Raw genomic sequence first — 57,136 nt, 5'->3', positions numbered from 1 at the left:
AGGAGTGAGTGAGCCGCTCACTCATTTAAATCGGTCCAGGAGTACGGTCCTAAGGGTCCCGGTCCTGAGGGTCCCGGTCCTGAGGGTTCTGATTCCGAGGGGGTCCTGTGGAGTCGGTCGTGCGGGGTCGGTCGTGCGGGTCCGCGGGTTCGGTGGTGGGGTCCTGAGAGGTGTCGGTCGTGCGGTTCCGAAGGGCTGGTCGTGGGGTTCGCGGAGTCGTCGGTCCGGGGTCGGGAGGTGTGTCTGGGGTCCCTGTGGAAGAAGTGATCTTTTCTGGGGAAGTTCGAGTTCTTTTTCCGGCAAATGTAGGAAAAAGCAGCTAGAAAGCCCATCTTTCACCCGATGCGCCGGGCTTCGTCTGAGATCTAACGTCGTGTGGCAGACACCATGACGTCATCGCGACAGCCGTCTGCCTGTCGGCCAGGAGACCACCTGATGCCCCGTGCTCTCGCCCATCGCCCCTGGGTACCCGCCGTCACCGAGGATCGCGTCCAGTCCGTCCTGAAGGCCGTGACGGACCAGACCGCCTCCTCGGTACAGAACGAGATCGAAAGGCTGGTGGCCGACAACCACCGCATCCACGACATAGAGTCGGTCAACCTGAATCCGGCCACGAACATCATGAACCCGAGGGCCGAGGCCCTGCTCTCGGCCAACCTCGGGTCGCGGCCGTCGCTGGGCTACGCGGGTGAGAAGTACGAGATGGGCCTGGAGGCGATCGAGCAGATCGAGATCGTCGCCGCCGAGCTGGCCGCGGAGGTGTTCGGCGCGGGCTACGCCGAGGTGCGCGTCGGCTCCGGGGCACTCGCGAACCTCTACACGTTCATGGCCGTCTGCGAGCCCGGCGACACGATCATCGCCCCTCCGGCGAGCATCGGCGGCCACGTCACCCACCACCGGCCGGGCGCGGCCGGCCTGTACGGGCTGCGGACCGTTCCCGCGCCCGTCACGCCCGACGGCTACACGGTGGACGTCGACGCCCTGCGAGAGCTCGCCGTGCGGGTACGGCCGAAGCTGATCACCATCGGCGGCAGCCTCAACCTGTTCCACCACCCCGTGGCGCGGATCCGCGAGATCGCCGACTCGGTCGGCGCCCGCGTGCTCTTCGACGCCGCCCACCTGTGCGGGATGATCGCCGGGAAGGTCTGGCCGCAGCCGCTCGACGAGGGCGCCCACCTGATCACCATGAGCACGTACAAGAGCCTGGGCGGCCCCGCGGGCGGGCTCGTCGTGACCGACGACGCCGAGCTGGCCCAGCGGCTCGACGCGATCGCCTACCCGGGGCTGACCGCGAACTTCGACGCGGGCAAGACCGCGGCGCTCGCCATGACGATGCTCGACTGGAAGGCCGCGGGACCCGCCTACGCGCGGGCGATGGTCTCCACCGCGCGGCGGCTGGCCGACGAACTGCTCGCCCTCGGGGTCCCGGTCTTCGCCGCCGAGCGCGGGTGCACCCGCTCCCACCAGTTCGCCGTCCTGGCCCACCGCTACGGCGGCGGCCAGCGGGCCGCCCGGCGGCTGCGCGAGGCCAACCTCCTCGCCTGCGGCATCGGCCTGCCGTCGGAGGCGGTCGAGGGGGACGCGAACGGCCTGCGCGTCGGTACGCCGGAGCTCGTCAGGCTGGGGATGACCGAGGCGGACATGCCGGAGCTGGCCGCGTTCATCGCCCGGGGCCTGGACGAGAACGTCGACCCGGGCACCGTGGCGCCGGAGGTCACCGAGTGGCGGAGCCGCTTCTCCGGGGTGCGCTTCACGGTGGACAACCCCTCCTGAGAGGGGCTTGGCCGGTCATGCTCCCGGCGTGGCGGGCCCCGTCTTGAAAGGGCGGCTCCGAGATGGCGGCGCGGCTGACGGTCGGCCGCTTCGGCCCGCCCGCTTCCGGGCCGGGCCGCTTCCGGATCGGCCGCTTCGGCCCGCCCGGGGAGCGGGTACTCCGGTGACGTGCCCGGAGTCCCCGGCCCGACGGCCCGCCGGACATCGCCGAACGGGACGAGGGTGTCGAGGATCGGTTCGTACCACCGACCTGGACACCCTCGTGACCACAGCCCGCCTGGGGGGCGACGACAGGACCGGTGCGCCGATCACCCGGTCACCGGCCGTCCACGATCGTCGACACGCTTCGGAACCTCTCGTCTAGAAGGGGATGCCGGGCCAGTAGTGGTGATGACCGGGCGAGACGTGGTGATGGTGATGGCCGGGCGAGACGTGGTGATGGTGATGGCCGGGCGAGAAATCGTAGTGCTGGTGGTGGCCGCCGGGGGACGGATCACTCAGGAGTACGGACGCCGAAGCGGCCTCCTGGGGTGTCGCGTTTGCCCCGGCGGGCTGAACCGACATCGCCATGGCGACGATGAGGCCGGAAGCCACCAATGTGCCGGCGGTGAGAGCGTGCTTGAACATGTCACTCCATCTCTGATGTTTCAGCCCGGCATGCCGTCTGGGCCTGCAGGGCGCCAATCCGGTTTCCGGAAATATGTGGAATCGACGTCACACAAAACGCTAGTTCAGAGAGATCCGGACGTTCACCCTGAACAAGACAAAGCCTTGGTCCGGGATCGCCGTCCATAGAGAAAGGCCGGGGTTACGCCGGAGCGCGAATTACAGGTCCGGCCCCGGCAGCAAATTTCGCCTCAAATCACGATATTTGGGAAAATGGCAATTGAATGGCCCGGGCCGCATAAGGCCACTCTCCAGCGAGGCCGTCGTCCCCTCTCAGGGGAACCCTTTCCGGAAGGCCCGCCCGAGAGAGTGCTGTTCCGGAGGGCACAGCCCCTCGGCCGCTCGGCCGCCGGCGCCGTTCGGGTGGGCGCGTACGCCTGGAGGGCGGTCCCGTCCGGAGGAGCTCCCGGCCGGTCATGGGGTTCCTTTCCCCATCCGTGCCCCGGTCCCCGTGTTAACGGTGTGGAAGCCGGGGTAGGGCGGGCCGTGCGCCCGCCGCCGCGCGTACTCCCGCCGGTGGCCGGTTCGTGTCCGGGGCGTGGCCAGTACCGGCCCGGCATGAGAGGAGAGCACGATGGCCGACGAATCGGATCTGATCCTCGACCTGGTGTGGCAGGAGTTCCACGAGGTCGTGAACATGACGTCGGAGGAGCTGAGAGCCTTCCTGCTGGCTTCGGCCTCGGCGAACGGGGGTGACGCGGCGAGCCCCGAGGCGGCCATGCCGCCGCTCGGGCGCCAGGTGCTCCAGGTTCTCGGCAAGCGGAAGGCCGACCTGACCGCCGACGACGTCGAGACGATGCGGCAGGCCGTCGACCGTGTCGAGGACACGCTGGCCGAGGGAGCGGTCGACGAGGACGACGACGACCGGCGGCGGGCACTGCTGGAGGTCGGGCACAACCCGCTCCGGCCGTCACGGCTGGGGGGCTGACCCCGGGACGCGACCGGGAGCCGGTGGCCGCCGGCCGGAGGAGCGGTGGCCGTTACGGAGAGGCGGAGGGGCGGTGGCCGCAGGCCCGTCCTAGGCGTCGCGTGCGGACCAGCGGGACAGCAGTTCGGCCTCCCTGGCCGGAGTGATGGCCGCGCCCGTCGAGAAGGACGACTCCGCCTCGCGGACCTCGCGGATCGACTGACCCAGGGGCCGCGGGTCGAGTCCCGCGGCGCGGGCGGCGGCGGGGTCGGCGGTGTTGGCCGACATCCACGGATCGCCCTCGGACCACAGGGGCAGCGACCGGCCGGTCTCGCCCTCGGCGAGCAGGAAGTCCTGGCCGACCCAGGTCAGGGTGGTTCCGGGCGGTCCGACCTCGGCCGCGATCGCCTCCAGCATGTCGCCGAAGGAGAACGGCGGGGCGGGGCTGACCGTGTGGAAGGTGCCCGGACGTGTCTCCTCGACCATGGAGACGATCCAGGCGGCCAGGTCACGGGCGTCGATGACCTGGATGGGGTCGCCGGGGTCGCCGGGCGCGAGGACCTCGCCGCCCCGCGCGATCCGGTTGACCCAGTAGGTGAAGCGGCCGGTGTGGTCGTGCGGGCCGATGACGTACGTGGGCCGCACGATCAGCGTCGGGAACCCGAACGCCTCGGCCGCGGCCCGCTCGCACAGCACCTTCAGCGCCCCGTACGTCTCGCCCGTCACCTCCCCGGGGACCGGCCCGTCGAGCTCCGCCAGCGGTGAGTCCTCGGTGAAGCCCCGCTTCTCGGGTGTCCGGTAGACCGCGGTGCTGGAGATGAAGGCGTACTGGCCGGTGGAGAGCGCGCCGGAGAGCGAGGTCACCTGTGACGGGAAGTAGGCGCTGACGTCGATCGTCGCGTCCCACTGCCGGTCGTGCAGGACGGACAGGTCGGCGTCGCGGTCGGCCGTCAGGTGCTCGGCCTCGGGGAACAGTCCGGGGCCGGACCGGCCGCGGTGCAGCAGGGAGACCTCGTGCCCGGCCGCGAGCGCGGCCCCGGTGATGTGCCGGCCGACGAACCGGGTGCCGCCGACGATCAGGATTCGCATACCCGCCATTTTTACCAACCGGGCACGGCATCCGCGTCGCGGTGCGCACTCTTCGGTCCCATCCGCGTCGCGGTGCGCACTCTGCACTCCCATTCGCGTCGCGGCGCGGCTTCTAGGTCCCGTGCCGCCGCGTCGTTCGAGCGGGCGGTTCTCGTGAGCGGTCAGTGGCCGCCGAACCAGCCGGGGACGTCGAGGCGGAAGACCCCCTGGGGGGTCACGGCGCGCAGGTCGGACTCCAGGGCGCGCAGGCGGTCCTCGCCGAGGGTCCTCGCCCAGCCCGCGCGCAGGTCCTCGAAGATGCGCGCCGACCGGACGAGGCTGTCGACGCCCCGCTCGGTGAGCCGCACGATCTTGCGGCGGGCGTCGCCGGGGTCGGAGCCGCGCTCGACGTAGCCCAGCTGTTCCAGGGTGTCGACCGTCTTGCCCGCCGCCTGCTTGGAGACGCCCAGCCGCCGTCCGAGTTCCACGGCCGTGGTGCCCTCGGGGCCGATCGCCTGCAGGACGAAGCCGTGCATCGGCCGCATGTCGGGGTGCCCCTGGCGGGCGAGTTCCGCGTGGAGCTCGTCGATGAGCACCCGGAAGCCGAGGAAGAGCCGGAGCGGGAGCTCGAAGCCCGGAGGGTCGGCCGTCACGATCGCCTCCCGGCTCGCCGTTTCGACAATGGTGTTGTCGAGCTTAGGGACTGCCGCCGTACGTTGTCATCCGAGAAGCGAAGGGAACAGGGCTCTCACCGCGAGCGCCCGTCGGGGCGGCGCTGGTCCTGGAGCCACTTGTCGGTCTGGCGGGTCGCGTTGGGCGCGCTGGGGGTGCCGGGCGAGCGGCGGGTGGCGCGGGTCTCGGTCACGGTGAAGTCGGCTACCACGTGCCGGTTGTGCAGCAGGAAGCCGACGACGCCCGCGATCGCCTGCACGCTGTCGCCCGCGCGGGCACGGCCGGTGAGGAGGTAGACCAGCGGCGTGGACGGCTGGTCGAGGGCGAAATGGCGGCCGTGGTGGTGCGCGTCCTGGAGCGTCCTGATCGGGATCGGCCGCGAGGTGGTGAACCACGCGGCGACCTCCCAGAAGGGATTCGACGTGTCGGGGTCGCTGGACTCCTCGTAGCAGGTCGTGCAACCCCGGCGAGCGTCCTGCCCGTGGGGGCACGCCCAGGCGGCGAGGTCGTGCGGCATGCTGCGCTCGGACATGAGCTGACCGTACCTTCCCGTACCGGGAGACCGGCGCTTCCCCCGCTCCCGCGCGCCGGGCGCCGTGTTCTCCCTGTGCTCTCCGTGTGCCTTCCCTGCGCTTTCCCCGTGCTCTCCTCATGGTTTCAGTACGTTTCCACCCGGTGTCCCGGTTGGCGCGCGGTGCCGGTGCCCTCCCTGCCCTCATACGCCGGACGCAGTGCTCCCACCGGTGCTCCCACCGGTGTTCCGGCCGGTTCGTGGTGGGGGCCGTCACCCCTTTCCTGCTGCCGGAAGTGGCCAGTGGACCTCGATGGAGTCGCGGATTCCCGTGGGATACCTTCCTTCCTGTTCTGCGCACACTGGGGTGCGCATCCGATGGTTTCTGTGGATTCATCGTGAGCGCGCCGCGCCCCCTCGCCCCGGCGCCGCGCTGTCCCGGCGTACCCGTGGAGACATCGTCACAGGGGGATGAGGCCATGTCCGTCGCCGATCTGTCCGACGCCAGGCGGGATCTGCTCAGGCGCAGGCTCCGTGGCGAGGCCGCCGACACCGAACGCCCCGAGATCCCGCGCAGGCCCGAGGGCACGCCTCCCCCGCTCTCCCCGGTCCAGGAGCCCCTGTGGTTCATGGAGCACTTCAACCCGGGGACCTCCACGTACACCATCCCGGTCGCGGTGCGGCTGCGCGGGCCGCTCGACGTCGACCGGCTGCGCGACCTGCTGGGCGCGCTGACGGACCGGCACGAGAGCCTGCGCCACCGCTTCCCCGCCACGGAGGACGGGCGGCCCGCGGTCCACGTCGTTCCCGCCGCGCCGGTGCCGCTGCGCCTGGCCGAGGCCGCCACGGACGCCGAGGCCGCCGAGCTGATCGGCGCGGAGAGCGCCGAGCCGCTGGACCTGGCCGAGGGGCCGCTGCTGCGCGCCACCCTGATCAGGATCACCGACGACGAGCACGTCCTGGCGTTGTTCGTCCACCACATCGCCGCAGACGGGCAGTCGACCCAGCTGCTCTTCGCCGACCTCCTCGCGCTGTACCGAGGAGAGGCCCCCGCCGCGCCCGCCGTCCGGTACGGGGACTTCGCGCTCTGGCAGCGCGAGCGGTCGTTCGAGCGCGAGCTGGCCTTCTGGCGCGGGGAACTGGCCGGGCTGCCCCGCGCCGAGCTGCCCTCGGACCGGCCGCGCCCGCCCCGGCTCACCTTCGACGGCGCCTCCCACGTCCACCGGCTCGACCCCGAACTGGTCACCGCGCTGACCGGGCTGGGCGCGGAGCGCGGCGCGACCCGCTTCATGACCCTGCTCGCCGCCTTCCAGGTGCTGCTCGCCCGCTACTGCGGCCGGGACGACCTCGCCGTCGGCACGCCGGTCGCCGGGCGGACCAGGGACGGGCTGGACGACGTGGTCGGCATGTTCGTCAACACCCTCGTGCTCCGCGCCCGCCTCGACGGCGACCCCGGCTTCGCCGACCTCGTCACCCGGACCCGCGACGTGGTCGTCGACGCCCTCGACCACCAGGAACTGCCCTTCACGCGGCTGGTCGACGCGCTCGACGTGCCCCGCGACCCGAGCAGGCAGCCGCTGGCCGACGCGCTCTTCTCCATGCACGACTTCTCCGTCCCCGCGAACGCCGCCGGTGACCTGGCGGCCGAGGACTTCACGATGGCGCCGGGCTCGGCGCGCTACGACATCGAGCTCTACCTGGTCCCGGCCGCCGACGGCGGCATGACCGCCACCTTCACCTACCGGACCGCGCTGTTCGACGCCGTGACCGTCGAGCGCATGGCCGGGCACCTGGAGAACCTGCTCAGGGACGCCGTCGCCCGCCCCGGCGTCCCGGTGAGCGAGCTGGAACCGCTCGGGGAGGCCGAGCGCCGCCTCCTCACCGAGGAGTGGAACGCCACGGCGGCCGACTTCCCCTCCGGCGCGACGCTGCACGGCCTCGTCGAGGCCCAGGTGGCGCGGACCCCCGACGCGCCCGCCGTCACCTTCGGGGGCGAGTCGCTGACCTACCGGGAGCTCGACGAGCGGGCCGCCGGGGTGGCCCGCGTGCTGCGCGGCTCGGGGGCGGGGCCGGGGGCGCTGGTCGCGGTCTGCGCGGAGCGGTCGGCGGAGCTGGTGACCGGGCTGCTGGGCGTGCTCAAGACGGGCGCGGCCTACGTGCCGCTCGACCCCGACTACCCCGCCGACCGGCTCGCCTTCATGCTCTCGGACGCGGGCGCCGCCGTGGTGCTGACCCAGCGGCACCTGGCGGACCGGCTGTCCGGGCACGGCGCCACCGTCCTGGCCCTGGACGATCCCGCTGTATGGGCCGTTTCCGAGGATGTTCAAGGAAGCGCGGGCGAGCCGGGGACGGCCGCGTACATGATCTACACCTCCGGTTCGACGGGCAGGCCGAAGGGGGTGCCGAACAGCCATCGCGGCATCGTCAACCGTCTCGACTGGATGCAGAAGCGCTACGGCCTCACGTCGGACGACGTCGTCCTGCAGAAGACGCCCGCCGGGTTCGACGTGTCGGTCTGGGAGTTCTTCTGGCCGCTCATGACGGGCGCCAGGATGGTGCTGGCCGAGCCCGGCGGGCACCGCGACCCGGCCTACCTGCGCGAACTGGTCGCCTCGGAGGGCGTCACCACGACGCACTTCGTCCCCTCGATGCTCGGGATCTTCCTGGCGGAGGACGGTGTGGGGGACCTGACCTCGCTGCGGCGCGTCATCTGCAGCGGGGAGGAACTCCCGGTCGACCTGGCGCTGCGCTGCCTCGCGACCCTGCCGGGCGCCGAGCTGCACAACCTCTACGGTCCCACCGAGGCCGCGATCGACGTCTCCTCCTGGCACTGCACCGCCGAGGCGCTCGCGGGCCGGACGAGCGTGCCGATCGGCGCGCCGATCCAGAACATCACGCTGCACGTGCTCGGCCCGCACCGCCGCCCGGTCCCGGTGGGCGTACCCGGTGAGCTGCACATCGGCGGGGTCGGCGTCGCCCTCGGCTACCACCGGCGGCCCGAGCTCACCGCCGAGCGGTTCCTCGCCCTCGGCGACGACCGCGTCTACCGGACCGGCGACGCGGCCCGGTGGCTGCCCGACGGCACGATCGAGTTCCTGGGCCGCCTCGACGACCAGGTCAAGCTGCACGGCCTGCGGATCGAGCTGGGGGAGATCGAGGTGGCGCTGCGGGAGCGCGCGGGGGTGCGCGACGCCGCGGTGATCGTCAGGGAGGACGTGCCCGGGGACCGGCGGCTCGTCGCGTACCTCGTCGCGGACGAGCCGCCGGAGAGCGCCCGGGTGCGGGCCGCCCTCGGCGGCACCCTGCCCGACCACATGGTCCCCTCGATGTTCGTCACCCTGGACGCGCTGCCGCTCACACCGAACGGCAAGCTGGACCGCAGGGCCCTGCCCGCCCCCGAGAGCCCCGGCGCCGCCGAGTACGTCGAGCCGGAGAACGACGCCGAGCGGGCGATCGCCGCCGTCTGGGAGCAGGTGCTCTCGGTGGAGCGCGTCGGCGCGCACGACGACTTCTTCGACCTGGGAGGCAACTCCCTGCTGGCGATCCAGGTCGTGGCCAAGCTGCGCAGGGCCCTGCCCGACGGCAGCCCGCAGGTCGGCCTGGTGGACCTGTTCTCCTTCCGTACGGTACGGGAGCTGGCCGGGTTCGTCGGCGGCCCCGGCGGCGGGGGCGCGCGCCCGCTGCTCCAGCGGCTCACTCCGCGTCGTACGGTGACGCGCAGCTACGTCTGCGTCCCGTACGGCTCGGGCAGCGCGATCGTCTACCAGCCGCTCGCCGACGCGCTCCCCGAGGACCAGGCGCTCTACGCGGTCGCCATCCCGGGCAACGACGTCGGGCTGGACGAGGAGCCCGAGGAGTTCGACGAGGTCGCCAGGCGCTGCACCGAGGAGATCCTGCGGACCGTCGAGGGCCCGGTGGTGATCTACGGCCACTGCGGGGTCGGCGCGGGCCTCGCCACCGAACTGGCCAGGCGTGTGGAGGCGGCGGGACGCGAGGTCGAGGCCGTCTACATCGGGGCCATCTTCCCCTTCGCCCGTCCCCGGGGGCTGATGCGCACCCTGTCGCGCGTCGGGGAGTTCGAGAGCCTGCGCCGCAGCCAGGGCGACATCAACTGGCTCAAGGCCCGGGGCGTCGACCTGGAGGAGCTCGACCCGGGGGTGGCCGACCGGATCATCCGCACGATGCGCCACGACGGCAAGGCGGCCGAGAAGTACTTCACCGACCTGTTCGACACCCCCGACCGCGTCCGGCTGCGCGCCCCGGTCGTCTCGGTGATCGGCGAGCGCGACCCGGCGACCGACTTCTACGAGGAGCGGTTCAGGGAGTGGCACTTCATCGCCGACACGGCCGCCCTGGTCGTCCTCGACGAGGGCGGGCACTTCTTCCTGCGCTACCGGGCCGAGGAGCTGGCCGGGATCCTGCAGGTCCACGACCGGCTGGACGCGCCCCCGGAACGCGGGCCCGACGACACCTGGTGGGTCCACGGGGTCGCCAGGACGTCGGAGGCGAAGCCTGAGAAGGAGACCATACAGCCCAGCATGGGGCGTTTCCTCACCTTCTCCGCGGGCCAGCAGATATCCATGATCGGCTCCGCGCTCGTCGGGTGGGCGCTGCCGCTCACGGTGCTGGTCGACTCGGGCTCGGTGACGCAGTTCTCGATCCTGGCCGTGCTCAACCTCGCCGGACTGCTGATCTCACCGCTGGCCGGGGCGATCGTGGACCGGGGCGACCGGCGCCGGGTGATCCTGCTGGCCGACTGCGCCTCGGCCGCCATCCAGGCGGTGCTCGCCGGGATCATCATGTTCGGCGAGCTCCAGCTCTGGCAGATCTATCTGCTGGTCATCTCGCTGTCGGTCGCGAGCAGCTTCCAGCGGCTGGCCTACAACTCCGCGGTCCCGCAGCTCGTCCCCAAGCACTACCTCGGCCACGCGATCGGGGTCACCCAGATGGCGGGCGGCGTGGCGCAGCTGGTCGTCCCGCTGATCGCCGCCGGTCTGCTCGCCTGGATCGGGCTGGGCGGCATCGTCGCCATCGACGTGATCAGCTACGTCTTCGCGATCGCCGTCGTGCTCCTCGTCCGCTTCCCCGACACGCTGCCGTGGCGGCCGAGGGAGCCGCTGACCACCGAGATCGCGAAGGGGTTCGGCTACACCTGGAACGAGCGGGGCCTGCGCTCGATGCTCGTCTTCTTCGCGGTGCTCAACATCTTCCTGTCGCCGCTCCTGCTGCTGGTGTCGCCGCTGGTGCTCTCCTTCGCGACCCTCGCCGACGTGAGCCGCGTCTCGGTGGTGAGCGGCCTGGGCGTGCTGCTCGGCGGGCTCACCATGGCGCTGTGGGGCGGGCCGCCCAAGCGGCGCTTCCGGGGGGTCCTGGTCGCGACGCTGGCCATGGCCGTGGGGAGCGTGGTCGTCGGCGTCAGCCCGTCCCTGGTGACGATCGGGATCGGCGCGTTCGCGCTCACCTTCTTCCTCACGGTCATGAACTCGATCTACACCACGATCGTCCAGATCAAGGTGCCGTACCGCTACCACGGCCGGGTCTTCGCGCTCAACACCCTGGTCGCCTGGTCGACCCTGCCGGTCGGGATGGGGCTGGTGGCCCCGCTGGGCACCGCCCTGCTCGACCCGCTGCTCGTCCCCGGCGGCCCGCTCGCCTCGACGGTCGGCGCGGTGATCGGGGTGGGGCCCGGCCGGGGCATCGGGCTGCTCTACCTGGTCTGCGCCCTCGGGATGGCGCTGGTCGTCGCCGGATCGCTGCGGGTCAGGAGGCTGGTGCGGCTCGACACCGAGATGCCCGACGCCGTCCCCGACGACCAGGTGGGACTGGAGGCGATCGAGGCCCGCCGGGCCGGCGCGAACGCCTGACCGTCCCCGCGAGGGTTTCGTGTCTGACGAGCGGGTTTCCCGAGGTGCGCGCCCGAGCGCGCTTCCGGGGCGATCCGGTCACCGAGTGGCCGGTCGTCCGGGAGGGTTACCGGGAGCGGCGCCGGGCGGGTCAGTGGAGCGGGGCAGGGGCGGGGCAGGAGCAGGTCGGGGGCGGGCCGGGGCGGGAGCGGGTCAGGGGCGGTCGCGGTAGGCGTTCAGGCCGCCGAGGTCCTTGTTGGCGATGAACACCGCGGCCACGAAGAGGGCCTCCTCCGCGTGCGTGGTGCAGGCCCACGCCGAGTCGCCCCAGCCGTCAGCGATCTTGAGTTCGGCGGGTTCGGCGCACTGCCGCCCCGAGCCGCCGAGCTGGCACAGTGCCGGGCGGCCCGTCCCGCGTTCCTCGGCGGCGACCTGGCGCAGCCGCTCGGCGAGCGCGGTGGCCACGGTGCCGCGCTCGTCGGCGTCCTCGCGCAGCCGCCGCTCGGCGCGCGTGGCGTGGACGGTCTCCAGGCGCAGGTCCAGGTGCCGGGCGACCAGCGCGGCGAGCCCGGTCAGCACCGCCCTCTGCGTGGTGGTGACCTCGCGCGGGCGCCGGTCGGCGACGTCCACGGTGCCCAGCCGATCTCCCCCGGCGGCGACGATCGGGGCGGCCGCGTAGAACCGCAGCCCCGGCTCCCCGCGGACCAGCGGGTGGTCCACGGTACGCGGGTCGAGTGCGGTGTCCTCCACGACGTACGGGCCGTCCGACAGCGCCGCCGAGACACACAGGCCTGGCTCGACGCCGACCTGTTCCACCCCGTCCAGCCCGTGGGCGGCGGCGAACCACACCCGGTCGGTGTCGACGATGCTGACCGTGGCGATGGGGGCGTCGAACACGGTCGCGGCCAGTAGGGCGATCTCCTCGAAGGTTCCGTCGGAGGAGGCTTCGAGGATCTCGTACCACCTCGGAGCGTCAGGCCGTCCGGTCTCGGCGTCGCCGTCGGGAGCCGGCCGCTCGGTTCCGGGGCTGTCCGCGTCGGCCGGTTCTTCGGTGCTGGTGCCGGTGCCGGTTTCTGTACCGGTGCCGGTGCTGTCCGGGTGAGCCGGTCGCGCGGGCTCCGCTTCGTCTCCGGGGGCGGGCGCGACCGGGGACGGTCCGTCGTTCGCGACGGCGGGTGGGTCGGCGGGCGCCGACACGGGTGGAGAGGCAGACACCAGGACCGCTTCCGGTAGGGGACGGGCGGGAACCGCGGGACGTCGAGGCTCTTCACGAGTGACCGTAAACGTTCATGCCAAACATCTCGAATCGATGTCCTGCTCCACCGGTGCGGGTTCGTCCGGAGGTGGACCCGGTTCCGGGATAGGTGATCGTTTGAGCGGGGCCCATTCAGGACGGCAGGGGTACCTCCGGGGCCACCGGAACAGCGGCATGTTTTGTCGTCTTCGCAGTTCACCGGGAGGAAGCAGCGATCTTGAGGGCGTTTCGAGGACTCCGGGGCGGGCATCGGACGGTCTGAGGGTCATCGAACGGGGGGACGCATGACGCGCGGGTTCGACGCGTCCGCTCACTGCGGGCGGCGCATCGCCGACGTCCACGACGACGGCGTCACGGTGGAGGATCCCCCTGAGAGCGTGAGCGGGCTCCCGGCGGTTCCGGGGCTCCCGTCCCCGGCGACTCCCGGTTCTCCGGCAGCCCTGAATTCTCCGACGGTCTCGCCGTCTCCGCCGTCTCCGTCTTTCCTGCCGTCCTCGGTGCCTTCGCCGTCCCCGAGGTCTCCGTCGCCCCCGTCGTCCGCGCGACCCTCCCCGTCCCCGTCATCCCCGTCGCGCTCGAAGAGGAACCTCCCGGGCCCGCAGGGTTCGCGGGCTCCCGGTGACGCTCCCGCGCTGCCCGCCGTGCGAGGGCCGATCACCTCCCTGCTCTTCGAACGGCTGGTGCGCCCGCCGCACCGCTTCGGTCTCCTCTCGCTCCCGCTCCTGTCGTTCCCGGCGCGGTTCGCGGGCCCGGTGCTTGAGGACGAGGACGTGCAGCTCGCCCTCTTCGTCTGTTACGAGCTGCACCATCAGGGCTTCGAGGGCGTGGACGACCGGTGGGAGTGGAACCCCTCCCTGCTGGAGGTACGGGAGATCCTGGAGGCGCGGTTCGAGGAGGGGCTGGCGCGGGCCGTACGGTATCCGCCGGGCTCGCGGCCCGAGCAGACGCGCCAGGCGCTGGCCGAGCTGGTGGCCGCCGCCGCCGTGGACGGGCCCGATCTGGCGGGGTTCCTCCGGGAGCGGGCCGGCCCGGAGCAGTTCCGCGAGTTCGCCGCGCACCGGTCGATCCACCACCTCAAGGAGACCGACCCGCGCACCTGGGCGATCCCCCGCCTGAGCGACCGTCCCAAGGCCGCGCCGGCGGGGATCCAGGCGCACGCGTACGGCGGCGGGCGGGCCGAGCGGACGCGCTCGGAGCTGTTCCGGGCCACCCTGCGCGGGCTGGGCATGGACGACTCCTACGGCGCCCATCTCGACCGGGTCCCGGCGATCACGCTGGCCGTCTCCAACGCCATGTCGCTGTTCGGGCTGCACCGGCGCCACCTCGGAGCGTCGCTGGGCCACCTGGCGGCGGTCGAGACGACCTTCTCGGCGTCCTGCCACCTGTACTCCCTGGGCCTGCGCAGGCTGGGTGGCGGCGAGGCGGTGAGGCGTTTCTACGACGAGCGGGCGCGCGCCGGCGCCACGCGCGAGCGGATCGCCGCCGACGACCTGTGCGGCGGGTTCGCGGCGCGGTACCCCTCGCGGGCCGGTGACGTCCTGTACGGGGCGGCCTGCGCCCTGACCCTGGACCGGCTCTTCGCCGAGCACGTCATGAGCCACTGGCGTCGCGGCGCCTCCTCGCTGCGGGAGGCGCGCGCGACGACGAGGTCGTGACCAGGCTTCCGGGCTCCGCCTCCCCGGACCCCGGGACCCCGCCTCCCCGGACCCCGCCTCCCGGACCCCGAAACCGAGCTCCCCGGCTCCCTGACCCCTGGCCTCGGTTCCCATCCGTCCCGGCCCCGGTTCCGGCGGCCGGTCAACGCCGACGAGAGCGGCGGGGGAGACGCGTGCCTCAGCCGCCCTGCGTCCGCAGGACCTGGCGGATCACGTCGCGCGTCCGGTCCACGATCGCCAGGGGCGGCCCGAACAGCAGGTTCATGACCATCGACTCCGTACCCGGGTGCGGGTGGGTCGGGGCCAGCGCCTCGGCCGCCTTCACCCCGGCCGCCAGCGCCCGGCGCTCGGCCACGCTCGTCCGGGCGCGCAACTGGGCGAACTCGTGGCACTCCTCGGCGCGGGCATGGGCCAGCACCGCCGCCCGCAGCACCTGGAGACGCGCGGAGAAGCCGGGGTGGCCGGTGCCCATCCCCTCCAGTTCGGCGAGCATCTGCTTCGCCTCCCTCTCCTCCGCGAGGCGTTCGCGGACCACCTCGTCCCCGTTGGGGATCGTGAGGCGCGCGTAGGGGTGCACGACCTCCTCCTCGGCGGTCTCGTGCACCGCCAGCAGCCGTACGAGACGCTCGAAGGCCTCGGCCCGCTGTGCTCCGGTGGGGGACTCCTCGACCTCGTCGAACAGATCTCTGATCATCGTGTGCTGGCGCATCAGCAGGTCCACGACGTCGTTCTCACCCATCAACTCGGGCACGGCCCGGCGGTCACCCATGAGTCCCCCTATCGTCTACCAGGTCGCCTACCCCCGCCCGGGCACCGAAACCCGGGGTTCGTCAGGGGACGCGGACGAGCGTACGACGGGAGCCGCGCCCACCGCGCGGGCCGCCGTCAGACGGCGATTCCACCCGGCCGCGCGCATGTCCTCCCCGGCTTCAAGAACCTTGTGACCCGGACACACCGTACGAGCCGCCGTCAGACGGTGATCCACTCGGTGACGACCGTCGCGTCCCCGAGACGGCAGCGGAGGCTGAACGGCCCGGCGGGAACGTCGTCGTAGATGAACCTGCCCAGGTCGTCGGCCGTGAGCGTGACCGGACGGCCGCCCAGGACCTCGACCTCAAGGTGGCGCGGCGGCATCAGCTGGCCCACCACCCGCCCGCCGGTGGCGGTCACGGTGACCTCCAGGTCGACGGTGAGCCCCGCGCCCTGGAAGGTGAGCATGCGCGGCTGCCTCTCACCCCGCACCTGCGAGGACCCGCTCAGGGAGTCGAAGACCAGCTCGGCCAGCTCCGTGTCGAGCGTGCGCAGTGTGTACGCCTCGACCGCGACCTGCATGAGATGCGAGGGAACGGGATCGAACAGCTCGACGGCGCGGCGCAGCTCCGCCTCCAGCTCGTCGTCGCTCATCGGGAACCCCGCGCTCATTGGAAACCCCGCCTGCCCAGGAGGACGCGCAGCCGTCGCAGGCAGCGCTGCCTGATCGGCCCGATGCTCCCGACGGCGATGCCGAGCGTCGCCGACACCTCCTGGTAGCTGAACGGCGGCGAGGCCGTGAGCAGGCGCAGCAACCGCTGGCAGCTCTCACCGAGCTCCTGGAAGGCCTGCCAGGTCGCCCGTGCCCGCTCCCGCTCCCTCGCGGCGTCCTCGGAGTCGATCAGCGCCTGCTCGGGGGTGCGGTCGTCGGCGACGCGGTCGAACACCTCGGGGTCGCCGCTCGGCGAGACCCGCCGGGCGGCCCTGATCACCTTGACGCACTCGTTGCGCGCCGTGCTGGCCAGCCACGCGCCGGCCTTCTCCGGTTCGCGGATCCGCGTGAGGTTCTGGGCGAGCCGGAACCAGGTCGTCTGGTAGACCTCCTGCGCGTCCGCGTCCCTCAGCCCGTGGGCGCGCACGACGGACCACACAAGAGGGCTGAGACCTTCCACCAGGGATTTCCACGCGGCGGCGTCGTCGGTGTCCACCGCGGCGCGGAAGAGGATGCCGATCGATTCTCGGTCCACGGTGACGTCCCCTTGCTTTCGGGACTGTCATCGTACGACGTAGGGCCTGTCCGCCCGCAGTGGTTTTCAGCGGGGGGCCGAAACACTTTGCACGCTCGCCGGCGTCCAGGTGGAGGGGATGAGGGCCGGTCCGGGGACGCTCTGCAGCCTGCCGACGGGGGTCTCGGCCAGCAGCCTCCCGGCGGCCTCCCGGGAACGGATCCCCTCGTGCCGCATCATGTAGTTGGCGATCATGCCGACCACCAGGGGCGTGGAGAAGGAGGTGCCGCTCCACTCCGCCAGGCCGTCGAACAGGACGCGTTCGCGGACGGCGGTCGGCGACTCCTTCATCTTCTCGGTGAGCTCGCCCCGGTGCGGGGGGAACTGGCAGGTGCAGTCGTAGTGGTGGCCGTACCGGCAGTGGTCGAAGGTGGAGTGCTGGTAGTCGTACGCGGCGGGGGTGGGGTCCACCGCGGTGAAGGCGCTCACCAGGCGCTCGCCGGGCGCGTACGTCGTCACCCACGGCCCGTGGTTGCTGAAGCAGGCGCGGGCCGTGCCGTCCCTCCTCAGCGCCCCCACCGACACGACGGCACCGGCGTACTCGGGCTGGTCGGCGTAGGCCGCGGGCCAGAACCTCACGTCGTTGCCGTTGTTGCCCGCGGCCGCCACGAGCAGCGTCTCGGGGTGGTCCATCAGCGCGTCCATGAAGCGTTCGAGCCCCAGGAGCGTCTGCGCGCACGTGCTCGGCGTCCCCGCGGACAGGCTGATGATGTCGGGCCAGCGCTCCGCCGGGAGCATCCCGCCGAGCAGCTTGTCGCCCAGGTCCTTCTCGCTGATGGCGCCCGCGTCGACGAGCGTGCCGTGCACGGTGACGTCGGTGCCGGGCGCGACGGCGCTGACCAGACCGGCGATGAAGGTGCCGTGCCCGACGTACTGCTTGAGGATGCCCTCGTCGTCGAGCTCGACCTCCTTGCCCTCGCCCTTGACGCGGTGCAGCCACGGGTGCGACATGTAGTTCTCCACCAGCCCGGTGTCGACCACGAGGACGGACACCGGCACCTCCCCCTCGGCGGAGAACTCGGCCACCCCCGGGTTCGGCGACTCGCACCGGGACACCGGCACCGGCTCGTCGCCGGGGCAGCAGTTCACCGCGATGGACACGATGTGGTTCCTGGAGGCCATGCGACGCCCGTCGTTGTCACGCTCCAGGTCCTCGACGGCCCTCAGCGCGTCGGACACGTCCTTGTCGCCGGAGCGCTCCCTCCTGTCCGGCTCGCCGACCCGGATCCTGAGCACGCCGCCCGGGCTCTCGTCCCGCTCCACCCGTACGTTCTCGGCCTGGTAGTCGTCGCCGCGGTCCCGGACGAAGGCGTCCCTGACCACCGAGGCGACCTCGTCGGCGTCGTCCGCGCGGGCGAGGATGTAGCCCTTCTGGTAGAGGAACATGCGTTCCTCGCCCTCGAAGCCCGCCGCGAGCACGATGTCGTCCCCCATGGCGTCCTGGATCTGGTCGAACTGTTCCTGGAACCTGTCCGGTGCCATATTCGCCGTCCTTGTCTCCGAGATGTCCTGACGTCGATGTCCTGACGTCGCCACGGGTTAAGAGTCGCCGGGTGCCCCACTGATACACCCCCCGGACGGACTCCGTGGCGCGAACGGGAGGCCGGAGCCGGACAGGGGGTGCCCCCGGAGGGCTCCGCGGCATGGACGCCCTGAACACACCACGTCTAACATCGATCCGTGACCGGGGGAAGCTCGCGGATCCCGCCGCCCACGGGAGACCCGCTCTCCCTGCTGCCCCTGGTGTTCGCCCGCCCGGCGGACGCGCTGGCCGGAGCGCGGGCCGTGCTGTCGGGGCTTTCCGGCGCCCCCTCCCCGCACGACGCCTCCGTCGCCCACCAGGTGATCGGCATCTGGCACCGCGACTTCGGCGACCTCGGGGTGGCGATCCGCCACCTGCGGCAGGCCCGCGCCCTGGCCGCCAGGTCCGGTTCCCCGAACCGCGAGGCCGACGTGCTGGCGACCCTGGGCGCCGCCCTCATCCACGCGGGCCGTACGAGACAGGGGATGGCGGCGCTGGAGGCGGCCGTCGAGAGGGGCAGCGGGGTCACCGGGGCCCGGGTGCTGTTCCGCCGGGGCTACGCCTGGTGGGTCCTCGGCGGGCACCGCGAGGCGCTCGACGACCTGCGGCGGGCCATCCCCACCCTGCGCCGCGCCCGGGACACGATCTGGACCGCGCGCGCCCTCACGCTCAGGGCGACCGTCCACCTGGCCATGGGGTCCGTCGAGCGGGCCGAGGCCGACTTCGTCGCCGCCGAGCGGCTGTGGGACACCACCGACCAGGAGCACGACAAGGCCGACGCCGTCGAGAGCCGCGGGCTGGCGGCCTTCCGGTCCGGCGACCTGCCCGCGGCGCTGCGCCTCTTCGACGAGGCCGCCAGGCGCTACGAGGCCCTCGGCACGCCCATGTTCGTGCTGCACATCCGGCGGTGCGGGGTGCTGCTCGCGGCCGGGCTGGCGCGCGAGGCGCTGGAGGAGGCCGACGCCGCCACGGAACAGCTGAACCGCATGGGCGGGCAGACGACCCGCAGCGCCGAACTCCTCCTGATCGCCGCGCGGGCCGCGATCGCGGCGGGTGAGCCGAACGCGGCGATCGCCCGCGCGAGCACGGCCATCCGGCTCTTCTCCAGCCAGCGCCGCGACTGGTGGCAGGCCCACGCCCGGCTGGTGCTGGTCCAGGCCAGGTTCGCGGCGGGCAAGGTCTCCGGCCGCTCGGTGCGCGACGCCGCCGAGGTCGCGGTACGGCTGGCCGAGCTGCGCTCCCCCGAGGCGGTCCAGGCCTCGCTGCTCGCCGGTCGCACCGCCCTCGCCCTCGGCTGGGAGGCCGACGCGGAACGGCACCTGGCCGCCGCGGCGAGGACCAGGGGACGCGGGCCCGCCTTCGCCCGCGTGGACGGCTGGGTGGCGCAGGCGCTCCGGGCGGCCGCGGCGGGACGCACGCGCGGCGTGCTGGACGCCTGCCGCCGGGGGCTCGACCTGCTGGACGAGCACAGGATGACCCTGGGCGCCTCGGAGCTGCGGGCGCGGGCCAGCGCGCAGGGGGCGGAGCTGGCCGTGCTCGCGCAGCGGGCGACTCTCACAGGGGGGAGTCCCCGCCGGTTCCTCGGCTGGAGCGAGCGCTGGCGCGCCACCGTGCTCGCGGTCCCGCCCACCCGGCCCCCGGACGACCCCGAGATGTTGCGCGACGTGACGGCCTTCCGCGAGATCAGCAGCCGGGTCGACACGGCGAGGCCGGGGGGCGTGCCGGTCCCCGCGCTGGAGCGCGAGCAGCGGCGGCTGGAGAAGGAGATCCGCGCCCGGACGCTCCGCACCCGCAGCGAGGGCGGCTTCGACGGGCACCGCTTCGACGCGGGCCCCCTGCTCGACGGGCTCGGCGACGGGTGGCTGATCGAGATCGTCGCCGTCGACGGCGAGCTGCACGTCCTGCTCTGCGGCCGGGGCCGGGTGCGCAGGTTCGCCGCGGGACGCCTCGCCGACGCGGCGATCGACGCCGACCACGCCCGCGCGGGCCTCGGACGGATCGCGTACGGGGGCTCGGAGGGCCGGTTGCCCGTCCTGGAGGCGGGCGGGCGCCGCCTCCAGGAGACGCTGCTCGGTCCCGCCGTGCGCCACCTCGGGGACGGCCCCGTGGTCGTCGTCCCGCCGGGCAGGCTGCACGGCGTGCCCTGGGCGCTGCTGCCGGCGCTGGGCGAGCGGGTGCTGAGCGTGTCGCCGTCCGCCAGCGCCTGGCTCCGCGCCCGGCGGATCGAGCCGTCGCCGTCGAAGGAGCGGGTCGTGCTGGTCAGGGGGCCGGGCCTGGCGACGGGCGGGGCCGAGGTCCCGCTGCTGGCCGCGCGGTACGGGGAGGCGACCGTGCTGGGTTCCGGCACCGCGGTCGCCCCGGCCGTGCTCGCGGCGCTCGACGGCAGCAGGCTCGCCCACATCGCCGCGCACGGCACCTTCCGCTCCGACAGCCCGATGTTCTCCTCCCTGAGGATGGACGACGGCCCGCTCACGGTGCACGACCTCGAACGGCTCCGCAGCGCCCCGTACCGCATCGTCCTGTCCAGCTGCGACTCCGGCAGGCTGCAGCCGGTCGGCGCGAACGAGCTGCTCGGCCTCGCCACGGCGCTGCTGCCGCTGGGCACGGCCGGGATCGTGGCGAGCTCGGTGCCCGTCGACGACGAGGCGGTGGTGCCGCTGATGCTCGCCCTGCACGAGGGGCTGCGCCGCGGCCTGAGCATGGCCGAGGCCCTGCGCGACGCCAGGCTGGCGATGCCCGGCGACGCGCTCAACCGGGCGACCGGCTGGTCCTTCTCCGCCATCGGCGGCGCCTGACGCCTCCGGCCGGGCGGGGTCCGGTGTTTCCGGCCGGGTGGGTTCCGGCACGTGGCCGGTCGGACCGCCGGTCGGACCGCAGGGCGGACCGCAGGGCGGGTGCGGTCGGGTGTGTGCGGTCGGCCCACCGCGTCAGCCGACGGTGAAGAGCCTTCCCAGCCCGGCGCGGTCGCTGCTGCCGAGCCGCGCGTAGGCGTCGCACAGGTGGTTGGCCACCGTACGGATCGACACGGTGAGCTGCTCGGCGATCTGCCGGTTGGTCAGGCCCGCCGCGGCCAGGCTGACGATCTGCCGCTGGCGCGCGGTGAGTCTCGGCAGCGCGAGGTTGACCAGGGCTGAGCTGCGCGCCCCCTGGCAGGCGCCCGCCAGCGCGGAGGCCCGGTTCCTGGAGGCCTGCGAGGCGCGCCGGTCCTCGTGGACGAGGGCCGCGTGCGCGAACGCCTCCGCCGCGTGCAGCAGCAGACCGAGGTCGGTGAGACCCCGCGCCACCTTGTCCAGTGCCTCACCGTCGCGCCTGGCCAGAGCTCGGGCGTGCCGCGCCAGCAGGGGGGCGAGGTCTCCCTCCGCGCGCTCGGCCAGCCTCCCGAGCCGGTCGACGACCAGCTCGGGGGTCCCGAGCCGCACCACGTCGTGCAGCGCGAACAGGTCGTCTCCATGGGGGTCGTCTCTGAGCGGGGTGTCTCCGGCGGCGCGCAGTGCGGAGCGCAGGGCCCCGTCGAGGTCTCCCTCGGCGGCGAGCGTCCAGGTCCGTGCCCGCTCGGCGGCGAGCGCCCACGACCGCGCGTCCGCGGTGGCCTCCGGCGGTGCCGGGGAGATCGGGGAGGCCGGGGGCCGGGCCCGGGAGGCGGGCCGCCCGCGTGTGCGTGCGTCCTCGCCGAGGGCCGGGCCGCGCGACAGGGCCTGTCGTGCCGTCGTCAGGTCGCCGATGTAGGCGGAGGCGTGCGCGAGTTCGGCCAGGCAGCCGTGGTGGTGGGGGGAACGGCGCAGTCCCTCGCGGCTCCAGGCGACGGCCTCACGGGTCTCCCCGCGAAGCCGGGCGACACGGGCGCGCCGCGCGCAGAACTCCGGCATCGCGGGCTCGTCCCAGCCGGTGTCGTCCTCGGCCATCCGCTCGCCGGCGCCGCGCGGTATCCCCGAGAGGTGTCCCGCGTACGCGCGTACGGCCAGTTCCTCGCACTCGTCCGCCAGTGCCGTGGCCGTGGCCCCTGGGAGCCGTGGCGCGCCGGACGGCCCTCCCGCCCCCGGGCGCTTGGCGGCGGCCCGGAGCACCGGGCCGTGCAGCGGGTGGGCGAGCCGGACCGACAGCCTGTCGTCCACGGTGACCAGCCCCTTCGTCCGCAGACGTTCGAGGACCCCGAAGGCCGTCCCGGCACCCGGTGCGCCCGAAGTCGGCGTGCCGGGGGTCGGCGGGTCACCTGACACGGGGAGTCCCGGGAGCGTTCCAGAAACGGCGGATCCCGAAGACGTTCCGGACGCGGTGGGTTTCGGCGGTTCGCCGGACGAGGTGGGCTCCGCCGGTTCGCCGGACATGACGAGCCTCAGCGGTCTGCCGGACGCGATGAGCTCCAGCGCCTCCCGTTCCTCCCCGTCGACGTCGCGGATCGTGTCCTCGACCAGTTCCCTGACGCGCGCCGTCATCGGAGGAGTGCCCCGCCAGGTCCATGTGCCCGACACGTTGCTCAGGTCCCCTCCGGCGTGGACGGCGACGACCAGCTCGCGCAGGAGGCGGAGGTCACCGCGGCTCGCCCGGTGCAGGCGCCGGACGGTGAGGGTGTCCACGTAGCCGCCCACCGCCCGGGACAGCAGTTCGCCGCACTCGCGCTCCGTCATGGCGGCCAGTGTCACGCGCGGCAGGAGGTCCTCCTTCCAGAGCCTGGAGACGTCTTCCGGCACGGGCACGCCCTCCCTGACCGTGACGAGCAGGCGGGTACGCCCCCTGAGCGCCAGGCGGCGGACGAGCGCGGCCGAGGAGTCGTCGAGGAGGTGGGCGTCGTCCACGACGAGCACACGTACCCCGTCCAGCGCCTCGATCGGGTCCGGCGGGCAGAGAAGCCCCGTGGGGTGCGGGGAGGATCCCGTGAGGGACGGGGAGGTGGAAGGTCCCGCGCCGAGCGGGAGGCGGGAAAGGAGGTGGGCGAAGGCGGCGAACGGGGTGTCCAGGGTGTCCGGCGTTCCCGCGACCCGCGCGTGAACCGGCTCGGTCACGGCCTCGGTCACGAGCACGGGCAGCGGTACGGGTACGGCCTCGGCGGCCAGGCGGCTCCTGCCGACCCCGGCCGCGCCGGTCACGACGACGCCCCGGCGACCGGCCGCCAGGCTCCGCCGTACGAGATCGAGTTCCTCAGTCCTGGCCGTGAAGGGCCAGGGGGACCGTGGGTTTCTCACAGCGATATGAGCCATGCCGCCGGTCCGTGATACACGTGAAATCGAGCGGGTCTCGCACACGCGCGTCCGGGGTCTCGTGGGGATCGAGCGGGTCCCGTGCGTGCGCGTCCGGGACTCTGCGGGAATCGAGCGGGCCTCGCGTACACGCGGCCGGGATCTCGCGGGAATTGAGTAGGCCCTACTCATGCGTGTCCGGGATTCCGTCCCCAGTCTCGTGGCATGTGGACACGGTTTCCTTGATCTCCTCACCACGCCCGCGCGCGAGGGCCTCCACACGGCGGGGTTCCCGATGAGGGCGGACGGCGGTGAGCGCGTCCGGCACTGCTCGCTCCCCCCGTACCCCGCCTACACGCCGCCGGACGGGCTTGAGGGGAGGCGCCGCGCGGCCCTGCTCTCGGGGCGGCGGGCCTGGCTGAACGGGACGGTCCTGCACTACTGCTTCCTGGATGAGCGGCGGGACGACGGCGGGCAGCGCGACGCCGTGCGCCGGGGTTTCCAGGAGTGGAAGGACCTCGGCATCGGGCTGGAGTTCGCCGAGGTCGCCGACCCTACCGAGGCGGAGGTACGGATCGGGTTCCGGCGGGACGCCGGATCGTGGTCCGCCGTGGGACGTGACGCGCTGCGCGTCGGGACCGCCTCCCGCACGGTGAACTTCGGCTGGGATCTCACCGGGGCGTCCGGCCGGGGCACCGTGCTGCACCAGATCGGCCACGTCATCGGCATGGTCCACGAGCACCAGAGCCCGTACTCGGGCATCCTCTGGGACGAGGAGGCCGTCTACGAGGACTTCGCGGGACCGCCGAACCTCTGGCCGAGGTCGCGGACGTTCCACAACGTCATCCGCAGGCTCGACGAGAGCGAGGCGAACGGCCCGGTGTGGGATCCGCTGTCCGTCATGGGGTACCGGCTCGGCCCGGGGCTCATCCTGGAACCCCCGTGCCACCGGGCGGGGGTCGTGCCGCCGGGCACCGTCTCCGGGCCCGACGCCGCGTTCGCCCGCCGCTGGTACCCGCCTCCGGGCGCCGGGCCGCCGCCCGAGCTGCGGCCGTTCCGTTCCGCCCCGCTCGGCACCGAGGCGGGGGAGCAGCGCGACTTCGTGATCGAACCTCGCGCCACCCGTGACTACACCGTGGGTGTCTTCGGCGAGTGCGACACGGTGCTGGCGCTGTTCGAGGAGGTCGGCGGCGACCCGCGCTATCTGGCGGGCGACGACGACGGCGGGTGCCCGCGCAACGCGTCCCTCCGCGTCCACCTGCTCAGGGGCCGCCGCTACGTCCTGCGTGCGCGTGTCCATTCCTGCTGGGGCCCCGGCCAGGCGGCCGTCATGTGCTGGTGAGCGCCCGGACGACGCTCGACCCCCAGGAGAACGAGTTCCGCGTCAGCTGCGTTCTCGGCGTTCTCGCGGCTCGGCCGTCACGGAGCGGGAAAAGGCGGCCGGCCGCCGGTTCCCGCCCCGTGCGCTCAGCCGCTCACCGCTCCGGAGAGTCGGACACGGTCGGGTCGAGCCAGATCGGGCGCCAGTCGCTCAGCTCGTGGAAGCGGCGCAGCTCGGCGAGACCGCTGAGCCAGCCCATCCATCCGGCGTACGGGGGGTTCTTCTCGTCGAAGCCGCTCTGCACGAAGGTGAGCCGCGTCGCGCCGCCCGAGCCCTCCAGCTCCCAGCTGGAGACGCCGAGGCCCGGCCACTCCAGGGAGAGGCCGCGGCCGGGCTCCAGCGCGACGACCTTCGCGGGCGTGCCGTCGGCCTCGAAGCCGCCCATCGCGAACCGCCCGCCGACGTACGGCTCCATGTCGACCTTGTAGCCGAACCACCGGCTGAACTTCTCGGGGTCGACGAGCGAGTCGAACACCTCCTCCTGCGAGCCGCCGATGACGATCTCCTCCCGCATGACCGGGGAGGAGAAGTCGGCCTTCGGCGTGAGCACGCGGCCCTCCAGGTGGTCGACCAGGTTCGCGATCGACAGGTACCAGAACGTCTGCAGCGTCCCCAGGACGCCGCTCTCGGCGAGCGCGGCCTCCTGGTCGAAGTGGGTCTGCGTCAGCGACACGATGGTCGACTCCGCGCTCTCCTCCTCCAGGGTGATCTCGACGGCCGTCTCCTCGCCGCCGAGCGGCCACGCGAAGCGCAGCGTGTGGTCGTCGACGTGCAGCAGGCGCTGGCGGGGCGCCTCCCCCTCGGGGGTGTGGCGCCCCCAGAACCCGTACCGGTGCGGCAGCTCGACCTCGGCGTGCTCGGCCAGCCAGACGCGCAGCTCGCCCGGGTCGGTCAGGGCGTGGTGGACTTTCTTGAGCGGTGCGGCCACGCGCGCGCTCAGCTTCATCGGCTCACTCACGGGGGTCTCCCTTGGGGTAGCAGGCGACGGCGAGCTTGAAGGCGTCCCCTTCGGCGCCGCCGTAACGGGTGAAAAGGTCTTGTAGCGCCGTCTGGAGGTCGTTCAGGAACTCCTGACGCCGCTCGGGGGGCACGCGGATCTCGCCGGACACGCCGACGGACGGCAGCTCCGGCGCGGTCCTGTCGAGCGCGCCGATGTCGGCCTGGACCTCCTCCATGAGATCCAGCAGGTAGCCCAGGCTCAGCTCGTCCCGGGTCGCGCGCAGGCCGATCCGGCCGACGAGGCGGGGCGAGAGCCAGTAGGAACGGGCGCTCGCCTGGTAGACGCCCTCGTGGATGCCGCGCACCCTGCGCTCGGTCACCTGGGTCACCAGGCCCGCCTCGACCAGGCGTTTGACGTGGTAGTAGACCCGCTGCGGGGTCTGGTCGAGCAGGGCCGCGACCTCGGTGCACGAGCGCGGCTCGGCGAGTTGCCGCAGCACCTCTATGCGCTGCGGCTTGAGCAGGGCCTCGGCCTGCTCGATCTGCTCCAGGTACAGGACGTCTCTCATCGCAAAATCAATCTTGTACGTAAAAAACTATTTTGTCAATGGAGCCGGAGCCGGCAGGGCGGGTGGAGAGAGGGGGCTTACCCGCCGGCCGAAGGCGGCCGCATCGCCCCCAGCAGGGTGGCGAGGGACACGCGGGCGAACCCGATCCGGGCGTCGCTCTCCCCGTACGGCAGCCACAGGGCGCCCGCGTGCAGCAGGCCCCCGCAGGAGTACACGACGTTGGGCACGTACCCCTCACGCTCGGCTTCACAGGGGGTGAGGAGCGTGCCGGGCAGCTCGGCGACGACGCGGCGCGGCTCGTCCAGGTCGAGCAGCAGCGCGCCGATGGCGTAGCGGCGCATCGGGCCGACGCCGTGGGTGAGGACGAGCCAGCCGGACTCGGTCTCCAGGGGGGATCCGCAGTTGCCGACCTGGATCAGCTCCCAGCCGCGGCGAGGGGTGTGGAGCGGCACCGGGGGCTGCCACCTGCTGTCCTCGCCGAGGGAGGTCAGGCCGAGGGTCTCGCCGTCGGAGCGGCACAGCGCCAGCCGGCGCCCGCCCACCGGGCGCGGGAACAGCGCCATCCCCTTGTTGGTGGCGGCGGGCCCGCGCAGCGAGGTGGCCTCGAAGGTCCGCAGGTCGTCGCTGGCGAGCATGCGCGAGCGGATGTGCCGCCCGTCGTAGGCGGTGTAGGTGGCGCGGTACGAGGGCGTGCCGTCCTCGTCGACGATCCTCACGAAACGGGCGTCCTCCATCCCGTTGCTCTCGGCCGCGGTGGCGGGCCAGAGCACCCGCCGCTCGATCGGGACGTCGGCGGGGAAGGTCACGGCGTAGTCGGAGGCGGTCGCCCGGCGCAGATCCTCCACGTTGCCGTGCGTGGTGGTGCGGCCGAGCAGGTCGGCGGGGAGCCGGGCGACCGCCCGCTCGAAGTCGTCGTCGTCGAAGAGCTCGGGCAGCGAGCCCAGCACGGTGGCGGAGACCTCGTTGTCCCAGCCCTCGTCGGTGATCGCGGCGGCGAGCAGGGCACGCCGGTGGGGAAGGCCGTGCCGGGGCCCGGCGGTCAGCGGCCCCGAGCGGTCGCCGACGGCGAGCTCGTCGCCGGGGCCGAGCACCGCCGTGGCGAACCCGATGGACGACAGGTGGCCCTCGCCGATCTGCCGCGTGCTGATCACCACGCGCAGCCGCCCCGGCTCCAGCCCGGACTGGTCGGGGTGGGCGACCATCGAGGGGTTGCACAGCGCGGCGCCCTCCACGGAGTACTCGTGGCTGAAGTAGGCGCCGACCAGGAGGCGGACCGCCGGTCGCAGGTCGAGATGGCTCGGGACCCGGTGGCGGACCAGGTCGTAGTGGTGCAGGAAGGTCGTCGCGAGGTCGCGGTGCCGGTCGCCGAACCCCCGTAGCGTCTCCTCCAGGAGCGCGGCGGTCTCGTCGTGGCCGAGCAGCGCGATGCGGTCGACCAGGGCGGCGGTCCGGCTCCGTGCCAGGGCGACGTCCTCCCCGGGCACGAACAGCTTGATGATCACCCGTCGCGGGTCGGCGGCGAGGGTCCGGTCGAGCCGGGTGGCCAGGTCTCGGATGGTCATGACACCCCGTCCGGGGAGTTCGGCTCCGGGGCGCGGCTCCCTGCCGGGACGCCACGCCTTCCGGGGAGGGCGGCCGGGACACGGAGTCCCGCGGGGGGTGCTGCGGCCGGGACACGGAGTCCCGCGGAGGGTGCGGCCGGGGCTCGGCGTCCTCCGGGGGGTGCGGTCGGGACGCGACGCCGGGTGACGGTCGCGTCATATCCCGTCATGACATCCATGACACCACCCCGCCGGTCCCGTGACCAGGGCAGGGCGCCCCTCAGACGACCTCACTCCGTTCGCGCGCCAGCTGCTCGGCGTGCTGCAGGGTGGAGATGAGCGCGAGGGTCGACTCCGCGCCCTGGTTCAGGTTGGGCCCGTACAGGGTCAGGCCGTCGTAGCCTCCTCCGGTCGCGATGTCCCACATCGCCGTACCCCGGTCGTTGGCGCCCTGGAACCACGCCCACGCCCGCCGTACCCCCACCTGCCAGGAGGGGTCGCCGGTGACGGCGCACGCCGTGGCGCAGGCGTCGGCGAGCGCGGCGACCTCGATCGGCTGCTGGTCGTAGCGGTCCCGCGGCGCGTCCCGCCGCCAGCCGGCCACGGGCACGACCGACAGCCGCCCGTCCCTGGTCTGGATGTCGTGGAGCCAGGCCAGCATCCGCAGGCCGCCGGCGAGCATCGAGCCGTCGCCGCCGAGGTGGCCCGCCGCGACGAGCACCTCGGCGAGGGCGGCGTTGGCGTACGTCAGCTCGGGCTGCGGCCACGGCCAGCCGGGGTCGGCGGGCGGGACGCCGACCGCGCGGGCGGCGTCCGCGAGCAGGTCCGCGGCCGGGGCGTGGCCGGGCAGGACGCGCAGGACCTCCGCCGCGCCGAGCCCGGCGAAGGCCATGGCGCGCGGGTGCGTGGACCGCCCGGTGGCGCCGAGGGCGAAGGAGATCAGGGCCTCGTCGCGGATCCACGGGGCCGGGTTGCGGGCCGCCGCGGTGCCCAGGCCCCACAGCGCCCGCCCCCACCAGTCGCCGAAGCCGGGCTCGTCGGTCCAGCGCCGGTCGTGGGAGAGCCGGTTGTGGAAGGCGCCGGAGCCGTCCTGCGCGTGCGTGAGGAAGGCCAGGTAGCACTCCGCGAGCCGCCGTACCTGGGTGGTCGGCGCCGGCTCGCGGCTGGTGACGACGAGCCCCCGGGCCACGTCGTCGGTGCAGTAGCCGTGCTGGCGGCGGACGACGGCGTGCCTGGCGTGCTCGAACAGGCCGGTGTCGTCGCTCAGCCGCGCCAGGTGCCGGAATCCGGGCATGGCGGAGGCGACCGCGGGGGGCATGGGGGTGGCGGGGGTCACGACAGGGCCACCGCCACCGCTGCCGGGCGTCCGGTGAGCAGACCCCGGGCGAGGTCCTCGTAGCGCGCCGCCACGGCGGGCCACAGCAGGGTCGGGACCAGGGCGTGGCTGCGGTTCCCGAGGTCCTCGGCCAGGCCGGGCTCGGTGAGGATCCGGCGCACGGCCGCGGCGAGCGCCCCGGGGTCCTCGTGGGGTACGAGCAGGCCGGGCCCGTCGGTGAGCAGTTCCACGGCGTGCGGGAAGGACGTGGCGACGACCGGCACCCCGGCGGCCACCGCCTCGATCAGGACACCGGAGGTCACCTGCTCGTGCGAGTCGTACGGCAGCACGACCACGTCCGCCGAGCGGATCAGCCGGATCAGCGAGGCCTGGTCGCGGTAGACCGGGTCGAACCGCGCGGAGGCGGACACGCCGAGCCGCGCCCCCATCCGCTGCAGCCGGTCGCGGTAGGCCTCCCCGTGGTGTTCGAGCACCTTGGGATGTGTCTTTCCCGCGATCGTGTACGTGGGCGAGGGCGAGAGGTCCCCCAGCAGGGCGAGCGCCCGCAACGCCCACTCGATGCCCTTGCCGGGGCCGATCAGTCCCCAGGTGAGCAGGTGCGGCCGAGGGTGGCGCCGGGCCGGGACGCGCATGTGGTCGGCGGCCCCGTGCGGGATGACCGACACCTTGCCCGGGTCGACGTGGTAGCCGGAGAGCAGCCGGTCACGGGCGGTGCCGGTCATGGTGACCACCGCGCCCGCGGCCTCCACGATCTGCTCCAGCAGCCCTCGCTGCCGGGGGGACGGCCTGGTCAGCACGGTGTGCAGGACCACGATGCTGGGCACCACGAGGTGCCGCAGCAGCGGCAGGACGTCCTGGCCGTCCGTGCCGGGGTAGATGCCGTACTCGTGCTGGACCACCGCCACGTCGTACCGCTCCAGGGCGGAGGCCGCCGCCTTCCAGCTCTCGTGCCCGCCGGGTGCCCAGGTGTGCACGACCCCGGGCGCGGGGCGCTCGTCGTCGGCCTCCGTGGTGACGCGGACGATCCCGCCCCGGGCGCCGCCCTCGGTGAGGTGGGCCGCCAGGGCGGAGTTGAAGGTCGCCAGCCCGCACTGCGTGGGCGGGTAGGTGCTGAGAAATCCATATGTACAGGCCAACGCCATGCCTTCCGGTCATCGGCCGCTCCGGGTCACGGATGCGGGCCTCACGCGGTGAAGACGTCCATCGGTCAGCGTGGTGACGGATGGAGCCGAAGCCTGACGCCGGGGGCCGTCCTCGCCGGGGCCCGGCTGCCGCGACCCCGCAGAGGATCGCGGGGGCTACGTCACCCCGACAGTATCAGGGGACTACGTTCGATCCACTATGTCGCGGTAGATGCGTAAATAATTGGCCACCATTCTCTCCGCGCCGAATCTGTGTTCGGCCTGAACGCGGCAGTGGTCCGCGAAGGCCGTTAAAAGCCGGTCGAGGGGGCCACGCCCGAGATGTGCCCGTCTCCGGCCTCCCGCGACCTCACGGATTCACCCCTCTGCCGGACTGGTAAGGACAGAGCCAGGCAAAAACTACGCTGCCGAAATTCACCAGCATGGTGTGAGGTGTCCGCCCGGCCGTTTCGGTGACCTGGAGCCTGACCACGGACCCGGCCCGCATCCAGCCCGCCACCTCGTCCTCGGTGGGCCTGTGGCCGTGCAGCCGCAGCATCAGGTCGTGGGGCTGCCCGGCGATTCGCAGGTGCAGCTCGCACGCGGGTTCGGTATCGGTGTCCGCCATGTTTCGCCGTCCAGACGTCCATGTGGAGTAGACCCGGCGGAGTCGTCGGCGTCTCATCGAGCGTACTCCCCGCGCCCGAGGCCACCCCGGGCGGGCGAACGCCCGCCATGGTCACCACCCCGGCCCGGCACCCGCCGCGCGTGCGCGTCCGGGGTGCGAGCCGTCCGTACGAAGCCGTCCGCGACGTCCGTGCCCGCATGCTTTGAAATGGCTTGTCCTGATCACCGACTTGGTGATTTAAATGCGTGGCAAATGGAGTGTTTCAACCTGTCATTGAGCGGCCATCGGGCATTGAAATGTTGATTCTCGTGGAAATTTTCGGCAATCCGCGATCTCATATTCCAGCCAGTTCTTTCGGGATCATTTCTGGAAAGAGGAGAGTCATATGACCAATTCGCGAAGAATCATGGCACTCGCGGCCGCGCTCGCGACGGCGGTCAGCCTCGGGGCGGCCGGTGCGCAGGCGTCGACGGCGACCGAGCGGTCGTCGACGGTGGCCGCGCCCCCGGCGCAGGAGCTCCGGATCACCCGTTTCCTCGGCGAGCAGCGCCTGCCGCACAGGATGCGGTTCCGGGGGACCACCGTCGGCGGTCTCTCAGGCATCGACCGTGACCCCCGCACCGGCACCTGGTACCTCATATCCGACGACCGGTGGCGCTACAACCCGGCCCGCTTCTACACCGGCCGCTTCGACATCCACCCGGTCACCGGGGCCTTCACCAGGGTGAACCTCACCGGGGTCACCACCCTGCGGCGCCCCGGCGGGGCCCCCTACCCGGCCTACGGGCGGCCCAGGTCCGCCGACCCCGAGTCGATCCGCTACGACCGGTGGAGCCGCAGGCTGCTGTGGGCCAACGAGGGCGACCGGCCGGACGCGGCGAACCCCGGCATCCCGGTCTCCGACATGTCCGTCCGCTGGTCCAGCACCGAGGGCCGCTACCTCGGGGAGCTGCCCCTTCCCCGCAACCTGAAGCTGACCACCACCGACAACGGCCCCCGGCGCAACCACGGGTTCAAGGGGCTGACCTTCGGGGAGCGGACCATCGCGGCCGTCACGGAGGGCCCGCGCCACGAGGACGGCGCGCTGCCGACCGTGAGCCAGGGCGCCGCGGCCCGCGTCACCGTGTGGGGCCGCGACGGCCGGCCGCGCGGGCAGTACGCCTACCAGATCGACAAGCTCCCGGCGGCGCCGGTCCCGCCGACGGGCAAGTTCGACAGCGGGGTCTCGGAGCTCTTGGCGATCGACGACAACCGCTACCTCGCCCTTGAGCGCTCCTGGATCGAGGGCGTCGGCTACAAGGCCAAGCTGTACGAGATCGACCTGCGCGGCGCCACGAACGTGCTGAACCGCGACAGCCTGGCCGGACGCCCGTACCGCCCGGTCTCCAAGCGTCTGGTCTCCGACTTCGGCTCGGTGCGGCCGCCGCTGCAGAACCTGGAGAGCCTCGCCTGGGGCCCGCGCCTGCGCAACGGCGAGTGCACGCTGGTGGTCGGCTCCGACGACAACTTCGACAGCGACGAGGCCACCCAGTTCCTGGCCTTCGCCGCCCGGGGCTGCGACGGCCGTTGAGAGGGCATGAGTGACCGCGCGGTGACGGCGCGGTGACGGCGCCCCGGCCGAGAGACCGGTAGACCAGGAGAGAACCCCGGCGTGGCCGGGACCCGTGACAACGGGTCCCGGCCACGTCCGTTGTCCGGCACCCGCCCCGGACCCCGGGGAGATCGAGGGATGGCGGGGCCCGGCCGGCCCTCCCACCGGGGGAGCCCCCATGCTGATGGCGTGAACGAGGAACATCTGCCGATCGGGCGGTTCGCACGGCTGTGCCGGCTCAGCGTCAAGCAACTGCGCCACTACGACGAGCTGGGCCTGCTGCCCCCGGCCCACGTCGATCCGGACACCGGCTACCGCTACTACCGACCGGAACAGGCACGCCCCGCGATGTTGATCGGCCTGCTGCGCTCCCTCGACGTACCCCTCTCCTCGGTCGGGCGGGTGCTGTCCGGCGAGGCGGGCGCGCTCGGCGGCGTGCGTGACCGCATGGAGGCCGACCTGGCGCGCCGCGAGCGCAATTTCGCCGCGCTCGAACGCATCCTGTCCGAGGGCCTGCCCCGGCCGGAGGTGACGGTCGTCCGCGAGCCCGCCCGGCGGGTGGCCGCCGTACGGGACACCGCGCCCCAGGGGCGGATCGGCGCCGTCACCTCGGCGTGCGTGGCCCGGTTGCTCGCGGCGGCGGGCGCGCCGGGAGACGGGCAGCTGGTCGGCCTGTTCCCGCTCGACATGGCGGAGGAGGTGGCCGTGGCCGTCGCGCTGGAGACGTCCGGGGACGTCCCGGGGACCTCCCCGGACGTCCTGCCGGGCGGCCTGTACGCGTCGGCGACCCATGTCGGGGCGTACGACCAGATCCCCCTCACCACGCACGCGTTGCTCGCCTGGGTGGGGGAGCGGGGGCACACGCCCCGCGGCCCGCTGCGCGAGGTGTACGTCTCCAACCCCGCCACGACGCCGCAGGACCGGCTGGTGACACATCTGATGATCAAAATTGAGGATCCCGGGTGAACCGGCGCGTGGCCGCCGACGATCCGAAGTGACCGGGCCCGGCCCCGCGTGGGTGCCCCCGCTGTCGGCCGGGTCCGGTCCCGCGCGGGCGCGCCCCGCTGTCGGCCGGGTCCGGTCCCGCGCGGGCGCGCCCCGCTGTCGGCCGGGTCCGGTCCCGCGCGGGTGCCTCCCGCTATCATCCCCGGCGGGAATGGGGAAGCCGCCACGGCATTACGCCGGTCCCAAAACAGCGGAACGCCGGTATCAAAGCCCCGTGGTGATTCATCGGGATTTCTGGATTTCCTCTTTCGGGAGTCGCCTGACCGGGGTCGTCGCGGCTCCGGCGCCCCCTGTTCCGGCGCTTCCCGGCTCCTTCTCGCAGGTGGCCAAAAATAAGTAAATTTCTGGATTCGCGGGCCTTCGAGATGTCTGCGGCATAGCTCCGGGTTCTTGGCTATCTGACCGCTTCTTCGATTCGCATAGCTCTCATCTCGTCCATCGCCAGAATCTTGTTCGCATAATGACAAATTTAATGATTTAGCTATACGATCGCCGTTCGTGGTTGGAGTTGATCTTTCAGGAAACCGATTGGCCGATGACCTGTTCTTTGTCATGCACGACAACGCGACCGGCCGGATGAGGCTTCACGCCCGCCTGACCGGCCTGGGGCTGGCCGCCGCCGTACTGGGAGAACTGATGCTCGCCGGGCGGATAACCGTGGGATCGGAGGCGGGGCGCGTCCGGCTCGTCGTCCTCGACGCGGCGCCGCCCCGCGACGCGCTCACCCGGACCGCCCTGGGGCACATCGTCGCCGAACCCTCGCACCGCTTCCGCACCTGGCTGCAGTTCCTCGCCCGTACGGCACTCGCCGACGTGACCGCCCGGATGACCGACGAGGGGCTGCTGCGCCCGCCCGGCAGGCGCCCGTCGCGGAGGCGGGTGCCGGTCGACGTGAACGTCGCGGGATGGCCCGTCGGGCGCGTCAACCTGGCGATCCAGCGCCGTGAGCCGCTCAACGTCCAGGACCGCGTCCTGCTGGGACTGCTCGCCGCGACCGGCGGCAACCAGATCGTCCTGTGGGAGCGGAACCCGGCGTACCTCTCCGCCGCGACGGCCGCCCTCCCCGCGCCGCTCCGGGAACTGATCGCCCAGACCGAGGCCGCCGTCGGCGACGCCGTCATCACCCGCCGGTGAGCCCACCCCCCTCACTCCAAGGAGTCCCCCGATGTCCGTGACAGAGAGCAGAACCGGCGCGGTCTCGGCCGCGCTGGCCCAGGACCGCCTCGGCGTGCCCTCCGTGGTCTTCTTCGTCATCTCGGCCGCGGCGCCGCTGACCGTCATCGGCGGCTCGGTGACCGCCGCCTACGCCGCGACCGGCGTGACCGGCGTGCCGCTCGCCTTCCTCCTGCTCGGGGCCATCCTGGGCCTGTTCGCCGTCGGCTACGTGACGATGGCCCGCCACGTCGTCAACGCCGGGGCGTTCTACGCCTACACCGCCAAGGGGCTCGGCAGGCCGGTGGGGGTGGCGACCGCGTGGGTCGCGCTGCTGGCCTACAACGCGCTCCAGGTTGGCCTCTACGGCATGATCGGCGCGGCCGCCCAGCCGCTGATCGCCGGCTGGTTCGGCGGCTCGCCGCCCTGGTGGGTCATCGGGCTGGTCGCCTGGGTGCTGACCGGGGCGCTCGGCCTGATGCGGGTGGACGTGAACGGGAAGGTCCTGTCGGTCCTGCTGCTGGCGGAGATAGCCGTCGTCGTCCTGTTCGACATCGCGGACCTGGTCAACCCGTCGGCCTCGGGCTACAGCCTCGACGTCTTCGACCCGTCGAACCTCTTCGTCCCCGGCATCGGGGCGGTGGTCGCGATCTGCATCGCGTCCTTCGCGGGCTTCGAGTCGTCGGTGGTGTTCTCCGAGGAGACCAAGGACCCCAGGCGCACCGTGCCGATCGCGACCTACGTCGCGCTCGCCGTCATCTCCGGGCTCTACGCCCTGTCGTCGTGGGCGATGACCGTGCCTATCGGCTCGGACAAGATCGTCGAGACCGCCCGCGAGCAGAGCTCGAACCTCCTGTTCAACCTGGCCGGACAGCACCTGGGGGCGACCGTCGCCACCATCGGCTCCCTCCTCTTCGTGACGAGCCTGTTCGCCGCGCTGATCGCCTTCCACAACACGATCTCCCGCTACGTCTTCGCCCTCGGCAGGGAGAGGGTCCTGCCCGAGACCTTCGGCCGTACCTCCCCCCGGACCGGCGCCCCCGTCAACGGCTCGGTGGCCCAGAGCGTCATCGGGCTGGTCACGATCGTCATATACGCGATCTTCGACCTGGACCCGGTCGTCCAGCTGTTCTTCACCGTCGGGTCCTTCGGCGGCCTGGGGCTGCTCATGATGCTGGCGGCCACCTCGGTCTCCGTGCTGGTCTTCTTCGCCAGGAACCCCAACGAGGAGAACGCCTGGCGGACCCGGATCGCCCCGGCCGTCTCCTCCGTCCTGCTGCTCGTCGTCATCGTGCTCGTCATGGTCAACTTCGACACCGTGCTCGGCGTGGCCCCCGACTCCCCGCTCCGCTGGATCATGCCCGCCATCTACTTCGTCGCCGCGGGACTCGGCGTCCTGTGGGGACTCGCCCTGCGGGCCGGCCGTCCGAAGGTGTACGCCAACATCGGGCTGGGCGCCCAGGCGGCCGTGGGAGGGAACGAATGACCGAGATCATCCGTGTCCCGAACGCTCCTGGGGCCGCCGAGACCATCGGCGCGATCATCGCCACCTCCTTCCACGAGCAGGAGGTGTCGGCCTGGATGGTCCCGCCGGACGACGACCGCCGCCGGGTGCTGTCCTCCTTCTTCTCCATGCTCACCGAGGGAGCCCTCGTCCACGGCGAGGTCCACGCGACGGCCGACATGTCCGCCGTGGCCGTGTGGCTCCACAAGGGGGTCGAGCCGCTTCCCGAGGTCCCCGACCGGGCCGCCCGGGTGGCGGCGTTCGCCGGTCCCCACGCGGAGCGCATCGAGCTGATGGGCGAGGAGATGGACAGGCGCCATCCCCACGAACCGCACCACTACCTGGCGTTCCTCGCGGTGCTCCCCGGACGGCAGGGACACAAGAGGGGGACCCGGCTGCTGGAGGAGTATCACCGGGGACTCGACGAGGCGGGGGCACCCGCGTACCTGGAGGCCAGCAGCACCCGCAGCCGCAGGCTCTATCTACGCCACGGCTACGAGGACCTCGGCGAGCCGCTGGACCTGCCCGGTGGCCCGCCGATGTTCCCGATGTGGCGCCCACCGAACCCCTGATCCCCCTGATCCCCCGGATCGGGGTCAGGCGCCGGACAGGTGCAGGCGGACCTGGGTGCCGGGCCGGCCGGCGCGGATCTCCACCAGATCGCAGACCTGGCGGACCACCCACATGCCGTGACCGCGCGGGCCGGTGGGGTCGGGCGGCAGGTAGCCGGGAAACGGGGTGTCCATGTGCCCGGGGTCGGTGACGTCGCAGCCGACGGCCGGGCCGTCGGTCCACAGCCGGATCTCGCCGTGCCCGCCGCCGTGCTCGACGGCGTTGGTGGCGACCTCGTTGACGGCGAGCAGGAGTTTGTCGATCTGCCCGTCCGGGAGGCCGGCCGTGACCGCCCACGCGCTCACCCACCGCCGCATCAGGGACAGGTCGGCGTCGAACCGGACGGTCGCCGCTGTCCCGGCGGGGGGCGGGGGCAGGGGACGGCGGTCGGCGGAGTGGGTGAAGGCCGCCGGGTCGCCGTACTCCGGGCTCGCCCGGGAGTCGCCGCCGACCAGCAGGTCCGGGTGGGTCCGACGGGCGTCGGCGACGACACGCCCGGGCAGTGTCCGCGTGTCGTACGGGCAGACGATCCAGGCGGGGCTGCCGGCGAAGGCGACGTTGAGCATCGCCTCGTAACGCGTCCACTCCGCCTCCTGCCGCTCGTCGCGGCCGTGCCAGACGGGCTCGCCGATGACGCGGATCCGCCGGTGGGCGGGCGAGTGGGTGTTGACGTAGGCGTCGTAGGCGGCCAGGGTCCGGCCCGGCGCGTCGTACCACTCCCGCGCGTCGACGAACTCCACCCGGTCCGCCACGCCGCCCAGACCGGCTCTCAGCAGCTCGATGTTGGCCTCGGTGGTCACCGCGAGAACCCTGTCGTCCCGCGCCAGGCCGTCGAGGCAGAAAGCGGTGGTCGCCGAGAGGAAGGCCCGGTCGGTGTCGTAGATCAGTGCCTGGTGGATCAGCTCGGAGGCCGCGTCGACGGGCTGGGCGGTGGTGCTGCTCATGCGGGGAGGGCCTCCGGGTCGATTATCAGGCCGGGTGTCCGGTCCCAGCCGACCAGGCGGACGACCTCACCCAGCATGGGGGCCAGGTTCAGCACCAGGAGGCGCCGTCCTCGCGGGAGACGGGCGGCCGCGTGTGCCAGGTCGCGCAGGCCCGCCACGTCGATGAACTCCAGACCGGCCATGTCCAAGCGTATGTCCGCGCTCGAATCGGCGTCCAGAATGTCGCTCAGCACCGTGGTGTTCCTGTGGTCGACGGTGCCGATCACCCGCAGCACCCGGTCGCCGGCGGCGTCGAAGGACGGGACGACACGGAGCTGGCCGTCGTGGAACAGGGCGTTCATCCGCACGTCGTCCGGGTGGCCGCCGGCCAGCGCGTCGAGCCGGTCGGCGGGGAACAGGCGCGTGTCGTACTGGCAGATCGCGGCCGACAGTCCCTCGGCGAACAGGGCGGTGACGCGGCGTTCGTACTGCTCGAGCTGTTCGACGCCCGGTGCGTCGCGAAGTGCCCAGCTCATCTCCCCGCTGACCCGGAACCCGGTGAAACCGGCCTCCAGGCTGGCCTCGATCTCGCGCCGCAGCGTGGTGATCATCGTGTCGGCGTCGAACCGGCCCGAGGGCAGGTAGCCGTCGTCACTGGAGACGACGTCGAACTGACCCGTCCGCATCGCCGAGGTCACGTCGATCCCGGCCTCCTCCAGCCAGTGACGTACCCGCCCGGGTGCCCCGTCGGTGAAGTACACCACCCGCTCCCGGCGTTCCAGACCCGCGGAGACGAAGGCGGAGGCCACCTCGCGCTGCTCGTCCTCGTGCGAGAACGCCAGACACAGGTGATCACCCAGCTTCACGTCCTTGACATGACGCATCACTTCACCCATCACCAGGTCGTCGGAGAAAGGGGATGTTTCGAATATTTCATAGCCTTCGCCACGTAAGCCTATACAGCCCGCCCCCGCCCGGGGCGAGCTCGTCGCCGTGCCCGGTCCTCGCCGGGCGCTGGAGCTGTCGCGGCCGACCTCCCACGACCCCATGGCCCTGGGGTCCTGGCCGGTGTCCGGCGCCCTGGAACAGGGCATCCCGCACGGCCTCGAACGGTTACCCCCAGGGAGGCGCTGTTCCTGTCTTCCCGAGGATGAAAAATCTACAGCGGCCGATGTAGACATTCGCGTCGAGCAGGGGTATGTTTTCTGACATCGCAAGGAACGGATCCACCAGGGCGGCGCAGAACGCAGGCGTCACGACGATGCCGCCCGGACGAGTGTGGACAGTGGAAGACGACGTGGAAAGACGGGCAGAAGGTCGGACGTGCCAGGACCGGGCGGTTGAAGGGTTCTGACCGTGGACGCGCTGCCACAGAGGTGATGGCGAACGACGTGCGACGTCGGACGTGCCGGGGCCGACGCAGGTGAAAGGGTCCCGGCCGTGGACGCGCAGTCGTGGCGCAGACGCATGAGGTCGAAGCAGTACACATAGCGAAGGGAGTGTTGAACGCCATCAGGATCGCCCGTCGCCGGCTGATGTTCCGCCGCACGGGTACCGCAGTCCCACGGATTGGAAGGTGGTCTACGGTCACGCATACGCGATCCCCGCATCCCCGTCCCCATCGGGCGGCCGATGCGGAGCGAACAGACCGGCCCCCGGGCCGGTAGATGGTGTTGAACCTCGTGGGCCCCGGCGCTTCAAGGCGCCGGGGCCCCTGTCGGCATTACGGGAAGGTTGTATGGATCAAGCACCGACGACGGTGGGCGTACGCGTCGAGCCCAGGCTCCGCGACATCGCCCGCAAGGCCGGGACGGCCCGCCGTGTCACCACCGCGGGGAGGGCCGATGAGCTCGGGTGACATCTCCGGTCATCGGTTCGACGACGAGGACTACCCCGCCTACAGCATGGGCCGGGCCGCCGAGATGCTCGGTGTCACCCCGGCGTTCCTGCGCAACCTGGGCACCGCCAAGCTGATCGAACCGCAGCGCTCCGAGGGCGGACACCGGCGTTACTCGCGCTACCAGCTCCGCCTGGCCGCCCGCGCCCGCGAGCTGGTCGACCAGGGCACCTCCCTGGAGGCCGCCTGCCGCATCGTCATCCTGGAGGACCAGCTCGCCGAGGCCTTGCGCATCAACACCGAACTCCAGCGGAGCCGCGACCGCGGCGAGGAATCCCGCCCGCCGGGGTGAGGTCGGGGGGATGAGGTCAGGGGCCGGTGAGGCGGCGGTCTCCACGGGTGGTGACCACGAACACCTGCCAGTTGTAGTACGCGTAGTAGTTCCTGATGTCCCGCTTGATCTGGCGGGCGTGCAGCTGCACCGCGTCGACGTACGCGTAGGAGTGGTTGTAGGCGTACAGCGCGCGCCGGTAGTCGCGCGGCGCGCCCGACGCGCGCAGGTAGTTGGCGGCGGCGAGCAGGGAGTCGCGGGTGTCCTGGATGTCGCCGCCCATTCCGTACGCGTCCCAGGTGCGAGGCATGAACTGCATGGGCCCCTTGGCGCCGGTGTGGCTCGGTGACCGCACCCGGCCGAACTTGGTCTCGACGAACATCACCGCCGCCAGCACCTCCCAGTCGACGCCGAACTTCCGCTCGGCGTACCGGAAGTGGCCGAGCAGGAAGTCGGCGGGCTTGGCCGGCTGGACGCGGAACTTCGCCGCCCCGCTGATGGGCTTGACGAGGGAGCGCAGGCCCCGGCCGGCCGTCACGTTGTCCCTCGCCTCCGCGGCCAGGGCCTTCGGCAGCCTGGCGTAGGTGCGGGCGGCGACCTTCGGGTTGAGGACCAGGTGGCGGTAGATGCGCTGCTGGTGCAGGGCGAGCAGCACCACCGGCTCGGGGGGCTGCCCCTTGGCGGGGTCGCCCTCGCGCCTCCAGGTGTCGATGGCCAGCCGGAGCTGCGCGGTGGTGCCGGTCAGGGCACGGGCCAGCCGCGACGGGTCGGAGGGGATCGCCGCGTCCGGGGCGGGCAGGGCGGGGGCCGCCTGCCCGGCGGGGGTCTGCCCGGCGGGGTCCGTCGCCGACAGCGGTTCCCGCTCCGGGGCGGGGGTCGCCGGTGCGGCGCTTCGCGAGGCGTCACCCTGCGAGGGGACGTTTTGCGAGGGGGCGCCCTGAGAGGTGGCGCTTCGCGCGGCTTCACCCCGCGAGGCTTCACTTTGCGAGGTGGCGTTTTGTGAGGCGTCACTTTGCGAGGTGGCGCAGCCGGAGATCGCGACGACCAGGCCGACGAGCGAGGCGACCACCGGCCTGCCGCGTGACCGGCCGGTGCGCGTGCCCGGTGATCCGGTGCGCGTGCCCGGTGATCCGCCCTCCGAGACCTCCGGTCGCGCGGGCGTCGCCGGCCCGCCCGGCCGGTGGCCACGCCCCGGCGGTGAAACCTCCGCGTGCTGATCGTTCATCGGCCCCAACGTACCCGAGCGACGGCCTCCCGGGCCGCTTTCCCGGACAACGGGACTCGATGCGGGGGAGAGAGGCGACGGCCGTCAGGCCGGGCCGGCGTGGGCGGCCAGGACGCGCCAGCCGTACTCGTCCGTGTGCACCCAGGTCCGGGTGTAGCGCATCCGTCCCGCGAACGGCTCACCGGCGAACGTGCCCTCCAGCGTGCCGAGGAAGCAGGTGACGCCCGTGCTTCCCTCGGCGAGCACGGTGAGGTCCTCCTGGACGAGCTTCGTCATGATCTGGGTCCGCGAGCGGTGATTATGCAGATCGAGCTGTTTGGCTCCCGGATGACACGCGCCGTCCGGCGGTCCGGTGAAGACGAGCTCTTCGTGGAGCAGCCGGTCCAGCGCCTCGACGTCTCCGGAGAGCTGTGCCGCCTGCAGGCGCCGCTCGGCCTCGTGCAACGTGTCGACGAGGGTGCGGTGGGTCATGGTGATCCTTTCCGGCGAGGACATCCGAGAGCCTAGACGAGAATCCGGCGGGAGCGGGCTGCCCGGCACACGGCCGTACGGTCTCGAGAACGCCGGACGACGACGCTCACCGCGGCCCCGGGGAAGATCAGGGTGGGGGTCTCGGAGGGGGCGACGAGCCGGGTGTCCCGGTCGCGGCGCCGCACGTCCGGGTCACGACGCCGACGGACGGCTCACGACGCGGATCAGCACCGAGCGGTCCACGTCCAGGGACGGCGCCTCGACGCCGACGAGCCGCAACACCCGTCCGGGCAGGGTCACCCCGTCGCGCTGCCACGGCGGGAGCACGACGCCGGGCGCGGGCGAGGAGCCCGGGTGCACGGTCTCAACGGCGTAGGTCCGCTCGTCGTCGAGCCCGGGGAGCCGGACGCGTCCCGGCGGCCAGGTCGACGGGCGCTCGACGACGCTGAACGCGTACAGCGCCTCGCCGCGGTCGGCCGCCACCACGCCCTGGAGGCGCAGCGCCGCGTCGGCGAGGTCGGCGTGCACGACCTCGCCCGAGTGCAGCAGCTCCCGGTGCTCCTTGTGGAACGCGATCCACCCCGCGAGCGCGGCGCGGGTCCCGTCGTCCAGGGTGAGCAGGTCGACCTCGACGCCGAGGTGCCCCCACAGCGCCTTCTCCGCGCGGTAGTCGAGCGGATGCGTGCGGTGGGTCGTGTGCGTCTCCTCGGCCCCGATGTGCGTGCCCTGCATCTCCGGAGGCACCAGCAACCCGGTCCAGCGCTGGATCTCCAGCCGCTCGTGCGGGTCGTTGCAGTCGCTCGGCCAGACCCGGTCGGCGTACTCCAGCACGCCCAGGTCGACGCGGCCGCCGCCGCTGGCGCACGACTCGATCTCCAGCCCCGGGTGGGCGGCCTTGAGGTCCGCCATCAGCCGGTACGCCTGCCGGACCTGCTCGCGCACCCCCGGCCGCCCGTCGGGGCCGTGACCGGCGTCGAGCAGGTAGCGGTTGTGGTCCCACTTGACGTAGGCGATGCCGAGCGAGCCGATCAGGGCGCTCATCCGCTTCAGGAGGTGGGCGTACGCGTCCGGGTGGCCCAGGTCGAGGACGTGCTGGTGGCGGGAGGGCAGGCCGGGGCCGTGCCCCGCGTCGAAGATCCATTCCGGGTGCTCGCGGGCCAGCTCGGAGTCGAGGTTCACCATCTCCGGCTCGAACCAGAGCCCGAAGTCCATGCCGGCCTCGCGCACGCGGGCGACGAGCGGTTCGAGGCCCTCCGGCCAGACGGCCGGGTCGACCGTCCAGTCGCCCAGCGAGCTGGTGTCGTCCCTGCGGCCGAGGAACCAGCCGTCGTCCAGCACGAACCGCTCGGCGCCGATCTCCGCCCCGCGCTCGGCGAGCGCGGCCAGGGGCGCGAGGTCGTGCCGGAAGTAGACGGCCTCCCAGGTGTTCAGCACGACGGGCCGGGGCGAGCGGGGATGCCCGGGGCGCGACCGCAGGTAGCGGTGGAACCGCGAGGCGAGGTCGTCCAGCCCCACCCCCCACGAGCCGTACTGCCACGGGCTCTGGTACGAGTCGCCCCGCCCGAGCACCACCTCGTCCGCGAGCAGCGCCTCTCCCGCCGCGAGGTGCCTGGTGCCCGCCGGTGTCCGCTCGGCGGCGAGCACCTGGTTGCCGCTCCAGGCCAGGTGGGTCGCCCACACCGCCCCGTGCCGGAACCCGAACCCCTCCTCGCCGGCGACCAGCAGCAGCGTGTGTTCGAGGCCCGGCTTGCCGCCCCGCGAGGCCCGGACCCACTCCCCGACGTGGAACGGGCGCCGCTGCGGCACGCGTTCGAGCGCCCAGCGGCCGGTCAGGTCCAGGATCTCCGACGCGTCCGACGGCACGGGCAGGGCCGTCTCCAGGCCGCCGACACGGTACGGGGTCCCGGTGTCGTTGGTGATCCGGGCCCGCTGGCGTACGAGCCCACCGGCGGCGAGCACCTGGATCTCGATGTCGGCGGTGAGGCCGTACTCCGGGTCGTGCGCCGTGCCGCGCAGCACCGGGCCGCCGGTGGCCGCGCCGCCTTCGTCGTCTTCGTCGAGGTGGTACGTCGCGTTCCGGAACTTCGGCGCCCAGCGGCGGCCGTCGCTGTCGCCGACGAGCCCTGGGCGTCCGAGCCAGCCCTCCGCCAGTTGGGGGAGCACCGGCACGGGTTGCGGGTAGGTGACCGCGCTGTCGCCGATGGCGGGGAGCGCGGCCCGGTGCAGGTCCGCCAGGGCGCCGCCGTCCAGCGCGCCGAGGTCCGCTCCCCAGTGCAGGACGCGCGGGAGCCGCCCGCCGTCGACGGCGACGACGAGGCTGGTGCCCCCCGCGCGCAGGTGCACCGGTACGTCGTTCGTTTCGTTGTCCACCGTGCGATCTTTCCCTGTTTTCTCGGTCATCCCCTGGGCCCGCCGCTCGCGATACCCGCGAAAACCGCCGCCTCGGAACCAGGAAGACGATCACGAACGGGACGGAGCGCACGAACGCCCTCGCCATGAGGGCCGGGTGGTTCGTACCGAACTGTCCCTGCGGCCCCGTCGTGCCGCTGTCGTACGTGACCGGTCGCTTCTGTCCTTGTCGTACAAAACCCATAGCCCTTGACGGGGCCGAGCCCGACGCGATAGAAAACCATCTGGTTATAGAACCGAAAGGTAATCAAAATGGCTGCCGACGTTCTCGACGCGACGTTCGCCGCGCTGGCCGACCCCACCCGGCGGGCGATCCTGGCCCGCCTGATGGAGGGCGAGGCCACGGTGACCGAGCTGGCCGCGCCCTTCGCGATGAGCCAGCCGGGCATCTCCAAACACCTGCGGGTGCTGGAGCGCGCCGGTCTGATCTCCCGCGGCCGCGACGCGCAACGCAGGCCCTGCCGCCTGGAGGCCGCCCCGCTCAGGGACGCCGTGGACTGGCTGGCGAACTACCGCTCCTACTGGGAGGAGAGCTACCGGAGGCTGGACGATCTGCTCGGCGAGCTTCAGCCCGGCGAAGCGGCGAACGCCGCCGGGCGGGAGAGCCCGTGATGTCACGGCAGGACCGGGCCGAAGGCCTGACGGTGCGAGCGGTGTCCGAGACCGACCTCGTCCTCACCAGGATGTTCGCCGCCCCCCGCCGACTCGTCTTCGACGCGTTCACCCGCCCCGAGCTGCTCCGGCGATGGCACGGCGCCCGCGGCTGGCACCTCGTCGTCTGCGAGGTCGACCTGCGCCCGGGCGGCGCCTGGCGCTTCGTGTCACGCGGGCCGGGGGGTGCCGAGCTGGGCCAGAGCGGGGTGTTCCACGAGGTCGCCGCGCCCGGCAGGCTGGTCCAGAGCGAGGTCCACGACGGCTGGGAGGAGGGCGAGGCCCTCGTCACCACCGTCTTCGACGAGCGAGACGGCCGGACCGTGATGACCACCACGGTCCGCTACCCCTCACGCGAGGCCCGCGACAGCGTCCTCCGCACCCCCATGGAACGCGGCGCGGGCGAGGCGTACGACCGTCTCGCCGGGATGCTCGACGAGACGACCGCGAACGGCGAGCCGTGACGCCCGACCGCTGAACCCTGAGCGGTGATGACCACCCTGAACCCTGAGCGGTGATGACCCCCTGGGTGGCGACGACCACCCCGAGCCGTGACGACCACCCTGAAAGGCGAGCCGCAATGACCGACGCCCAGCCGCCCACGCGGACCGAGATCCCGACCGATCTCGCCGACATCCCGGCCCACCTCACCACCCCGCCCGTCCCTCCCGGCGCGTTCCTCCTCGAACTCGTCCCGGTGCCCGTCAGGGACATCGACCGCGCCAAGGCCTTCTACGCCGACCGCCTCGGCTTCCACGTGGACGTCGACGTACGCCCCGCGGACGGGGTCCGGATCGTCCAGCTCACCCCGCAGGGCTCGGCCTGCTCGATCACCCTGACCGAGGGCGTCCCGTCTTTGAACATGCCGGTGGGCACGCTGCGCGGCCTGCACCTGGTGGTGAGCGACATCGAGGAGGCCCGCGCGGCACTCATCGAGCGCGGCGCGGACGTGGGCCCGGTCGAGGACCTGGGTGGCGTTCACTACGCCGCCTTCGCCGACCCGGACGGCAACACCTGGACCCTCCAGCACATGCCCTGGCGCGCCTGAGGACGTCCTTCACAGCCGGCGTCCCGGCAGTCCGTCCCCGGGCGGTCACCCACCCGGGGACGGACCGCCGTCATCTCACGTCGCGACGGTGAAGGTGTCCACGTCGAACAGGTTGCCCGCACCTCCCACGAAGACCAGGTACAGCGGCCCGGAGGCCGACCCGCTCAGGGTCGTCGACACCGTCGCGTAGGTGTCCCAGCCACCCGTGGGCGACACCGCGACCGATCCCAGTAACGTCCCGGTGGCCGATCCCGACCGTATCTGGATGGTCCCGCCCGACCCGGCGGAGGAGACCCGCGCGGTGAAGGTCCGTAGTCCGGCGGTGTTCACTCCGGCGTACGCCGCCCAGTCGCCGTTCTCGATGTAGCCCACCGAGGCTCCGCCGCTGGCGCCCGGGTGGTCGGCCCGCTGCACGCCCGACTGCGAGGTGTACGCCTCACCCTCCACCGTCTGGCCGCCGGTGCCGCCCGACTGGAAGGTGATCGTGTACGTCTTCCCGGCGGTGGCGTTCCAGCTCAGCGTGTCACCGGTGCGCGTGGCGGTGACCGTCGCGCCCGTCTCGTCCTTGACCTGGTAGGTGCCGGTGGCGGCGGCGGTCCTGACCTTGATCGGGGCCGTCTTGCCGGTCCGCAGGGTGACCGTCGTGGCCTTCCCGCCGCTCCAGGCGGTGTCCACGGTGACGTCGCCCCGCGCGCGCAGGCCGGTCACCGAGCCGGTCGGCCACGCGGCCGGCAGCGCGGGCAGCACGTGCACGGTGTCGTGTTGGCTCTGCACGAGCATCTCCGCGACCCCGGAGGTCGCGCCGAAGTTGCCGTCGATCTGGAACGGCGGGTGGGTGTCCCACAGGTTGTCCAGCGTGGAGGACTTGAGCTGCTCGCTGAGCAGCTTGTGGGCACGGGTGCCGTCGAGCAGCCGGGCCCAGAAATTGATCTTCCACGCCTTGGACCAGCCGGTGCCGCCGTCGCCGCGCGCGTTCAGGGAGACGCGGGCCGCCGCGGCCTCGGCCGTACCGGGCAGGATCTGGTTGCCCGGGTGCAGGGCGAACAGGTGCGACACGTGCCGGTGGGTGTCGGTCTGGGAGTCCCAGTCGGTCTTCCACTCCTGGAGCTGGCCCCAGCGGCCGACGCGCAGCCCCGGGTCGAGCCGGGACAGGGCGGTGCTGACCTCGTTCTGGAAGGCGGTGTCCACGCCCAGCGTGCGGGCCGAGGCCAGCGCGTTGGTGAACACCTCCCGGACGATCTGCTGGGACATCGACGCGCCCGCCGAGAAGTCGCCGTTCTCCGGCGAGTAGCTGGGGGAGACCACGAGCCTGCCGTCACGCGGGTCGGTGTGCAGGAAGTCCAGCCAGAACTCGGCCGCGCCCTTGATCGCCGGGTAGGCGGTGTTGCGCAGGTAGTTCACGTCGCCGCTGAACCGGTAGCTGTCGTACATGTGCTGGGTCGTCCAGGCGGCGGCCTCGGGGAACCAGAACGACTGCGGGTAGCTGTGCACGCCGGTGAAGCCGTAGGGGTTGGTCTCGTTGTTGACCACCCAGCCGCGGGCCCCGTACATGTTGGTGGCCGTCACCCGGCCCGGGGCGACCATGCTCGCGACGTACCTGTCGTACGGCCGCGTCGTCTCGCGCAGGTTGGTCTGCTCGGCCGGCCAGTAGTTCATCTGCAGGTTGATGTTGACGTGGTAGTCGGCGTCCCAGGGCGGGTTGACGACGTTGTTCCACACGCCCTGGAGGTTGGCCGGGAGGATGTCGTTCTCCCGTGAGGAGGAGATCAGCAGGTAGCGGCCGTAGGCGAAGAACATCGCCTCCAGCGCGCGGTCCTGCGTCGAGGAACCGCCGGTGTAGTTGCTGCGCAACTGGTTGGTCGGCACCGTCGGGTTCGTCTGGCCGATGTTCAGCTTCACCCGGTCGAACAGGTTCCTGTAGTCGGCGAGGTGCGCGGCCTTCAGCGCGTCGTAGGTCCTGGCCGCCGCCGTGGTCACCCGCGAGGTGACCCCGGCCTGCGGGTCGGTGCCCCGGTAGGCCGGGTAGCCGTCGGAGTAGTCGGTGCCCGCCGACAGCACCAGCATCACGCTGTCGGCCCCGGAGACGGTGACCCGGTCCCCGGAGTCGGTCCTGGTGCCGCCCTGGTTGACCACCTGCACCTGCGCCTCGAACCGCAGGCCGTTGTTGGCGAGCCGGCCGCGGATGGTGAGCCGGCCGTTCGAGGCGGTCACGGTCTTGTCGGTACGCGGTGAGGTGTGCCGCAGCGTGAAGGAGACCCGGCCGGCCTGGCTGGCCGAGATCCGGGCCACGATCACGTTGCCGGGGTTGCTGGCGAAGTACTCGCGGGTGTACTCGACGCCGCCCGCCGTGTAGCCGACCCTGGCCACGGCCTCGCGCAGGCTCAGCTCGCGCCGGTATCCCGTGGTGCTCGACGGCGGGTTGGCGAAGTCGAGGAACAGGTCGCCGAAGGTCTGGTAGGAACCGAAGTTGGTCTTGCCCTGGCCGAGCGCGTTGGCGACGGTCTGCGGCGTGATCCTGCCGTTCTGGTCGATCTGCGCCTGCATGTTGTCGATGGCCCCCGGGCGCGGGGAGGTCCAGTTGCCGTGGTTGTAGCCGCCGGAGGCACCGGGACCGCCGGTCCACAGGGTCTTCTCGTTGAACTGGATCTGTTCGGAGGCCACCCCGCCGAACAACTTCGCACCCAGCGGGCCGTTACCGATCGGCAGCGCCTGGGTCTCCCAGTTGGTGGCCGGCGAGTTGTACCACAGGGTCAGGTCGTCGGTCGCGGGCAGCGCCACGGCCTGCGCCGAGGTCGGGGCGTTCATACCGGCGAGCATGGCGACCACACCTAACAGGGCGATGCCCAGTCTGGAGCGCGGGAACTTGATCACACAAATTCCTCCGATCAACAAGGGGGGTAGACAACGAAATAGCACCGAAACAAGGCCGAAACAAGGCTTCACATCCGATGTCTCTTAATGAAAGATCAGACCTGCCCGGGATCTGGACGTCGCCGGAACGGGATGACCGCGCCCCGGACGCGCATCGGCGTGTCACCGTCACGCCGTCTCACCGCGCGGGGACGACGACCGCGCACGACAGATCGGATGTCATAGGGTCGCCCCGGATGGCCACGCACATGAACCGGGGATCTCGTAGATGTCCCGTTGCCTCACCAATCTGTTAACCCTATTTTTAAAAATTCCTCTATCGGCGAGGTCGATCAGGTGTCCGCCCAAATGTTCGCCCGGCGAATTTTCCCGCAGATCAGGGGCATAGCGGCGTTCCCGGCGAGGCGCGCCGCAGCCGCGTAACAGTCGGCGCCACTTTGCGCACTGGCAGTGCTCACAATGCGCGGCGCCCTCCGGCTCCCTCTACAGTCGTGCTCATGGCACAGCGGCGAGAGACGCGAGCGGAGACGGGTGACACCCGTCGGCTGATCACCCGAACGGAGATCGCGGAGTGGGCCAAGGTGGCCCGTCCGGCCGTCACGAACTGGGAGAGGCGGTACGCGGACTTCCCCAGGCCCGTGTCGGCGGGAGAAGCCGAATACTTTTGGCTCCAGAGCGTGCTCGCCTGGCTGGACGCGCGCCGCGTCCCGGCCAACAGGTTGATCGGTGACGAGCCCCCCGGCACCACGTACGGCGACCGGGTACGACGTGGTCTGCCCGACAACCAGCCGCCCCCGGGGGCCGGGAATTCACCTGAGGATTCACCCGGCGAAGGGTACACACGACGGCTGCACGAGCTGCTGGCGATGGCGGACGCGATCAGAGGCTCCGCTGCCATGGCGGACTACCTGGCCCTGCTGCTCACGCTCAACTTCCTGCGTGTGGCCGAGCCGGAGCGCTGGACGAAGTTGAACGAGCCGCCCGTCCGCGCCGATGGCGCGAAGCAGGCCAAAGACCTGCTCCGGAGCATCGGGCACGCGGCCGACGAGGCGCTGCGCCGCCGCGGTGTGCCCCCGGGGCTGCAGAACTCCCTGGTGCGGCTGACCCCGCGTACCGTCCAGGAACTCAGGCGAGTCGTCGATCTCTCCGCCGGGCTCGGACGCGAGACGTACGAGCGGCTCCTCGGCAGGTACGAGGAGCAGGTCGCGCTGCGCAGCGGCGAGTTCTTCACACCTCCCGCGCTGACCAGGCTCATGGCCGACCTCGTCGTCTCCGGTACCGCCAAGATAAGGCGTATCCACGACCCGTACGCCCGCGGGGGCGAGTTGCTGGTCGCGACCGCCGCCGCGGCGGGCGGGAACACGGACGTGCGTGGTGAGAGCCCGCGTCTGGATACCCTCCGGTACGCCGCGATGAACCTCGCCCTGCACGGTGCCGACGCGATCCTGGAAGTCGGCACGGCCACTCCGTGGGAGGCCCGCGGGAACCGGCCGCCGGTGCGGGCGGACGTGATCGTCACGAACCCGCCGTTCAACACGGGCTCGACGACGGGGAAGAGGACCCGGACAGCCTGGCCGTACGGCGCGCCGCCGGCGGGAAACGACAACTTCGCCTGGTTGCAGCACATCCCGCAATCGCTGGAAAGCGGCGGCAGAGCAGCCGTGATCATGCCGCAGAGCGCCGGGACGTCCGCCAACCAGGCCGAGCGGGACATCCGCCGCAACATGGTGGACGCCGGGGTGGTCGAGTGCGTGATCGCCCTGCCGGGCCGGCTGTTCGCCACCACCGACGTGCCCGTGTCCGTGTGGTTGCTGCGCCGGCCGGGCACTCCCGGCGCGCCGGTGCTCCTCATCGACGCGCGGGAGCGAGCGGCGAGATCTCGCGACCACCGGACCCTGCCGCCGGAAGACCTGAACGCCATCGTGACCACGTACCGGCGGTGGCGTGACGGCCAGGCCCCGGACGGCGGGTACGAGGCGGGCGACGGTCTCGGTGTCGCGGTCCGGCCCGACGAGATCCACGCCCGCGACTCCTCACTCAACCCCGCCGACTACCTTGCCGACGAGCCGCCGAACGACGCGGCCAAAGGGCTGGGCTCCGTCGCGGACGCGTTCGGACTGCTGGCCAGGACGCAGATTCAGGCGAACGAGGCGGGCAGGGCGGTCGTCACGAACGCGGCGGCGCTCGCCCGGGGAACCGGGGGCTCGTTCGCCTCCGTCCCGGTCGGCTGGACCCGCACGACACTGGCGGAGGTGTGTGAGATCCAGGCGGGTCCCTCGTACTCGCGCCTGCGTGACGAGCGACGCGTGCCGGACGGCGCCATCCCCATGGTGCGGCCCAGGCACCTGCGGGAGGGCCACATCACCGCTTCCAGCCAGGAGAGGATCCCGGCCGAGTTCGCCGCGTCGTACGAGCGCTACCTTCTCCAACCGGGCGACATCGTCTGCATCCGCTCCGGCGTGCTGGTCCCTCCCGCGTTGGTACGCGACGAGCACCACGGCTGGCTGCCGCACCACAACCTGTTCCGCCTCCGCGCGCACCGGCCGGAAGCCTTCGATCCGCGCTACCTGCTCGGCCTCCTGTCACAGCCGGACGCGCTCGACTGGGTGTACGACCGCTCGGCCACGGCGGGAGCGCGCTCCATCAGCACCCGCTCGTTCGGGGAGCTACCGGTGACACTGCCCCCGATGGCAGTGCAGCGGCGCGTCGCCACCCTGCTTCACGATCTCGACCTGCAGATCTCACTTCACCGGCGGCTGGTCACGGCCGCCACGGACGCCCGCGCCCTGCTGACCGAGGGCCTCATGAGCGGGGCGCTCGCTCTCGACCCGGCATGACCCCCTCTCTGAGGAAGGAAACCTCGCATGGACCCGCAACCTCCCAACGGCCCGAGCGCCACCAGGTCCCTCTGGCTGGCGATCGCGGGGCTCTTCTCCCTGGTGATCGCTCTGGTCGCGGGCATACTGAAGAGCCAGACCGGCGCGGGGCTCGCCGATTCGGCACTGATGAGCGGTGGCGCGTTCACCGCGGCGATGATCCTGTGCCTGGGGGTCCTGACCGCGGCCCAGGGACCGCGATGACCCTCCGGTGTCTCCTGGCCGAACGAAGGCGGAAGGAAGGCACCGGACACCGAACCGCGCCGGGACCGCTGGAGGCTTTGATGTACTCCGGCGCGGTTCAACCTGGCGAATCACGCGGAAACCCGCTGCCACCCTCTTCGCGCAGACCGGCTGTTCAAAGCTCGCGCAGACCGGCTGTTCAAAGCCATCCTCGCCCTTCGAACGCGGGAACGTCCTTTGTCGGCCGACGTCACGACCCGGATGGTTCCGGGACGACGCCCCACATGAACGTGGAACTCTTCAGCAGTTGTTCCGTCACCCTGATCCCGGTCAGGTGCTCGACGAGCAGGAAGGCCGGTCCTTTGTAGAAATAGGAAGACGACGGGTAAAGCTTGTCGATCTCCGTCATCACGTCCACGATTTCGTCCGGCTCCTCTTCCAGAGGTTCGTTGTCGCATCCGAAGCAGAATCGGATCTCGCCGTTCTCGCACCAGTGGAAGTAGTCCAGGCCTTTGATGCTGAGTGCGGCCTGGGAGACGAGGCGGGTGCCCTCGGAAAGCTTGGTGATCACGTCTTCCTGGGTGCCGATCCAGTCAGGGTCGAAGACGAACGTCCAATCACCGATGGAGGTGACGCCGAGAGGCTCCCCGGGACGGGGGTAATCATCCGGTTCTTCGGGGAGGGGGTCCGGCGTGAAGCCCTCCCATCGACCGCCGAGGCGGGCGACCACCTCTTCGGGCGTGGCACGGATGTAGATGAAGCTGTAGCACTCCTCGCCGTATTCGCCGCGGAGCCAGGAGACGTCAATGGGCCGCATGGTCATGTCGTCATGCTGCCAGCCGCCACCGACGGAAACAGGACCCGATCGTCACGGGCAAATGGAGCCGGGCGTGAACTCAGGATTCCGGCGATCGGTGAGCCTTTTCGCTCTCCCGGCCGGGCAGTTCGGGAGCGAATGATGGTGAGTCGCATGAAATGGGAGGAGAGGAATCGTCGGCGGCCTGGTTGTGCACCCTCACCCCGGCTCGGCCGCTCCGAGCCGCGGCTTCAGGATGCCACGATGCTCACGGACGCTCGGTACGGGTGGGGTTGCCGCGTACGAGCTCGCCGTGGACGCGCCAGCGGGCGGTGGTGGCGGCGCGTCCCGCCTCCTCGTCGCCCTGCTCGATGCGCTGCCGCAGCAGCCGCATGGCGATGCCGCGGTTGAGGCTGAACTGCCGCTCGGTGTCGACCACGACGACGATCCCCGAGGGCCGGTGAGTCGCCCGCACCGCCGTGCTGGCCTTGTTGCGGTGCTGACCGCCGGGGCCGCCGGTGCGGCAGGCGACGATGTCGACGTCCTTTTCCGCGAACGTCGTGCGCGGGGTGTCTACCTCGCATGGCCGGGCGGTGACGTACCAGTTCTTCCGGCTGGTGCCGGTCCGGTACGGGCTGGGGGCCTGCCAGCACAGGGTCCCGGTCCACGAGGCGGCGAACGCCTCGGCACCGGCCCCCGAGATTCGGACGAGGACCGACCGGTAGGTGCCGGGCCGGTCACCGGGAACGGTCTCGGTCCGGCGGGTTTCCAGGTTCTGCCGGGCGGCGTCGGCCTCCAGGCGGCGCAGCAGCCGGGCCAGCGCCCAGGCACACTCCTGCGGGCCACGCCCGGCCGACAGGAGCAGATGGACGCTCGCCGCCGATCTCGCTTTCGCGCTCACGACCGGCTCCGCTGGCGTGCCCGAGGCTGGTCCCGCTTGCGTACCTGCGGCCGGCCTCGCCCGCGCGCCCGCGACCTGCCCTGCCTGCGAGCTCGCGGCCTGCCCTGCCCGCGCGCTCAAGATCGGCCTCGCTTTCGGCGGCGCTCACGCTGGGGCGCGGACCCGAGGTCGGGCGTCTTGTAGGTGACCAGGGGGACCGTGGTGGCCACCGGCGTGGCCAGGCCGTGGTCGACGAGGTCGGAGATCACCTGCTCGATGCGCTTGTACGCCGTCGGCGCCTCCTCGAAGAGCAGCTGGCGGTCTCCGCACACCACCAGCGACCCCACCGGCGTGCGGCGCAGCTCCTCGACCGTGTGCTTGGCCCGCCCCCGGCGCAGGGCGTCCGCACGCGACATCTTGCGGCCCGCGCCGTGCGCGACGGAGTGGCCGGCCTCCGGCCCGGCGTGGGCGGCCACGAGGTAGGAGGGGGTGCCCCGCGTACCGGCGATGAGCACGTCGTTGCCGTCACCCGGCGCCGCACCCTTGCGGTGCAGGTAGACCCCGTCGCGGATCTCGACCAGGTTGTGGCACTGGTCGACGAGCGGCTCGGCGGGCTCGGCCCCCAGGGCGTGGGCGACCCGGGCGGCCATCAGCCGCCGGTTGAGCGATCCCCAGCGTACGGCCTCGTCGTGCATCGCCAGGTAGGCACCGGGATCGGGGGCCGGGCCCGCGCCGTGGACCTCGGTGTGCGCCCGCAGGATTCGCTCGCCCAGCCCCCGGGAGCCGCTGTGCACGATGAGGACCAGGTCGCCCCCGGCGAGCCCGAGACGGCTCGCGTGATCCGGCTCGAAGACCGTCCCGATCCGAGCCAGCTCGACGAAGTGATTGCCCCGGCCGACCGTTCCGAGACCCTCGGTGTGCCCCGCGGGGATGTCACCCTTCACGACGGCCCAGGCCGGGTCGTCGGCGTCCCGCTCGGGATCCAGCGCGCGATCGAGGTCGGGGAACCGGGCGGCGAGCTTCTCGGGCACGGCGCGCTTGAGCCTCATGGGGAACACCGCGATGCCGCAGCCGATGTCGGAGCCCACCAGGAACGGATACAGCACGGTCGACGCCATCGCGGCGCCGATGGGCGCGCCCTTGCCCGGATGCAGGTCCGGCATGGCGGCGACGTGCGTCATGCCGTCGAGGGCCGCCACCTGGTGGCACTGTGCGAGGGCGTCGGACTCGATCCAGCTCGCCGGGGAGGCGAACACGGTGACGGTGGCCGCGGTGGACGGCGGCGGGGAGTGTTGGTGAGACAAAGAGGCTCTCTCAGCTCTCTCAAAAGGGCATGGGCTGACAGCATCACGGCACGCGTCGGCACCGTGGCATCTCAGGGAGCGGGGTGCCGTCCATCAGATCGTCATGGACACCACGTTCCCCGAACCCGCCACACGGGGGCAAGCGGTTTTCGGCCGTACGGGCCTGCTCGTATCCGGATTAACGCCACCGTCGTAAACGGTCGGCGGCGAGGGAGACGTGAATCGAGCGGAAGCGATTCCGCCGGATCAAACGAAGGGGACATTCGAAGATTCCTGGTGACTTGACCATGTGCCGTCCGATCTTCCGGATTCCTCGTTACCATCTCCGACGGAGGCGATTCGATGTACAAGTACAGCCGTGACGAAGGAACGTGGGATCAACTTGTGGAGGTCGGGCTGGAGTTCCTCGTCGAGCGCGCTCAAAGCCCGGTCGCGACGTCGTACGAGGACCTCAACAACGCCCTGACGCAGAGAACCGGCCTTCCCGGTTTCGACTTCGGACGCCCTGACGAGCGAGCCGCAATCGGATACCTCCTGGGACTGATCGTGGAGAGGACCTACCCGGAGACCAAGCTGATGATCTCGGCCCTCGTCACCCACAAGGGCGGAACCGACCCGGGCGGCGGCTTCTACGCCCTGGCGACGGAACTCAAACTGCTTCGGCCGGGCGCTTCGAGAGTCGAGAAAGACAAGTTCTGGGTGGACCAGTACATAAAAGTGCAGGAACACTACTCCGGAGCCGACCGACGCGAGTCCTACTGTGCTGATTAGGGCTGTCATTTTTTAAAGCAAACGGACTTCGGCGCTCGGCATCTGCTTGGTCCACCAGTGACCGTAGCGGCGATAGACGGTGGTCCCGCGATCCGCCAGGAACGCCGCCAACGCACCGGCCTCCGCCGCGAGTTCCCTCCACACCTCCTCGTCCAGGCGGTGGAAAGCCGTCGCTTCGATGCCTCCCTCGACCGGGCGCCACACGCCGGCGATGTAACCGTCGACGAGCAAGGTCGGCAGGACATCGCCGTTGCGCCGGATGACGAGCGGGCGGTATTCCGGCGGAATGACGCGGTTGCGATCGGAGTAGGCGAGCAGGACGTTGTCCCACATGGGCAGCAGCCGCGGTGGGGCGGCGATGTCCTCTGCCGGAAGCGGTGCCCCGGGCACGTCGAACAGCGTCGCTCCATCCGGCCCCTTCAACTCCTCGACCTCACCGGCCAAAGCCTTTACGGCCTGCAGCAGCACCGGCCGCCTGAGCATGGTGAACTGCGCCAGGTCCGGCACCGAGGCGGGACCGAACGCCCGCAGGTAACGCAGAACCAGTTGCCGCACGGACTCGTCCTCGAACTCCGGACCTGATGTGGTCCACGCGGCGACGAACGACGGCCTCACACCGAACGACCACGGCCCACCGGTCGGGGCGTGATGCAAGGGCGCGAACGTCCGCAGCGCCCACCACACGCCCCGCCTGGGCTCACCGAACCTGGTCGTGAGGAAGCCCTCGATCTCGGCGCCGGTCCGTGGACGGGCCACGAACTCCGCGAGATGGGGAAGGAGGGCGTCGGCGTCGGCGACGGACAGCCCGCTGGAGGCGAAGCGGGAGCCGCCCAGACGCGCGGCCCGTAGGCTGCGCCGCATCGCGTTGTGGAACCCCGGGTAGTCCTCGGCGTGCACCGCGTGCAACGTGATGCGCATCAGTGGAGCCTTGACCACCTCGCGGGCGGCGAACGCGGCGTCCAGGTCTTCCGGTTCGAAGCCGGTGAGCCGGTTCCACAGGGCGAGATACGGTGACGGGGCCTCCTGCGCCTGCAGAGCGACGATGCGGCGGACGGCGTCGGCCACTGCCAGCGATTCGCGCTCCAACAGCATCTGTCGGCCGAGCGTGGCCCGGTTGAGCCGTCGGGCGGTAAGTCTCATGCCAGGATCCTCGTCCTCACGATAGGAAGGCGGCGTGACAGGGCGGACCCCCGGGTGCCAGACAGTCTGAGGCGCGGAGGCCCGTACCCATCCTCTTCTGTGGGCGGGCAGATACCGCTGTTCAGATCATCGCGGGCTCAGACACTTCGTTGGTGCACTCGATCTCCCGGTGAAGCCGTCGTGACGGGCGTGAACGTCGCTCATCCGGTCGGTACCGTGTCGATCGTGAAGCCACATCGACGCCTGCGGCGGGGGCGTCGTCCTCCGCGGAGGACGCGGCCGTTGAAAGGGCGGCGACATCCCTCGTCTGGGGCTTTGACCGGCGCGAATGTTCTCCTCGTCGGATACTTCTCCGCCAAGCAGAAGCAGTACGCCGTGCTCATGGATGAGCTCGCCGAGGTGGTCACGGCCCTTGGCGCTCGTGTGGTGGGAAGCTTTGTGCAACGTCGGGGCGTCTCCGACGGCGGAGTGAAGACGATGGGCCGACCTTACTCGTCGCGTACGTTGGTGAGCGCGGGCAAAGTGCGCGAGATCGCCTCCGCTCGTGCGGAGACCGATGCCGATGCGGTCGTCTTCCTCAATCCGCTGACAGGTCATCAACAGGACGTGCTCACGGAGACCTTCAACTGTCCGGTGATCAGCTCGGCCGAGCTACGGGCGTGATCGGCACGCATTCCGGGCCGGCCCCCCTGGGCGTCCGGCGAGCACATCAAAGGGCTCGGCTTCTGTCAGAGTACGCAGGTCGAAGCTCGTACTGCTCGATGGACCTCTGACTGTTCCAAGGCCTTCGTCGTTTTGAGGCGGCCTGGTCGGCCACTCCGAAGACACCCCGCGGTGCCAAGCGTTAGGCGCAGCACGGCAGGAGGACGTTCCCCCTTGAATGTGGACACCTTAGAGACTGGATCTTGAGGTCCAGGGGAAGAGATGTCCCTGATGGTGATGAAGAACTACCCGCCCGA

At 71.8% G+C, this 57,136-nt stretch carries 45 protein-coding genes; 19 read left to right on the top strand and 26 right to left on the bottom strand.

Annotated elements, in window-relative coordinates; genetic code table 11:
- Positions 1–435 precede the first annotated feature (435 nt).
- Positions 436–1,773, top strand: coding sequence for a serine hydroxymethyltransferase (gene glyA / locus ACFYWM_RS38525; protein WP_389924784.1), 1,338 nt, complete (start codon positions 436–438; stop codon positions 1,771–1,773).
- A 360-nt stretch (positions 1,774–2,133) separates the two neighbouring features.
- Here glyA and ACFYWM_RS38520 read toward each other — a convergent pair whose 3' ends face one another.
- Entirely contained in the window at positions 2,134–2,400 is a 267-nt protein-coding gene (locus ACFYWM_RS38520) for a hypothetical protein (RefSeq protein ID WP_389924781.1), read from the bottom strand.
- A 613-nt stretch (positions 2,401–3,013) separates the two neighbouring features.
- Between ACFYWM_RS38520 and ACFYWM_RS38515 the strand changes: the two genes are divergently transcribed.
- On the top strand, positions 3,014–3,367 hold the full coding sequence (locus tag ACFYWM_RS38515; protein WP_389924778.1) for a DUF3140 domain-containing protein: 354 nt from the start codon (positions 3,014–3,016) through the stop codon (positions 3,365–3,367).
- A gap of 90 nt (positions 3,368–3,457) precedes the next feature.
- Here the strand turns inward: ACFYWM_RS38515 and ACFYWM_RS38510 are convergent, their stop codons facing one another.
- The 3 genes from ACFYWM_RS38510 to ACFYWM_RS38500 all read right to left on the bottom strand — a co-directional run bounded on the left by ACFYWM_RS38510 (position 3,458) and on the right by ACFYWM_RS38500 (position 5,618).
- Entirely contained in the window at positions 3,458–4,435 is a 978-nt protein-coding gene (locus ACFYWM_RS38510; protein ID WP_389924775.1) for an NAD-dependent epimerase/dehydratase family protein, read from the bottom strand.
- Between the two features lie 161 nt (positions 4,436–4,596).
- Entirely contained in the window at positions 4,597–5,067 is a 471-nt protein-coding gene (locus ACFYWM_RS38505) for a MarR family winged helix-turn-helix transcriptional regulator (protein ID WP_389924772.1), read from the bottom strand.
- Between the two features lie 95 nt (positions 5,068–5,162).
- Positions 5,163–5,618 (bottom strand): hypothetical protein, encoded by a 456-nt coding sequence (locus ACFYWM_RS38500; protein WP_389924769.1) that lies wholly within the window; start codon positions 5,616–5,618, stop codon positions 5,163–5,165.
- A 458-nt stretch (positions 5,619–6,076) separates the two neighbouring features.
- Here ACFYWM_RS38500 and ACFYWM_RS38495 point away from each other — a divergent pair, with 458 nt between their 5' ends.
- Entirely contained in the window at positions 6,077–11,461 is a 5,385-nt protein-coding gene (locus ACFYWM_RS38495; protein ID WP_389924766.1) for an amino acid adenylation domain-containing protein, read from the top strand.
- A 192-nt stretch (positions 11,462–11,653) separates the two neighbouring features.
- Here ACFYWM_RS38495 and ACFYWM_RS38490 read toward each other — a convergent pair whose 3' ends face one another.
- Positions 11,654–12,655, bottom strand: coding sequence for a GAF domain-containing protein (locus ACFYWM_RS38490; RefSeq protein WP_389924763.1), 1,002 nt, complete (start codon positions 12,653–12,655; stop codon positions 11,654–11,656).
- Positions 12,656–13,336: 681 nt separating this feature from the next.
- Here ACFYWM_RS38490 and ACFYWM_RS38485 point away from each other — a divergent pair.
- Complete coding sequence (locus tag ACFYWM_RS38485) at positions 13,337–14,350, top strand: iron-containing redox enzyme family protein (RefSeq protein WP_389924760.1); 1,014 nt, start codon at positions 13,337–13,339, stop codon at positions 14,348–14,350.
- 178 nt (positions 14,351–14,528) lie between these two features.
- On the opposite strand, the gene ACFYWM_RS38480 is transcribed toward ACFYWM_RS38485, so the two are convergent.
- The 4 genes from ACFYWM_RS38480 to ACFYWM_RS38465 all read right to left on the bottom strand — a co-directional run bounded on the left by ACFYWM_RS38480 (position 14,529) and on the right by ACFYWM_RS38465 (position 17,868).
- Positions 14,529–15,119, bottom strand: coding sequence for a hemerythrin domain-containing protein (locus ACFYWM_RS38480; RefSeq protein ID WP_389924757.1), 591 nt, complete (start codon positions 15,117–15,119; stop codon positions 14,529–14,531).
- A 200-nt stretch (positions 15,120–15,319) separates the two neighbouring features.
- Positions 15,320–15,754: a hypothetical protein gene (locus tag ACFYWM_RS38475; RefSeq protein WP_389924754.1), complete on the bottom strand. Its 435-nt coding sequence runs from the start codon at positions 15,752–15,754 to the stop codon at positions 15,320–15,322.
- Positions 15,755–15,768: 14 nt separating this feature from the next.
- Positions 15,769–16,347 (bottom strand): RNA polymerase sigma factor, encoded by a 579-nt coding sequence (locus tag ACFYWM_RS38470; protein WP_389924751.1) that lies wholly within the window; start codon positions 16,345–16,347, stop codon positions 15,769–15,771.
- Between the two features lie 66 nt (positions 16,348–16,413).
- Positions 16,414–17,868: a S8/S53 family peptidase gene (locus tag ACFYWM_RS38465; protein ID WP_389924748.1), complete on the bottom strand. Its 1,455-nt coding sequence runs from the start codon at positions 17,866–17,868 to the stop codon at positions 16,414–16,416.
- 198 nt (positions 17,869–18,066) lie between these two features.
- On the opposite strand from ACFYWM_RS38465, the gene ACFYWM_RS38460 reads away from it, so the two are divergent.
- The gene (locus tag ACFYWM_RS38460; protein WP_389924746.1) at positions 18,067–20,703 is read left to right on the top strand and encodes a CHAT domain-containing protein; all 2,637 of its coding nucleotides are present in this window, start codon (positions 18,067–18,069) and stop codon (positions 20,701–20,703) included.
- Between the two features lie 132 nt (positions 20,704–20,835).
- Here the strand turns inward: ACFYWM_RS38460 and ACFYWM_RS38455 are convergent, their stop codons facing one another.
- A complete protein-coding gene (locus tag ACFYWM_RS38455) occupies positions 20,836–23,088 on the bottom strand; it encodes a LuxR C-terminal-related transcriptional regulator (protein WP_389924744.1) in 2,253 nt (750 codons plus the stop codon).
- A 289-nt stretch (positions 23,089–23,377) separates the two neighbouring features.
- On the opposite strand from ACFYWM_RS38455, the gene ACFYWM_RS38450 reads away from it, so the two are divergent.
- Complete coding sequence (locus ACFYWM_RS38450; protein WP_389924741.1) at positions 23,378–24,424, top strand: M12 family metallopeptidase; 1,047 nt, start codon at positions 23,378–23,380, stop codon at positions 24,422–24,424.
- Positions 24,425–24,557: 133 nt separating this feature from the next.
- Here the strand turns inward: ACFYWM_RS38450 and ACFYWM_RS38445 are convergent, their stop codons facing one another.
- From ACFYWM_RS38445 to ACFYWM_RS38420, 6 genes are all read right to left on the bottom strand, one after another.
- The gene (locus tag ACFYWM_RS38445; protein WP_389924738.1) at positions 24,558–25,421 is read right to left on the bottom strand and encodes an SRPBCC family protein; all 864 of its coding nucleotides are present in this window, start codon (positions 25,419–25,421) and stop codon (positions 24,558–24,560) included.
- Positions 25,414–25,971, bottom strand: a complete 558-nt coding sequence (locus tag ACFYWM_RS38440; RefSeq protein WP_389924736.1) for a helix-turn-helix domain-containing protein — start codon at positions 25,969–25,971, stop codon at positions 25,414–25,416. Before ACFYWM_RS38440 ends, ACFYWM_RS38445 begins: the two co-directional genes overlap by 8 nt.
- A 77-nt stretch (positions 25,972–26,048) precedes the next feature.
- Positions 26,049–27,533 (bottom strand): glycoside hydrolase family 130 protein, encoded by a 1,485-nt coding sequence (locus ACFYWM_RS38435; RefSeq protein WP_389924734.1) that lies wholly within the window; start codon positions 27,531–27,533, stop codon positions 26,049–26,051.
- Positions 27,534–27,792: 259 nt separating this feature from the next.
- Positions 27,793–28,848: a glycosyltransferase gene (locus ACFYWM_RS38430; protein ID WP_389924731.1), complete on the bottom strand. Its 1,056-nt coding sequence runs from the start codon at positions 28,846–28,848 to the stop codon at positions 27,793–27,795.
- On the bottom strand, positions 28,845–29,990 hold the full coding sequence (locus ACFYWM_RS38425) for a glycosyltransferase (protein ID WP_389924728.1): 1,146 nt from the start codon (positions 29,988–29,990) through the stop codon (positions 28,845–28,847). The genes ACFYWM_RS38430 and ACFYWM_RS38425 overlap by 4 nt, the downstream gene beginning before the upstream one ends.
- Before the next feature lie 349 nt (positions 29,991–30,339).
- Positions 30,340–30,597 (bottom strand): hypothetical protein, encoded by a 258-nt coding sequence (locus tag ACFYWM_RS38420; RefSeq protein ID WP_389924725.1) that lies wholly within the window; start codon positions 30,595–30,597, stop codon positions 30,340–30,342.
- Positions 30,598–30,982: 385 nt separating this feature from the next.
- On the opposite strand from ACFYWM_RS38420, the gene ACFYWM_RS38415 reads away from it, so the two are divergent.
- From ACFYWM_RS38415 to ACFYWM_RS38395, 5 genes are all read left to right on the top strand, one after another.
- The gene (locus tag ACFYWM_RS38415) at positions 30,983–32,167 is read left to right on the top strand and encodes an esterase-like activity of phytase family protein (RefSeq protein WP_389924722.1); all 1,185 of its coding nucleotides are present in this window, start codon (positions 30,983–30,985) and stop codon (positions 32,165–32,167) included.
- Between the two features lie 210 nt (positions 32,168–32,377).
- A complete protein-coding gene (locus ACFYWM_RS38410; protein WP_389924719.1) occupies positions 32,378–33,154 on the top strand; it encodes a MerR family transcriptional regulator in 777 nt (258 codons plus the stop codon).
- 567 nt (positions 33,155–33,721) lie between these two features.
- On the top strand, positions 33,722–34,327 hold the full coding sequence (locus tag ACFYWM_RS38405) for a GPP34 family phosphoprotein (protein ID WP_389924716.1): 606 nt from the start codon (positions 33,722–33,724) through the stop codon (positions 34,325–34,327).
- 31 nt (positions 34,328–34,358) lie between these two features.
- Positions 34,359–35,831 (top strand): APC family permease, encoded by a 1,473-nt coding sequence (locus ACFYWM_RS38400; protein ID WP_389924714.1) that lies wholly within the window; start codon positions 34,359–34,361, stop codon positions 35,829–35,831.
- Complete coding sequence (locus ACFYWM_RS38395; protein WP_389924711.1) at positions 35,828–36,421, top strand: GNAT family N-acetyltransferase; 594 nt, start codon at positions 35,828–35,830, stop codon at positions 36,419–36,421. The genes ACFYWM_RS38400 and ACFYWM_RS38395 overlap by 4 nt, the downstream gene beginning before the upstream one ends.
- Positions 36,422–36,445: 24 nt before the next feature.
- Here the strand turns inward: ACFYWM_RS38395 and ACFYWM_RS38390 are convergent, their stop codons facing one another.
- Together ACFYWM_RS38390 and ACFYWM_RS38385 are read right to left on the bottom strand one after the other, a co-directional pair.
- Positions 36,446–37,405 carry an anti-sigma factor RsbA family regulatory protein gene (locus ACFYWM_RS38390; protein WP_389924708.1) on the bottom strand — a complete coding sequence of 320 codons (960 nt, stop codon included), beginning with the start codon at positions 37,403–37,405 and terminating at the stop codon, positions 36,446–36,448.
- Positions 37,402–38,268, bottom strand: a complete 867-nt coding sequence (locus tag ACFYWM_RS38385) for an MEDS domain-containing protein (RefSeq protein WP_389924705.1) — start codon at positions 38,266–38,268, stop codon at positions 37,402–37,404. Before ACFYWM_RS38385 ends, ACFYWM_RS38390 begins: the two co-directional genes overlap by 4 nt.
- Before the next feature lie 960 nt (positions 38,269–39,228).
- On the opposite strand from ACFYWM_RS38385, the gene ACFYWM_RS38380 reads away from it, so the two are divergent.
- Positions 39,229–39,573, top strand: coding sequence for a MerR family transcriptional regulator (locus ACFYWM_RS38380; RefSeq protein ID WP_389924702.1), 345 nt, complete (start codon positions 39,229–39,231; stop codon positions 39,571–39,573).
- A gap of 16 nt (positions 39,574–39,589) precedes the next feature.
- Here ACFYWM_RS38380 and ACFYWM_RS38375 read toward each other — a convergent pair whose 3' ends face one another.
- The 3 genes from ACFYWM_RS38375 to ACFYWM_RS38365 form a co-directional block, all read right to left on the bottom strand.
- Positions 39,590–40,777: a transglycosylase SLT domain-containing protein gene (locus tag ACFYWM_RS38375; protein ID WP_389924699.1), complete on the bottom strand. Its 1,188-nt coding sequence runs from the start codon at positions 40,775–40,777 to the stop codon at positions 39,590–39,592.
- Positions 40,778–40,861: 84 nt separating this feature from the next.
- Positions 40,862–41,248, bottom strand: coding sequence for a nuclear transport factor 2 family protein (locus ACFYWM_RS38370; protein ID WP_389924696.1), 387 nt, complete (start codon positions 41,246–41,248; stop codon positions 40,862–40,864).
- Positions 41,249–41,440: 192 nt separating this feature from the next.
- On the bottom strand, positions 41,441–43,618 hold the full coding sequence (locus tag ACFYWM_RS38365; protein WP_389924693.1) for an alpha-galactosidase: 2,178 nt from the start codon (positions 43,616–43,618) through the stop codon (positions 41,441–41,443).
- A 291-nt stretch (positions 43,619–43,909) separates the two neighbouring features.
- Between ACFYWM_RS38365 and ACFYWM_RS38360 the strand changes: the two genes are divergently transcribed.
- The 3 genes from ACFYWM_RS38360 (at position 43,910) to ACFYWM_RS38350 (ending at position 45,356) form a co-directional block, all read left to right on the top strand.
- The gene (locus ACFYWM_RS38360) at positions 43,910–44,269 is read left to right on the top strand and encodes an ArsR/SmtB family transcription factor (RefSeq protein WP_389924690.1); all 360 of its coding nucleotides are present in this window, start codon (positions 43,910–43,912) and stop codon (positions 44,267–44,269) included.
- Between the two features lie 41 nt (positions 44,270–44,310).
- Complete coding sequence (locus ACFYWM_RS38355) at positions 44,311–44,772, top strand: SRPBCC family protein (RefSeq protein WP_389924688.1); 462 nt, start codon at positions 44,311–44,313, stop codon at positions 44,770–44,772.
- Between the two features lie 116 nt (positions 44,773–44,888).
- A complete protein-coding gene (locus tag ACFYWM_RS38350) occupies positions 44,889–45,356 on the top strand; it encodes a VOC family protein (protein WP_389924685.1) in 468 nt (155 codons plus the stop codon).
- A 75-nt stretch (positions 45,357–45,431) separates the two neighbouring features.
- On the opposite strand, the gene ACFYWM_RS38345 is transcribed toward ACFYWM_RS38350, so the two are convergent.
- Positions 45,432–48,227 carry a glycoside hydrolase N-terminal domain-containing protein gene (locus ACFYWM_RS38345; protein ID WP_389924682.1) on the bottom strand — a complete coding sequence of 932 codons (2,796 nt, stop codon included), beginning with the start codon at positions 48,225–48,227 and terminating at the stop codon, positions 45,432–45,434.
- A gap of 497 nt (positions 48,228–48,724) precedes the next feature.
- Here ACFYWM_RS38345 and ACFYWM_RS38340 point away from each other — a divergent pair, with 497 nt between their 5' ends.
- Positions 48,725–51,064, top strand: a complete 2,340-nt coding sequence (locus ACFYWM_RS38340) for an N-6 DNA methylase (RefSeq protein ID WP_389924680.1) — start codon at positions 48,725–48,727, stop codon at positions 51,062–51,064.
- 27 nt (positions 51,065–51,091) lie between these two features.
- Complete coding sequence (locus ACFYWM_RS38335; protein WP_389924677.1) at positions 51,092–51,307, top strand: hypothetical protein; 216 nt, start codon at positions 51,092–51,094, stop codon at positions 51,305–51,307.
- Positions 51,308–51,536: 229 nt separating this feature from the next.
- On the opposite strand, the gene ACFYWM_RS38330 is transcribed toward ACFYWM_RS38335, so the two are convergent.
- From ACFYWM_RS38330 to ACFYWM_RS38320, 3 genes are all read right to left on the bottom strand, one after another.
- Complete coding sequence (locus ACFYWM_RS38330; protein ID WP_389924674.1) at positions 51,537–52,109, bottom strand: DUF6461 domain-containing protein; 573 nt, start codon at positions 52,107–52,109, stop codon at positions 51,537–51,539.
- 241 nt (positions 52,110–52,350) lie between these two features.
- Positions 52,351–52,983, bottom strand: a complete 633-nt coding sequence (prfH, locus tag ACFYWM_RS38325) for a peptide chain release factor H (RefSeq protein WP_389924672.1) — start codon at positions 52,981–52,983, stop codon at positions 52,351–52,353.
- 116 nt (positions 52,984–53,099) lie between these two features.
- Positions 53,100–54,266, bottom strand: coding sequence for an RNA ligase RtcB family protein (locus tag ACFYWM_RS38320; protein WP_389924669.1), 1,167 nt, complete (start codon positions 54,264–54,266; stop codon positions 53,100–53,102).
- A gap of 342 nt (positions 54,267–54,608) precedes the next feature.
- Between ACFYWM_RS38320 and ACFYWM_RS38315 the strand changes: the two genes are divergently transcribed.
- A complete protein-coding gene (locus ACFYWM_RS38315; protein WP_389924666.1) occupies positions 54,609–55,037 on the top strand; it encodes a hypothetical protein in 429 nt (142 codons plus the stop codon).
- Between the two features lie 12 nt (positions 55,038–55,049).
- Here ACFYWM_RS38315 and ACFYWM_RS38310 read toward each other — a convergent pair whose 3' ends face one another.
- The gene (locus ACFYWM_RS38310; protein ID WP_389924663.1) at positions 55,050–56,177 is read right to left on the bottom strand and encodes a winged helix DNA-binding domain-containing protein; all 1,128 of its coding nucleotides are present in this window, start codon (positions 56,175–56,177) and stop codon (positions 55,050–55,052) included.
- A gap of 315 nt (positions 56,178–56,492) precedes the next feature.
- On the opposite strand from ACFYWM_RS38310, the gene ACFYWM_RS38305 reads away from it, so the two are divergent.
- Positions 56,493–56,840, top strand: coding sequence for a hypothetical protein (locus tag ACFYWM_RS38305; protein ID WP_389924660.1), 348 nt, complete (start codon positions 56,493–56,495; stop codon positions 56,838–56,840).
- Positions 56,841–57,136 lie beyond the last annotated feature (296 nt).

The organism is Streptosporangium sp. NPDC002721, assembly GCF_042888905.1.
Taxonomy (GTDB): domain Bacteria; phylum Actinomycetota; class Actinomycetes; order Streptosporangiales; family Streptosporangiaceae; genus Streptosporangium.
This window is presented reverse-complemented; position numbering and strand designations above follow the sequence as displayed.

What these genes read in the sequence shown, in the direction of transcription:
- ACFYWM_RS38480 (WP_389924757.1), bottom strand. Translation starts at nt 15,119, where the DNA reads ATGGGTGACCGCCGGGCCGTGCCCGAGTTGATGGGTGAGAACGACGTC.
- ACFYWM_RS38510 (WP_389924775.1), bottom strand. Translation starts at nt 4,435, where the DNA reads ATGCGAATCCTGATCGTCGGCGGCACCCGGTTCGTCGGCCGGCACATC.
- ACFYWM_RS38425 (WP_389924728.1), bottom strand. Translation starts at nt 29,990, where the DNA reads ATGGCGTTGGCCTGTACATATGGATTTCTCAGCACCTACCCGCCCACG.
- ACFYWM_RS38495 (WP_389924766.1), top strand. Translation starts at nt 6,077, where the DNA reads ATGTCCGTCGCCGATCTGTCCGACGCCAGGCGGGATCTGCTCAGGCGC.
- ACFYWM_RS38420 (WP_389924725.1), bottom strand. Translation starts at nt 30,597, where the DNA reads ATGGCGGACACCGATACCGAACCCGCGTGCGAGCTGCACCTGCGAATC.
- ACFYWM_RS38520 (WP_389924781.1), bottom strand. Translation starts at nt 2,400, where the DNA reads ATGTTCAAGCACGCTCTCACCGCCGGCACATTGGTGGCTTCCGGCCTC.
- ACFYWM_RS38515 (WP_389924778.1), top strand. Translation starts at nt 3,014, where the DNA reads ATGGCCGACGAATCGGATCTGATCCTCGACCTGGTGTGGCAGGAGTTC.
- ACFYWM_RS38375 (WP_389924699.1), bottom strand. Translation starts at nt 40,777, where the DNA reads ATGAACGATCAGCACGCGGAGGTTTCACCGCCGGGGCGTGGCCACCGG.
- ACFYWM_RS38370 (WP_389924696.1), bottom strand. Translation starts at nt 41,248, where the DNA reads ATGACCCACCGCACCCTCGTCGACACGTTGCACGAGGCCGAGCGGCGC.
- ACFYWM_RS38465 (WP_389924748.1), bottom strand. Translation starts at nt 17,868, where the DNA reads ATGGCACCGGACAGGTTCCAGGAACAGTTCGACCAGATCCAGGACGCC.
- ACFYWM_RS38500 (WP_389924769.1), bottom strand. Translation starts at nt 5,618, where the DNA reads ATGTCCGAGCGCAGCATGCCGCACGACCTCGCCGCCTGGGCGTGCCCC.
- ACFYWM_RS38475 (WP_389924754.1), bottom strand. Translation starts at nt 15,754, where the DNA reads ATGAGCGACGACGAGCTGGAGGCGGAGCTGCGCCGCGCCGTCGAGCTG.
- ACFYWM_RS38335 (WP_389924677.1), top strand. Translation starts at nt 51,092, where the DNA reads ATGGACCCGCAACCTCCCAACGGCCCGAGCGCCACCAGGTCCCTCTGG.
- ACFYWM_RS38380 (WP_389924702.1), top strand. Translation starts at nt 39,229, where the DNA reads ATGAGCTCGGGTGACATCTCCGGTCATCGGTTCGACGACGAGGACTAC.
- glyA (WP_389924784.1), top strand. Translation starts at nt 436, where the DNA reads ATGCCCCGTGCTCTCGCCCATCGCCCCTGGGTACCCGCCGTCACCGAG.
- ACFYWM_RS38360 (WP_389924690.1), top strand. Translation starts at nt 43,910, where the DNA reads ATGGCTGCCGACGTTCTCGACGCGACGTTCGCCGCGCTGGCCGACCCC.
- ACFYWM_RS38450 (WP_389924741.1), top strand. Translation starts at nt 23,378, where the DNA reads ATGAGGGCGGACGGCGGTGAGCGCGTCCGGCACTGCTCGCTCCCCCCG.
- ACFYWM_RS38395 (WP_389924711.1), top strand. Translation starts at nt 35,828, where the DNA reads ATGACCGAGATCATCCGTGTCCCGAACGCTCCTGGGGCCGCCGAGACC.
- ACFYWM_RS38435 (WP_389924734.1), bottom strand. Translation starts at nt 27,533, where the DNA reads ATGACCATCCGAGACCTGGCCACCCGGCTCGACCGGACCCTCGCCGCC.
- ACFYWM_RS38390 (WP_389924708.1), bottom strand. Translation starts at nt 37,405, where the DNA reads ATGAGCAGCACCACCGCCCAGCCCGTCGACGCGGCCTCCGAGCTGATC.
- ACFYWM_RS38315 (WP_389924666.1), top strand. Translation starts at nt 54,609, where the DNA reads ATGTACAAGTACAGCCGTGACGAAGGAACGTGGGATCAACTTGTGGAG.
- ACFYWM_RS38440 (WP_389924736.1), bottom strand. Translation starts at nt 25,971, where the DNA reads ATGAGAGACGTCCTGTACCTGGAGCAGATCGAGCAGGCCGAGGCCCTG.
- ACFYWM_RS38310 (WP_389924663.1), bottom strand. Translation starts at nt 56,177, where the DNA reads ATGAGACTTACCGCCCGACGGCTCAACCGGGCCACGCTCGGCCGACAG.
- ACFYWM_RS38415 (WP_389924722.1), top strand. Translation starts at nt 30,983, where the DNA reads ATGACCAATTCGCGAAGAATCATGGCACTCGCGGCCGCGCTCGCGACG.
- ACFYWM_RS38330 (WP_389924674.1), bottom strand. Translation starts at nt 52,109, where the DNA reads ATGACCATGCGGCCCATTGACGTCTCCTGGCTCCGCGGCGAATACGGC.
- ACFYWM_RS38385 (WP_389924705.1), bottom strand. Translation starts at nt 38,268, where the DNA reads ATGCGTCATGTCAAGGACGTGAAGCTGGGTGATCACCTGTGTCTGGCG.
- ACFYWM_RS38400 (WP_389924714.1), top strand. Translation starts at nt 34,359, where the DNA reads ATGTCCGTGACAGAGAGCAGAACCGGCGCGGTCTCGGCCGCGCTGGCC.
- ACFYWM_RS38350 (WP_389924685.1), top strand. Translation starts at nt 44,889, where the DNA reads ATGACCGACGCCCAGCCGCCCACGCGGACCGAGATCCCGACCGATCTC.
- ACFYWM_RS38340 (WP_389924680.1), top strand. Translation starts at nt 48,725, where the DNA reads ATGGCACAGCGGCGAGAGACGCGAGCGGAGACGGGTGACACCCGTCGG.